This is a genomic window from Gillisia hiemivivida, from assembly GCF_007997295.1.
Lineage (GTDB): Bacteria > Bacteroidota > Bacteroidia > Flavobacteriales > Flavobacteriaceae > Gillisia > Gillisia hiemivivida.
The window spans coordinates 1-44421 of sequence record NZ_VORY01000024.1 but is presented as its reverse complement, the minus strand read 5'-3'; the positions used below and the strand labels follow the sequence as shown (position 1 = coordinate 44421).

40 protein-coding genes, 2 tRNA genes and 1 pseudogene are annotated in these 44421 nt (G+C 35.8%); 24 read left to right on the top strand and 19 right to left on the bottom strand.

The features are described 5' to 3' along the window. The coding region (locus ES724_RS14625; RefSeq protein WP_146934234.1) for a T9SS type A sorting domain-containing protein at window positions 1-1487 on the top strand (1487 nt) is incomplete at its 5' end. Window positions 1488-1554: 67 nt separating this feature from the next. On the opposite strand, the gene ES724_RS14620 is transcribed toward ES724_RS14625, so the two are convergent. Further along, window positions 1555-2697 (bottom strand): acyl-CoA dehydrogenase, encoded by a 1143-nt coding sequence (locus tag ES724_RS14620; RefSeq protein ID WP_146934231.1) that lies wholly within the window; start codon window positions 2695-2697, stop codon window positions 1555-1557. A gap of 94 nt (window positions 2698-2791) precedes the next feature. On the opposite strand from ES724_RS14620, the gene ES724_RS14615 reads away from it, so the two are divergent. The 9 genes and pseudogenes from ES724_RS14615 to ES724_RS16800 all read left to right on the top strand — a co-directional run. Beyond that, window positions 2792-3856 carry an anhydro-N-acetylmuramic acid kinase gene (locus tag ES724_RS14615; protein WP_146934228.1) on the top strand — a complete coding sequence of 355 codons (1065 nt, stop codon included), beginning with the start codon at window positions 2792-2794 and terminating at the stop codon, window positions 3854-3856. Window positions 3857-3919: 63 nt separating this feature from the next. After that, entirely contained in the window at window positions 3920-5146 is a 1227-nt protein-coding gene (locus ES724_RS14610; RefSeq protein ID WP_146934225.1) for a Glu/Leu/Phe/Val dehydrogenase dimerization domain-containing protein, read from the top strand. Window positions 5147-5205: 59 nt separating this feature from the next. Next, the gene (locus tag ES724_RS14605; protein ID WP_146934222.1) at window positions 5206-5907 is read left to right on the top strand and encodes a MotA/TolQ/ExbB proton channel family protein; all 702 of its coding nucleotides are present in this window, start codon (window positions 5206-5208) and stop codon (window positions 5905-5907) included. 1 nt (window position 5908) lies between these two features. Beyond that, window positions 5909-6310, top strand: coding sequence for an ExbD/TolR family protein (locus ES724_RS14600; RefSeq protein WP_146934219.1), 402 nt, complete (start codon window positions 5909-5911; stop codon window positions 6308-6310). Window positions 6311-6323: 13 nt separating this feature from the next. Then, complete coding sequence (locus ES724_RS14595; RefSeq protein ID WP_146934217.1) at window positions 6324-7142, top strand: energy transducer TonB; 819 nt, start codon at window positions 6324-6326, stop codon at window positions 7140-7142. 29 nt (window positions 7143-7171) lie between these two features. Continuing rightward, window positions 7172-8365 (top strand): bifunctional folylpolyglutamate synthase/dihydrofolate synthase, encoded by a 1194-nt coding sequence (locus ES724_RS14590; protein WP_146934238.1) that lies wholly within the window; start codon window positions 7172-7174, stop codon window positions 8363-8365. Window positions 8366-8593: 228 nt separating this feature from the next. Beyond that, window positions 8594-8668: transfer RNA gene (locus ES724_RS14585), tRNA-Val, on the top strand. A 70-nt stretch (window positions 8669-8738) separates the two neighbouring features. Continuing rightward, window positions 8739-8813 (top strand) — tRNA-Val (locus ES724_RS14580). A gap of 51 nt (window positions 8814-8864) precedes the next feature. Further along, window positions 8865-8987, top strand: a pseudogene (locus ES724_RS16800) (GIY-YIG nuclease family protein); the annotation flags it as partial. A gap of 41 nt (window positions 8988-9028) precedes the next feature. On the opposite strand, the gene ES724_RS14570 reads toward ES724_RS16800, so the two are convergent. Together ES724_RS14570 and ES724_RS14565 are read right to left on the bottom strand one after the other, a co-directional pair. After that, window positions 9029-9949, bottom strand: coding sequence for an ISAon1 family transposase (locus ES724_RS14570; protein WP_317129759.1), 921 nt, complete (start codon window positions 9947-9949; stop codon window positions 9029-9031). A 55-nt stretch (window positions 9950-10004) separates the two neighbouring features. After that, the gene (locus ES724_RS14565; protein ID WP_146934208.1) at window positions 10005-10361 is read right to left on the bottom strand and encodes an ISAon1 family transposase N-terminal region protein; all 357 of its coding nucleotides are present in this window, start codon (window positions 10359-10361) and stop codon (window positions 10005-10007) included. A gap of 332 nt (window positions 10362-10693) precedes the next feature. On the opposite strand from ES724_RS14565, the gene ES724_RS14560 reads away from it, so the two are divergent. Beyond that, the gene (locus tag ES724_RS14560; protein ID WP_246136887.1) at window positions 10694-10912 is read left to right on the top strand and encodes a GIY-YIG nuclease family protein; all 219 of its coding nucleotides are present in this window, start codon (window positions 10694-10696) and stop codon (window positions 10910-10912) included. Window positions 10913-11144: 232 nt separating this feature from the next. Here the strand turns inward: ES724_RS14560 and ES724_RS14555 are convergent, their stop codons facing one another. Further along, window positions 11145-12443 carry a UDP-N-acetylmuramoyl-tripeptide--D-alanyl-D-alanine ligase gene (locus tag ES724_RS14555; protein ID WP_146934203.1) on the bottom strand — a complete coding sequence of 433 codons (1299 nt, stop codon included), beginning with the start codon at window positions 12441-12443 and terminating at the stop codon, window positions 11145-11147. A gap of 134 nt (window positions 12444-12577) precedes the next feature. Continuing rightward, the gene (gene gldJ, locus ES724_RS14550; protein WP_146934200.1) at window positions 12578-14245 is read right to left on the bottom strand and encodes a gliding motility lipoprotein GldJ; all 1668 of its coding nucleotides are present in this window, start codon (window positions 14243-14245) and stop codon (window positions 12578-12580) included. Between the two features lie 352 nt (window positions 14246-14597). On the opposite strand from gldJ, the gene porV reads away from it, so the two are divergent. From porV to ES724_RS14510, 8 genes are all read left to right on the top strand, one after another. After that, on the top strand, window positions 14598-15755 hold the full coding sequence (gene porV / locus ES724_RS14545) for a type IX secretion system outer membrane channel protein PorV (protein WP_146934197.1): 1158 nt from the start codon (window positions 14598-14600) through the stop codon (window positions 15753-15755). An 84-nt stretch (window positions 15756-15839) separates the two neighbouring features. Next, entirely contained in the window at window positions 15840-16322 is a 483-nt protein-coding gene (gene cdd, locus ES724_RS14540; RefSeq protein WP_146934194.1) for a cytidine deaminase, read from the top strand. Between the two features lie 106 nt (window positions 16323-16428). Then, window positions 16429-17430 (top strand): pyruvate dehydrogenase (acetyl-transferring) E1 component subunit alpha, encoded by a 1002-nt coding sequence (pdhA, locus tag ES724_RS14535; protein WP_146934191.1) that lies wholly within the window; start codon window positions 16429-16431, stop codon window positions 17428-17430. 3 nt (window positions 17431-17433) lie between these two features. Continuing rightward, the gene (locus tag ES724_RS14530; RefSeq protein WP_026839681.1) at window positions 17434-19119 is read left to right on the top strand and encodes a pyruvate dehydrogenase complex dihydrolipoamide acetyltransferase; all 1686 of its coding nucleotides are present in this window, start codon (window positions 17434-17436) and stop codon (window positions 19117-19119) included. A gap of 70 nt (window positions 19120-19189) precedes the next feature. Continuing rightward, window positions 19190-20182 carry a M20/M25/M40 family metallo-hydrolase gene (locus ES724_RS14525; RefSeq protein ID WP_170249908.1) on the top strand — a complete coding sequence of 331 codons (993 nt, stop codon included), beginning with the start codon at window positions 19190-19192 and terminating at the stop codon, window positions 20180-20182. A 2-nt stretch (window positions 20183-20184) separates the two neighbouring features. Then, entirely contained in the window at window positions 20185-20865 is a 681-nt protein-coding gene (locus ES724_RS14520) for an SDR family NAD(P)-dependent oxidoreductase (RefSeq protein WP_146934186.1), read from the top strand. Window positions 20866-20875: 10 nt separating this feature from the next. Continuing rightward, window positions 20876-21475, top strand: coding sequence for a SprT-like domain-containing protein (locus ES724_RS14515; RefSeq protein WP_146934183.1), 600 nt, complete (start codon window positions 20876-20878; stop codon window positions 21473-21475). A gap of 19 nt (window positions 21476-21494) precedes the next feature. After that, window positions 21495-22583 (top strand): mannose-1-phosphate guanylyltransferase, encoded by a 1089-nt coding sequence (locus tag ES724_RS14510; protein ID WP_146934180.1) that lies wholly within the window; start codon window positions 21495-21497, stop codon window positions 22581-22583. A 536-nt stretch (window positions 22584-23119) separates the two neighbouring features. On the opposite strand, the gene ES724_RS14505 is transcribed toward ES724_RS14510, so the two are convergent. Further along, window positions 23120-23884, bottom strand: a complete 765-nt coding sequence (locus tag ES724_RS14505; RefSeq protein WP_146934177.1) for an ABC transporter ATP-binding protein — start codon at window positions 23882-23884, stop codon at window positions 23120-23122. Continuing rightward, on the bottom strand, window positions 23884-24621 hold the full coding sequence (locus ES724_RS14500) for an MlaE family ABC transporter permease (RefSeq protein ID WP_026839674.1): 738 nt from the start codon (window positions 24619-24621) through the stop codon (window positions 23884-23886). The genes ES724_RS14505 and ES724_RS14500 overlap by 1 nt, the downstream gene beginning before the upstream one ends. A 121-nt stretch (window positions 24622-24742) precedes the next feature. Between ES724_RS14500 and pafA the strand changes: the two genes are divergently transcribed. After that, on the top strand, window positions 24743-26401 hold the full coding sequence (pafA, locus tag ES724_RS14495; RefSeq protein ID WP_146934174.1) for an alkaline phosphatase PafA: 1659 nt from the start codon (window positions 24743-24745) through the stop codon (window positions 26399-26401). On the opposite strand, the gene ES724_RS14490 is transcribed toward pafA, so the two are convergent. The 4 genes from ES724_RS14490 to gcvP all read right to left on the bottom strand — a co-directional run bounded on the left by ES724_RS14490 (window position 26398) and on the right by gcvP (window position 31928). Further along, window positions 26398-27246: a glycosyltransferase gene (locus ES724_RS14490; RefSeq protein ID WP_146934171.1), complete on the bottom strand. Its 849-nt coding sequence runs from the start codon at window positions 27244-27246 to the stop codon at window positions 26398-26400. The two genes, pafA and ES724_RS14490, sit on opposite strands and share 4 nt — an antisense overlap. Window positions 27247-27306: 60 nt before the next feature. Then, a complete protein-coding gene (locus ES724_RS14485) occupies window positions 27307-27825 on the bottom strand; it encodes a methyltransferase domain-containing protein (RefSeq protein WP_146934168.1) in 519 nt (172 codons plus the stop codon). A 1-nt stretch (window position 27826) separates the two neighbouring features. Then, window positions 27827-28885 (bottom strand): 3-oxoacyl-ACP synthase III family protein, encoded by a 1059-nt coding sequence (locus ES724_RS14480; RefSeq protein ID WP_146934165.1) that lies wholly within the window; start codon window positions 28883-28885, stop codon window positions 27827-27829. Window positions 28886-29078: 193 nt separating this feature from the next. Next, a complete protein-coding gene (gene gcvP / locus ES724_RS14475; protein WP_146934163.1) occupies window positions 29079-31928 on the bottom strand; it encodes an aminomethyl-transferring glycine dehydrogenase in 2850 nt (949 codons plus the stop codon). Window positions 31929-32049: 121 nt separating this feature from the next. On the opposite strand from gcvP, the gene ES724_RS14470 reads away from it, so the two are divergent. After that, window positions 32050-32874 carry a UbiA prenyltransferase family protein gene (locus ES724_RS14470; protein WP_146934160.1) on the top strand — a complete coding sequence of 275 codons (825 nt, stop codon included), beginning with the start codon at window positions 32050-32052 and terminating at the stop codon, window positions 32872-32874. On the opposite strand, the gene ES724_RS14465 is transcribed toward ES724_RS14470, so the two are convergent. The 5 genes from ES724_RS14465 to ES724_RS14445 all read right to left on the bottom strand — a co-directional run bounded on the left by ES724_RS14465 (window position 32861) and on the right by ES724_RS14445 (window position 37701). Continuing rightward, a complete protein-coding gene (locus tag ES724_RS14465; RefSeq protein WP_146934157.1) occupies window positions 32861-33118 on the bottom strand; it encodes a hypothetical protein in 258 nt (85 codons plus the stop codon). The two genes, ES724_RS14470 and ES724_RS14465, sit on opposite strands and share 14 nt — an antisense overlap. 1 nt (window position 33119) lies before the next feature. After that, window positions 33120-33671 carry a sigma-70 family RNA polymerase sigma factor gene (locus ES724_RS14460; RefSeq protein WP_146934154.1) on the bottom strand — a complete coding sequence of 184 codons (552 nt, stop codon included), beginning with the start codon at window positions 33669-33671 and terminating at the stop codon, window positions 33120-33122. 91 nt (window positions 33672-33762) lie between these two features. Continuing rightward, entirely contained in the window at window positions 33763-35796 is a 2034-nt protein-coding gene (locus ES724_RS14455) for a M3 family metallopeptidase (protein WP_146934151.1), read from the bottom strand. 228 nt (window positions 35797-36024) lie between these two features. Further along, a complete protein-coding gene (gene purE, locus ES724_RS14450; protein ID WP_146934148.1) occupies window positions 36025-36507 on the bottom strand; it encodes a 5-(carboxyamino)imidazole ribonucleotide mutase in 483 nt (160 codons plus the stop codon). Window positions 36508-36540: 33 nt separating this feature from the next. Continuing rightward, a complete protein-coding gene (locus ES724_RS14445; protein WP_146934145.1) occupies window positions 36541-37701 on the bottom strand; it encodes a 5-(carboxyamino)imidazole ribonucleotide synthase in 1161 nt (386 codons plus the stop codon). A gap of 133 nt (window positions 37702-37834) precedes the next feature. Here ES724_RS14445 and ES724_RS14440 point away from each other — a divergent pair, with 133 nt between their 5' ends. From ES724_RS14440 to ES724_RS14430, 3 genes are all read left to right on the top strand, one after another. Next, a complete protein-coding gene (locus tag ES724_RS14440) occupies window positions 37835-38941 on the top strand; it encodes an adenylate kinase (RefSeq protein ID WP_146934236.1) in 1107 nt (368 codons plus the stop codon). A 61-nt stretch (window positions 38942-39002) separates the two neighbouring features. After that, entirely contained in the window at window positions 39003-40010 is a 1008-nt protein-coding gene (obgE, locus tag ES724_RS14435) for a GTPase ObgE (protein ID WP_146934143.1), read from the top strand. Between the two features lie 60 nt (window positions 40011-40070). Next, window positions 40071-40592: a DUF4136 domain-containing protein gene (locus tag ES724_RS14430; RefSeq protein WP_146934140.1), complete on the top strand. Its 522-nt coding sequence runs from the start codon at window positions 40071-40073 to the stop codon at window positions 40590-40592. A 301-nt stretch (window positions 40593-40893) separates the two neighbouring features. On the opposite strand, the gene ES724_RS14425 is transcribed toward ES724_RS14430, so the two are convergent. From ES724_RS14425 to ES724_RS14415, 3 genes are all read right to left on the bottom strand, one after another. Continuing rightward, window positions 40894-42513 (bottom strand): OmpA family protein, encoded by a 1620-nt coding sequence (locus ES724_RS14425; protein WP_246136885.1) that lies wholly within the window; start codon window positions 42511-42513, stop codon window positions 40894-40896. Window positions 42514-42526: 13 nt separating this feature from the next. Further along, window positions 42527-43468 carry a PorP/SprF family type IX secretion system membrane protein gene (locus ES724_RS14420; protein WP_146934135.1) on the bottom strand — a complete coding sequence of 314 codons (942 nt, stop codon included), beginning with the start codon at window positions 43466-43468 and terminating at the stop codon, window positions 42527-42529. A 24-nt stretch (window positions 43469-43492) separates the two neighbouring features. Next, window positions 43493-44421, bottom strand: a 929-nt coding sequence (locus ES724_RS14415) for a gliding motility-associated C-terminal domain-containing protein (RefSeq protein WP_146934132.1), incomplete at its 5' end; no start/stop codon positions are given.

The window sequence follows — 44421 nt, the reverse complement described above, 5'->3', positions numbered from 1 at the left end:
CCGATGGTTCGGTATCTAGTCCAATCGATTTAAGTGGATTTGGAGCTGGCACTTATGTATTTACATATACTGTAGGCCCTGAAGATCCTGATTCAGAATGCGAATCAGATAATACAACAGTTAGTATTACAATCAATCCTAACCCAGAATTCACTACTCAAATACCAAATATTGACTGTTTGGCGGAAGCTCCATCAATTGCTGTGAATAGTGATACAGCAGGATTGGAATTCAGCTTATGGAAAAAATCTGCTGGAAGTCCCGGAACCTTCGGAGATTATCTAGGAGCTTATACTGATCTTGATCAGGAAACAGAGTATGTTTTAACTGCCAGAGATAAGGTAACATTGTGTACTACAGATTATGAGTTTACAACTGGAAGAATTTTTGATTCACCTTTAAACCCTATTGTTGAAGATGTAGATCCTGATTGCGAAACTTTAAAAGGCACAATTTTGGTAACCTCCAGAACGACAGGCTTAAGGTTTGCAATCTTGCTGACTTCAGAAGTACCTGTTGTGCTTGCAGATATACCTGATGCCTCATTCATGGACTATCCTATAGGTGGGTTCACTGGCTATGGTCCTGGTGCTTATTCTGTTTTTGCAAAAAGTAATGATGGATGTCTTTCGGGCCAAACCGCAATTACTTTAATAGAACCAACATGTGTTACAGAATGTGGAACTGTGTTCGGATTTAATGAGGCAGTTAGCCAATGTTTCTTGGACATTCCTGAGATTAAAAATAACAGATGGGGATGGACTAATCTAATTGAAGAGAACAGTGGTTCTACCACCTTAACTCTTTATAGAGGAGCAGCCAAGTGTAATACAGATAAGGGAACCGAAGCCGGTACCGCTACAATTGTGTACGAAGGTGGATCCATTTCAGTAGAATATAATATGCTTCCTGGTTTTATTTTGAGCGAGGCACATGTATATATTGGATGTGAAAAATATCCTGTCAACAATGGCAAGCCTACTGTGGCTCCTGGACAATATAATTTTAATCCTAGTCTAGGAGGTAATGTTCAAAACTTTAAAGTAGGTCCAATTCCAGCGATGGGAGACGTATATGTTATTGTTCATGGAGTGGCTTGTAATGGAAATTCTGTCACCAGTAATTCAAGCTCTCAAACGTTTGGAGGCGCAGAAGTGACATGCTCTACCGCAAGTCTTAGTAACATAGTAGTTACTAAACCAGGCAAAAACAATAAAGCTGCGTTTACTGCTAGCTTCAGCGCTTATCCAGTACCATTCAGAGAAACATTGAATATCAAATATGAGTTTGATTATAAATCTGATGTGAGTATTCAATTCTTTGATATGCAAGGAAGGTTGTTAAGTACCTATAAAGCGAAAAAAGTATCTAAGGGAGATGTTACTAACTTGAATCTGGACTTTAGAACGAGAACAAGTCAAGTGTACATTGTAAAAGTGAAAACAGACAGAGATGTATTTACTAAAAACATCATTTCTGATAAATAATCAGTAACCAATCTAAAAAAGAAAAGCAGCTCGAAAGAGCTGCTTTTTGTATTTATATAATTTGGGATTATCCGTTGATGATACTTCTGGAGATCACAATTTTTTGGATTTCTGAAGTTCCTTCGTAGATCTGAGTGATCTTTGCATCACGCATCATACGTTCTACATGATAATCTTTTACAAACCCATTTCCACCGTGTACTTGTACTGCTTCAACAGAAACGTCCATAGCTACTTGAGAAGCATAGAGTTTTGCCATTGCTCCAGATAAGTCGTAATTTCCAGCATTATCTTTATCTACAGCAGCTTTCATTACTAACAATCTAGCAGCTTCAATGGAAACATGCATATCTGCTAACTTAAAAGCGATCGCTTGATGATTACAAATTTCGGTTCCAAAAGCTTTACGTTCTTTAGAATATTTTAAAGCTAACTCGTAAGCTCCACCTGCAATCCCTAAAGCTTGGGCAGCAATTCCAATTCTTCCACCTGCTAATGTTTTCATAGCGAATTTAAATCCGAAACCATCTTCCCCAATTCTGTTCTCTTTTGGAACTTTCACATCATTAAAAACTAAAGAATGGGTATCACTTCCTCTAATTCCTAATTTGTTCTCTTTGGGTCCAATTTCAAAACCTTCCCAGGTTTTTTCAACAATAAAAGCATTAATTCCTTTATGTTTCTTCTCACGGTCTGTTTGTGCAATTACTAAATAGAAATCTGCAGTTCTTCCATTGGTGATCCAGTTTTTGGTGCCGTTTAAGATATAATGATCCCCATGGTCTATTGCAGTAGTTTGTTGTGAAGTGGCATCACTCCCTGCTTCTGGTTCAGAAAGACAGAACGCACCTATAGATTCACCAGTAGTTAACTTTGTTAGGTATTTTTCTTTTTGTTCCTTGTTACCAAAGGTGTCTAGACCCCAGCAAACCAAAGAATTATTTACAGACATAACAACAGATGCAGAAGCATCTATCTTGGAGATCTCTTCCATTGCAAGTACGTAAGAAACCGTATCCATTCCGCCACCACCATATTCTGGAGAGGCCATCATTCCCATGAAACCTAGCTCCCCCATTTTTTTTATCTGCTCGGTTGGAAACTCTTGCTTATCATCTCTTTCAATTACTCCCGGTAAAAGTTCATTATTAGCGAAATCTCTGGCAGCATCACGAATCATTATATGCTCTTCTGTAAGTTTAAAATCCATCAGGTAATTTATTTTAAAATTTCATTTTTTTAAAGTGCACAAAGATACCTTTTTGACCCCTAATATTCAATTAAGAATAATTAATTTTACGAATATGGAAAGAAACGAGTATAAGGTTTTAGGCATTATGTCTGGTACTTCTTTAGATGGAGTAGATATAGCATGGGTGCATTTTACAAAAGGAGCGCATTGGGACTTCAAAATATTGAAGGCAGAGACCATCGCTTATTCCAATTCGTGGAAAGAAAAATTGAGCACCGCATTCAATTTATCACCAATTGAGTTAATGGAGTTGGATGAAAAGTATACAGATTATTTAGCCGATTTAATCACAGCATTCATTCAGAAAAATAAAATCGAAGGATTGGATGCTGTTTGCAGTCATGGGCATACCATTAAACATGAACCTGAGAATGGTTTAACTCTACAAATAGGGAACCTTCCACATCTGGCAGAACTGGTTGAAGAAACGGTGATCTGTGATTTTCGGGTTCAAGATGTGGCTTTGGGTGGCCAAGGTGCACCCTTAGTGCCAATAGGAGATGAGCTGTTATTTGCACAATATACGTATTGTTTGAATTTGGGTGGGTTTGCCAATATCTCTAACAAGAAAGAAGGAGTAAGAATAGCTTATGATATTTGCGCCGTAAATACCGTGCTTAATTATTATTCTGAAAAACTAGGGTTTGATTATGACAAAGCTGGTAAGATCGCACGCAGTGGGAAATTTAATCCTGACTTAAATAAACACTTGGAGACTCTTGCTTTTTATAAATTGGCCTCCCCTAAATCTTTAGGTATAGAATGGGTGAACACCTCGGTTTTACCAGTTTTGAAGGATTTTGAAGAAGATATTCCTTCAATATTGAATACGTATTGCCAGCATATAGCTTCAGAAATAGTAAAAAATATAAAAGACGATCCTGAAGTTGAAGTCTTAGTTACCGGCGGCGGTGCCTTTAATGATTTTTTAATGGAACTTCTTCAACAAAAGACAACTGCTAAGATCTTTATTCCAATTTCAGAAATTATAAATTTTAAAGAAGCCGTGATTTTTGGGTTCTTAGGAGTGCTAAAATTACGAGAAGAGATAAATGTATTGAGTTCTGTAACAGGAGCAGAAAATGATCATTGTGCAGGCTTAGTTTATGACCCCTAATATTTTATAATTTTCCCAATAGGGGCGGTTTTGTTTTTTATATTTGCGTTCAAACTGAATTATATGAAAGAGTTACTCGATTTATACGAAAATAAGGAACCTGAAATTGTTTTTAACTGGAAAGATGCGGAAACCGAAGCGGAAGGTTGGACAGTAATAAATTCTCTTAGAGGTGGAGCTGCCGGTGGTGGAACCAGAATGAGAAAGGGACTGGATATAAACGAGGTTCTTTCTCTTGCTAAAACTATGGAGGTGAAGTTCACCGTTTCTGGACCAGCAATTGGAGGAGCAAAATCAGGTATTAATTTCGATCCAAGTGACCCAAGAAAAAAGGGTGTTTTGGAAAGATGGTATAAAGCGGTTTCTCCATTATTGAAAAGCTATTATGGAACTGGAGGGGATTTGAATGTAGATGAAATTCATGAAGTTATTCCAATAACTGAAAATTGTGGTGTATGGCATCCTCAGGAAGGTGTTTTTAATGGGCATTTTCAACCAACTGAGGCAGATAAGATCAATAGAATTGGACAGTTACGTCAAGGAGTGATAAAGGTTCTTGAAAATTCAACTTATTCCCCAGATGTATCTAGAAAATATACTGTTGCCGATATGATCACTGGTTACGGGGTTGCTGAAGCTGTAAAGCATTACTATTCAATTTATGGTGGAGATGTAAAAGGAAAGAAAGCGATTGTTCAGGGATTTGGAAATGTAGGATCTGCAGCGGCTTATTACTTATCTCATATGGGGGTTAAAGTAATAGGAATTATAGATCGTGTTGGAGGATTGATAAATGAAGACGGGTTTTCTTTTGAAGAAATAAAAGAATTGTTCCTTAATAAGGATGGGAATACATTGAAACATCCAAACTTGATTCCTTTTGAAGAGATCAACGATAAAATTTGGGATCTGAATGCCGACATATTTGCTCCTTGTGCAGCATCTAGGTTAGTAACTAAAGACCAAGTGGAAAGACTAATTGTTGGTGGATTAGAAATGATCTCGAGTGGAGCGAATGTTCCCTTTGCAGATAAAGAAATTTTCTTTGGCCCTATTATGGAATATGCAGATGAAAAAGTAAGTGTAGTACCAGATTTTATTGCAAATTGTGGTATGGCGAGAGTGTTTGCTTATTTCATGGAAAGACGAGTATATATGACCGATGAAGCAATTTTTAACGATACTTCTATTACTATAAAAAATGCAATCCAGAACACATTTAATAATAACAGTTCTAAAACAGGAATTAGTAGCACTGCTTTTGAAATCGCGTTAAAACAATTAGTATAGTTTCAATACAACAATTAAAATTACATTCTCACGTTACACTAACAAACCTAATTTTATCTATGTTAAACTTTTTCCAAGATGCCGACGCTGCTCAAGCAGCCCTAGAGGTTGAGCCTGTCGTAGAAGAGAAAACTCTTTCGTTATTTGATTTAATGATGAGTGGTGGTTTGGGTGGCCAGATCATTATCGGGATTTTATTTATACTGCTATTTGTAGCCGTATACATTTATTTCGAAAGATTATTTGCAATTAAAGCCGCCACACAAGTAGATCCAAATTTTATGCTTCAAATTAAAGACAGCGTATTAAACGGAAATATAGAATCGGCTAAAATTAGATGTGCTCAAAATAATTCTCCTGTAGCAAGATTAACTGAAAAAGGTATCTCCAGAATAGGCAGCCCATTGGAGGACATCAACACTGCAATTGAAAACGCGGGAAGATTAGAAGTATATAAACTAGAGAAGAATGTAAGTGTTTTGGCAACCATTGCTGGGGCAGCACCAATGATAGGATTTCTTGGAACCGTTATTGGGATGGTTTTAGCCTTTCACACTTTGGCAACAAGTAGTGGTCAAGCAGAAATGGGAACACTTGCTGAAGGTATTTATACTGCAATGACAACTACAGTAGCAGGATTAATAGTAGGTATTATAGCTTACATAGGTTATAACCACTTAGTGGTTAAAACAGATAAAGTGGTTCATCAAATGGAAGCTACAGCAGTAGATTTCCTTGACCTATTAAACGAACCTGCTTAAGATGAAATTAAGAAGTAGAAATAAAGTAAGCGCAGATTTTAGCATGAGCTCTATGACAGATATTGTATTTCTGTTATTGATCTTTTTCATGTTAACTTCTCCTACAATCACTCCAGAAGCTTTGGATCTTATTTTACCAAAAGCAAAAGGGAAGACTACTAATAAATCTAATCTTTCTGTAAGTATTACGAAAGATCTACAGGTTTATATAGATAATGACAGAATAAGCAATAGTGCTTTAGAAAGCACGCTTATCACTAGATTAGCAGGGGTTGAAGATCCAACAATTATATTAAGGGCTGAAGAAGGAGTGCCAATAGAAAAAGCAGTGAACGTTATGGACATTGCTAACAGAAATAAATATAAGATTGTACTTGCTGTTAAGCCTGAAAAAGTAAATTAATAATAAGAACTCTGTGAGCTTTCTAGATACTAAACACGAAAAAAAATCTTTCACCATCACGGTAGTAATACACGTGTTGCTCATACTTATTTTACTAATTTTTGGGTTACAATATTTAGATCCACCGCCAGAAAATGGAATAGCAATTAATTTTGGTACGTCAGAAGTGGGTTCTGGAGAAAAACAGCCTACGGAAGCAATTAAATCTGCACCACAAAAATCTGCTCCTCCTGTAGTTGCTCAACCTAAAACTCAAGTTGAAGAGGTAGTAACTCAAGAATCTGAAGAAGCTCCGGTTATTCAGAAAAAAGCAGAGAAAAAACCTATAGTTCAGGAGCAAAAGGTGGAGCCTAAAAAGTTACCACCAGCTAAGAAGCCAGATCCTACTCCAGATAAGTCTACTACAGATGCTATGAGTAGTATCTTGAACGGTCCGAAAAGTGATGGGACTGCAGCCGGGGGTGAAGGGGACGACAGAGTTGCCGGAGATAAAGGAAGCAGAGATGGTGATCCCAATGCTAGTTCTTATTATGGAAATGGTTCAGGATTAGATGGTGATGGAAATTATAGATTAGGTGGGAGAAAAGCATTGAATAAGGAGAAGATTCCGCAAGATTGTAATCAGTCTGGAATTGTGGTCGTAGAGATCAAAGTGAATCAAAATGGACAAGTTATAAGCGCAAGTCCGGGACAAAAAGGAACTACCAATAGTGCTACTTGTCTAACAGAGCCAGCCAGGAAAGCTGCCTTAGCTACAAGATTTAATAGTGATTCTAATGCACCTGCTGTTCAAACAGGATACATTACCTACAATTTTAAATTATCTGAATAGTGTCTACTTATTCCCAAACTGTTGAGTGGATGTTTCAGCAGTTGCCCATGTATCAACGTGTAGGTGCAGATGCCTTTAAAAAGGATCTTTTCAATATTATAAATTTATCAGAATTCTTAGGGAATCCTCACAGGACCTTTAAGACGGTTCATGTTGCAGGCACTAATGGTAAGGGTTCTACGAGCCATATGCTGGCTTCCATTCTTCAAGAATCTGGATATAAAGTAGGACTCTATACCTCCCCACATCTTATCGATTTTAGAGAACGTATTAAAATTAATGGCCTTGAGATCCCAGAGAATGAGGTTATCTCTTTCATAGATTCCAATAAGAATTATTTGGAGCAGCATAATCTTTCCTTTTTTGAAATGACTGTTGGAATGGCCTTTAGTTATTTCAGTAAAGAAAGAGTAGATGTTGCAATTATTGAAGTTGGCTTAGGGGGAAGATTAGATTCTACAAACATTATTAATCCGGTACTTTCTGTGATCACTAACATTGGCTTAGATCATACTAATATATTGGGAAATACTCTAGAGGAGATCGCTTTAGAGAAGGCCGGAATTATAAAGCCGAATACCCCTGTGGTTATTGGTGAGTTTCAAGACGAGACCTTTCCAGTTTTCGAAAAGATAGCTAAAAATAAATCTGCAAAGATACTTTTACCTTCTTCTCAAAATGTAGTTTTCGCATCAGATCTTAAGGGAGATTATCAAGAAAGAAATTCTATAACAGCATATTCCGCAGTGAAAGAACTTCAGCTACTCGGATTCAATATTTCTTCAGAAAATATTACGGATGGTTTGCTCTCTGTAGTTAAAAACACAGGGCTTCAAGGAAGATGGCAGCAACTTCATGATAAACCCAAAGTGATATGTGATACGGCTCACAATAAGGAAGGTTTAAAATATGTCATAGCTCAGTTGAAAAAAGAAACTTATAAGCGGTTGCATATAGTTCTTGGATTTGTAAGTGACAAAAAATTGGAAGATGTATTGCCTCTATTTCCTAAAGATGCAAATTACCATTTTTGTAAACCTGATATCCCGAGAGGGCTAGATGAAAAAGTACTTCTCAAGGCAGCTTTGCAATTCCATTTAAAAGGAAGCGCATACAAAAGCGTGGAAGAAGCTTATAAAGTTGCTTTGAACAATGCAAAAGAAGATGATCTCATCTTTATTGGGGGTAGTACTTTTGTTGTTGCTGAAATTCTCACTCTTTAACACAAAATTCTTCTGTTTTGTCGACTATATCTATTTAACCGCGCAAGACTTTTCACATAACTTAGTTAGAAGATTGACTCTGAATCAATTAATTCACGGTTTATATTTTGGCTCTACTAATCAGGAATTTTACTTTTACTAAAATCTGTAAATAATTAATTTTTTTCAAATTTTAGTTTGTGATATTCAAAATCTAGTCTATATTTGCATCCGCATTCAAGCGTTTGCGGGCAATTAGCTCAGTTGGTTCAGAGCACCTCGTTTACACCGAGGGGGTCGGGGGTTCGAATCCCTCATTGCCCACTAAAAAGCTTCCTTAAAAGGTAGCTTTTTTAATGAAATATTGGAATAACATCCTATTGTGTTAATAATAGGGCAATTAGCTCAGTTGGTTCAGAGCATCTCGTTTACACCGAGAGGGTCGGGGGTTCGAATCCCTCATTGCCCACGAAAGAAAGCCTTCCATTTATGGAGGGCTTTTTTTGTGTACTTTGGTTTGATGCGATTTTATCTCTACATTCTTCATTCTAGGCAATTGAATAAATACTATGTTGGTCATACTTCCAACATTGAAGAACGGCTAAAATCTCACTTATACAATCATTTAGGGTTTACTTCCAAAGCAAAAGATGGATCAAGTCAAAAACTTGTGGGATTTCGAGATTATGCAAAAATTGTTGTTAGTCTAAACAGGAAGAAATCTACATTCCTAACCCCTCTGAATTGCGCTCTAAAAGCTTTAATTTTTGCGTTAAATGATTCTGCTGAAGCATTAGTGCTTCGGTTATCGAAGTAGTTAAGGATGTTTTTATAGTGTATGGACATTGTTCTAGCAATGGTATTGAAGCTTTTAAATGCTGCCTGCCTAACCTTTTCATCCCATTTAGCCAATCGAATCAATGCGGAGGTTTTGTCTTTTGTGTTGTTGAATATCCAAGATAGATTTTGGCATAATTTGTATGCTTTTTCTAGATCAGGGTAGTGTTGAAAGAGTATTGTTGCTCTATTTGATTGATTTTCAGTCCATTTATTGCTAGATTTATAGAGTAGGTATCTGCTTCTAGCCAGTAACTGCTTTAATGTATCTCCATTGGAGAGCAACTCTGGAGTATATTTTAGGGATTTGTTTCTGGCATATTCTATGGCATCATTCTCAATATCTAGTGCTTTCCATCTATGTTTGATCCTAATTTCCTGTAATGCATCTAATGCTAGTTTCTGGACGTGGAAACGATCTATGACTAAAGTAGCGTTTGGGAATGATTTTTTAACAATGAGCCCCATATTTCCCGCCATATCCAAGGTTATTTCCTTGACCATCTTCCTCTGTTTTAATGGAATTTTATGTAATATTTTTATAACGTTCTCGGCTTTGGTTCCTTTGACCATTGCAACTAAGGCTCCTTTCTTACCTTTTGCTTTTTTATTGGTCAAAATGGTGTATAGATCGCCATTGGAAAAAGCTGTCTCGTCAAGAGATAAATGGCTTCCTAAGTTTTGAGCAAACAGGAGCCACTGCTTTGCGTGTCCTTTTTGATCCCAAACTTTAAAATCGCTTAAATAATCTTTGTATTGCCTTTGCAGGCTTCTTGGATTGACGCCATAGAACTTGGCAACAACCGATGTACTAGAAGCATTGTTATTGATGGATCTCTTTTAAAAAAGCAGCAAACTCACTAGTGATTCTAGTTCCTTTTGCTACTAATTGCCAATCTCTTGAAACCGCTTTACCTGAGTCTTCATCAAGCCATCTTCGCCGCGTTATGTGTAGAAAAACATTCTTTCCTCGTATAGGAAAATCCTGAATTGTAGCTTCTGGAAAGAAGCCTTTTGAATGAAGCTTAGCCCCACTATACATATCAGGAATTTCGTTTAGTTCTGTAAAATAAAAGTGTAGCTCCTCATCTTTGATTTTGTGCTTTGTTAAGTCAAAGTAGGTAACGAGTATCTCGGGAAGTAATAAGTTGGCAAGGGATAATAGTGAATCTGAGGACATCAAAATTTTTATTTCAAAGTTCTCCCATTTTTAGTTACTCCACAACTTTATGTGTTGAGCCCAAAAGATTGGGTTCTTGTTTATTCTGAAGAATTTTCTAAAAAAACAGATGCACAAGCCAGAGAGCTACAAATTAAGAAATGTAAAAGTAGATTAATGATTGAAAAATTAATTGAAGAAAAAAAGGTTTAGAGCATCCCGATTTAAATCGGGAGGGTCGGGGGTTCGAATCCCTCATTGCCCACGAAAGAAAGCCTTCCATTTATGGAGGGCTTTTTTTAGTGTATTTTGGTTTGATGCGATTTTATCTCTACATTCTTCATTCTAGGCAATTGAATAAATACTATGTTGGTCATACTTCCAACATTGAAGAACGGCTAAAATCTCACTTATACAATCATTTAGGGTTTACTTCCAAAGCAAAAGATTGGGTTCTTGTTTATTCTGAAGAATTTTCTAAAAAAACAGATGCACAAGCCAGAGAGCTACAAATTAAGAAAAGGAAAAGTAGATTAATGATTGAAAAATTAATTGAAGAAAAAAAGGTTTAGAGCATCCCGATTTAAATCGGGAGGGTCGGGGGTTCGAATCCCTCATTGCCCACGAAAGAAAGCCTTCCATTTATGGAGGGCTTTTTTTGTGTACTTTATTTGCAGTTCTCCTATTTTTAATTACTCTACAACATTTTGTGTTGAGCCATTTTCAATTCCCCCACAACTTTTGAAATTGATCCTTTCCAACCCTAATAATAATAAGGTTTAAAGCAATATAAAAAGCTCTAAATTATTTTTTGACAGCGGACTTTAAAACATCTAAAACACGCTCTAGCGCCATACCTCTTGAGCCCTTAATAAGAATATAGGAATTATTGAATTCTGTGGTTTCTAAGCTAAATTGTAAATCCGAAAATGATTTTAAATTCGTGATTTTATGGCTTGAACTAGTGGTTTTATAAAAATTATCTCCCACTAAATAAGCATGTAACACATTTATACTTTCAAGATAATTCACGATGTTCTGATGCTCTTCTTCAGAAGAAATTCCCAGCTCAAACATATCCCCTAAGATCACTATTTTATTTTCTGCAGGATTAGCTTTAAAACTTTCCAATGCAGCTTTCATACTCGTTGGATTTGCGTTATACGCATCCATTAGTAAAGTGTTGCTGCCAAGTTTTACGATTTGAGAGCGGTTGTTCTTTGGGAGATAGCCGATAATGGCTTTCTGAATGCTTTCTAATGATATTTTGAAGTATAGCCCAACGCAAATAGATGCGGCAATATTTATGGCATTGTAGGCACCTGTAAGCTGACTTTTAATTTTGATTTGCTTGTATTGAACTTCAGCTAAAGTATTAGTGCTATCATAATTAATGACGACGTCGGAATCGACCGATTCTCCGAAAGTAAATATATTATTATAGGTGGTTTGCTTTTGCTGAATAGGATCATCAATGTTCAAAAACAGCTTCCCGTTATTTGACTTTAAATACTTGTATAATTCACTTTTGCCTAAAATCACCCCTTCTATACTTCCAAAGCCTTCCAAATGTGCTTTCCCGAAATTGGTGATATAGCCAAAATTAGGTCTTGCTATTTCGCATAATTTTTCGATTTCTTTTAAATGGTTAGCTCCCATTTCTACTATTCCAAATTCAGTTTTGGAATTCATAGATAGTAAGCTGAGAGGAACCCCTATATGATTGTTAAGATTGCCAACTGTAGCTACCGTTTCAAACTTTTTCTTTAATACGGCATGTATTAATTCCTTACTGGTTGTTTTTCCATTACTTCCTGTAATTGCTAGAATTGGAATGTTTAAAAATTCCCGATGAAAGGTGCTTAATTTTTGAAGTGTCTCTAGGACATTTTCAACTAAAATATAACGATCATTCGGCTTATTTAATTCTTCATCTATAATTGCATAGCCTGCGCCTTTTGAAAGTGCTTTTTCAGCAAATAAATTACCGTTAAAGTTGTCCCCCCTCAATGCGAAAAATAGCTGATTGGTTTTAATTGCGCGAGTATCTGTAGCCACGCCTTTGCTCTCAAGAAAAAGCTGATGTAATGTTTCAATATTCATTACTTAAATATATTAAATAGCAAACGGTTTAAAAAGTAGTTTTTCAAATTTTAAAATAAATTAGAAACCTAACTGTCCAATTATTATAAACGAAAAATAAACTTTTTAAACCGCTTTATTCAAAGACGCAGAGATTAATTTCTTGCTGTCTTATTTTTGTCTTTAGATTTAGAACCAACTCTAGACATTGCATTTCTAAACCCTATATAGTCTGTAGCCATATCTTGAGGGAAATATCTTCTTTGGGAAGGATCTAACCAATACGCTCTATCTCTCCATGACCCACCCTTATATACACGAACTTCATCACTAATCATCGTAGTTCTGCTAGTTTCGTCGTAGTTAGGCTTAATAGCTCCTGTGCTATCTGTATCTGTGCTGAATTGAGGAGAGTTATACATTCTCTTAGATGGATTAGAGATCTCGTTGAAGGGCTCGTAATACCTTGTGGAACTTTTATCTCCATCACGGAAGTTTCTATTGTCACTTTCGTTAAAGTTTGTTCTAAGATAAGTGTCCTTTTCATTAATTGGGACTTGTGCAATTTCTCCTGGAAGGGCACGAGCCATAATTCTACCGCTACTTAAAGTATCATATACTACACCTTCTGGCGCAACAATTTTTACTGTACCATCATCATTAATAGCATTTTTGGTATAAACATTTCCTCTATAGTAATTAAAGTCGTTAAACTCATCATCTACAATAGGTCTGTAAACATCGGCAACCCATTCTGCTACGTTTCCGGCCATATCATAAAGACCATGATCGTTTGCTGCGTAAGACTTAACTTCTGCAGTAATATCTGCACCGTCATCACTCCATCCTGCAATTCCGCCATAATCACCGTCACCTTGTTTAAAGTTAGCTAATTGGTCTCCTTGTCTTTTCACGTCTCCTGAACGAGTATATTGGCCATCCCATGGGTATTTTTTTCTACCACGGTAAACATTATAATTTCTAATGCCTACTAATCCTAAAGCTGCATATTCCCATTCCGCTTCAGTTGGCAATCTGTATTCAGGTAATAGTACACCATCCTTACGTTGGATATAAATGTTTTTAGCATTACTCGTGTCCTTCGCAGTGCCTAATTTATCGGCATTTTTACCTCCACGTGTAATACTATCGTTTCCACCGTAAGCCATGGTAGGTGCATTAAGATATGTTTCTGTATCAAAAGTAGTACCTGCTGAAACATCTGTATAACGAGCACCTTCTTTTGTATAGCCCTCTTTTTCTAATTGTAATTCGTTTACCCTATTGGTTCTCCATTTACTAAATTCAGTTGCCTGAATCCAGTTTACTCCAACTACAGGATATCTTGAATATGCCGGGTGGCGTAGGTAGTTATTTACCATGGTCTCGTTGAAACCTAGTCTATTTCTCCATACCAAAGTATCTGGTACAGCACCAGAATAAATATTTTTATAATTTTCTTCACTTGGAGGAAAAACATTTTTCAACCAATCCAGGTATTCCATATACATGATGTTGGTGACTTCAGTTTCGTCCATGTAAAAGGACTGAACGTGTTGCTGAGTAGGACTGTTATTCCAGTCATGCATAACGTCATCCTGAACTCTACCCATTGTAAAGGTTCCACCTTCAACAAAAACAAGTCCAGGGCCAGTTTCCTGCTCCTTATAATCTGTCTTGTATTGGAAACCACCTTCTTTAGAATTAATATCCCATCCAGTAGCTCGTGAGTTGTTTTTGTAATCTCTAGAATTGTTACAACTAAATAAGCTAGCGCCTATAGCGATAGCAAATAGTGTCTTAAAGGCAACATTAGTCCTCATATTTTATTCTGTTTGTGTAGTAATTTAGGCCTTGCAATATAGTGATTAACGCGAAAAATACAAGTTTATTTTATCTTAATCAAAATATGCTAAACACTTAATATTCTTAAGGCTTAGAACTTTTTTGACATATCTAATATTGTCACAAAAGTAAGATTAAAAGTTCAGGTTTGAAATATTTTTAGTTAAGCGCATTAAAACAAGTGGGTAGATACAATAAAAACCGCAAATTGTAGTTATAATAGAATCCTTGGGTTTTTACTAATTCTATTAAAATTCAATGCAAAATTGATGAGAGGAACTTCTCTTAACAAGAATAAAAATATATATTTGTTAAAGACTAATTAATGTGATGAAAAAAATTACGATACTTTTTCTTGGATTTTCCCTTTTGTCAAACGCACTTGTTTTCTCTCAGGAGGAACGCGATAGGGTTATAACTACAGCTATACCTTTCTTGTTAATTGCTGCTGATGCTAGAGCAGCTGGTATGGGAGATCAGGGAGTTGCAACTTCTGCAGATGCTTTTTCTCAACAATGGAATCCTGCTAAGTTTGCATTTATAAATAGCGAACAAGGTATTGGTGTATCCTACACGCCTTATCTAAGCAGTATAGTTAATGATATATTTTTGGGGAACCTTACCTATTTTAATAGACTTGACGATAGAAGTGCTGTTGCAGCAAGTTTAAGATATTTTAGTTTAGGATCTATTGAAACTCAGGAGAACTTTGGAGATGAAGCGTTATTATTGAGTCCGAACGAATTTACTTTAGATGTTTCTTATTCTTTACGATTAGCCGATAATTTTTCTATGGCGGTTGCAGGACGTTACTTAAGATCGGATCTTAAGTTGGCGATAAACAGTGAAGATGCAACTGCAGCTTCTACTTTTGGTGTAGATATAGCTGCATTCTACCAGAGTGAAAATATTGTATTTTCCAATTTTGACGGGAAAATTAGAGGAGGAGCAAATATCTCTAACATTGGTCCAAAAATTAAATATGATGAAGTAGGTCAGGAAAATTTTATCCCTACCAATCTTAAAGTTGGAGGAGGATTCGATTTTATTTTTGACCCATCTAATAGATTAGGGACTTATCTTGAATTCAATAAATTATTGGTTCCAACACCACAAGATTTTAATGGGGATGGACAGATTGATGTTGCAGATGAAGATGAATATAATAATATTGGTTCTATCGAAGGCATTTTCAAATCTTTTGGAGATGCACCTGACGGATTTGGTGAGGAAATGAGGGAAATTACCTGGGCCTTGGGTGCAGAGTATGTTTATCAGGATCAATTCACTCTAAGAACTGGGTATTTTAATGAAAGCGATACTAAAGGTTCAAGAAAATTTGTAGCAATAGGAGCCGGATTTAAATATGCGCCAGTTGTAATAGATGTATCTTATTTGTTTTCTACCTCCAATGTAGTAAGCCCTTTAGAGGGAACGCTAAGGTTTGGGTTAGTCTTTAATTTCGGGGAAACATTCTACGATAATTAATAATTTGTATATTTCCTAAAGTTCGTTACGTGACCTATTTTAAGCGGTTACCATACTATCACGAACAAAAATCAAATAATTTAAATGAAATTAATTACTGTTTCTACATCCATAGAAATTTACGATTCTATAGATGAACTTCCAGCGGAAGTTATAAAATTAATGAATACAGCTGTTGAAGCACGAGAAAAAGCATATGCTCCATATTCAAAATTCCAGGTTGGTGCTGCCATACTTTTAGATAATAATGAAGTGATTCCCGGTAGCAATCAGGAAAATGCCTCTTATCCCAGTGGTTTGTGTGCAGAGAGAACCGCAATCTATTATGCAGGAGCCAAGTACCCTAAAGCTATTATTAAGATAATGGCAATTTCGGCTACTTCCTTAAATCATGCTGTAACTTCTCCAATACCACCTTGCGGAGCATGTAGGCAGGCTATTGCAGAATATGAGGTCAAGCAAAATGAACCTATAGAAATTTATTTTATGGGAGAAAGTGGTGAGGTTGCAAAATCCAATTCTCTGAAAGATTTATTGCCTTTTGCATTTGATAAGTCAAATCTATAACGATTTAGTAGTTTTTAATATTAAAACTGTTTTTCATTCCTATTGAAAACAGTATTTTTGTTATCCGCTAGGCAAAAACCAGTGTCCGGTCTAAATATATTTGTAAATGAAGAAAATTACCAAAGCCACATATTTGAAGTGGTACGAGGATATGCTTTTTTGGAGAAAGTTTGAGGATAAATTAGCTCAAGTATATATTCAACAAAAAGTACGAGGTTTTTTGCACCTATATAATGGTCAAGAAGCAATTTTAGCCGGATCATTGCATGCAATGGATCTTACCAAAGATAAGATGATCACTGCTTATAGAAACCACGTTCAGCCAATCGGGATGGGTGTAGACCCAAAACGAGTGATGGCAGAACTATTTGGTAAAAAAACAGGTACTTCTCAAGGTTTGGGAGGTTCTATGCACATATTTTCCAAAGAACATCGTTTTTACGGTGGACATGGAATTGTAGGTGGACAAATCCCTTTAGGAGCTGGATTGGCTTTTGCCGATAAGTATTTCAAAAGAGATGCGGTTACCTTAACTTTTATGGGAGATGGTGCTATGCGCCAAGGTTCACTTCATGAAACTTTAACCATGGCTGTTAACTGGAATTTACCAGTTGTTTTCTGTGTAGAAAATAATGGGTATGCTATGGGAACTTCTGTAGCTAGAACCTCCAAGAATACAGAGATCTGGAAAATGGGATTAGCTTATGATATGCCTTGTGGTCCAGTAGATGCTATGAATCCTATTAAGGTTGCAGAGGCCATGGATGAAGCTATTAAGAGAGCTAGGGATGGAAAAGGACCTACTTTCTTGGAGTTAAAAACCTATAGGTATAGAGGTCATTCCATGAGTGATGCACAGAAGTATAGAACTAAAGATGAAGTTGCCGAATATCAAAAAATAGATCCTATAACCCAGATTTTAGAGGTTATAAAAGATAAAAAATACGCAACAGAAAAAGAGATCAAGGAAATAGACAAGCGTGTAAAGGATTTGGTTCTTGAATGCGAAAAATTCGCAGAAGAATCAGACTATCCAGACGCAAGCTTGATGTATGATGTTGTTTACGAGCAAGAAGACTATCCGTTTTTATCACATAAAGTAGAGTAAATTATGGCTGAAGTAATAAATATGCCACGTTTAAGTGACACCATGGAAGAAGGTGTTGTTGCTAAATGGTTGAAGAAAGTTGGAGATAAGGTTGAGGAAGGAGATATTTTGGCTGAAATCGAAACAGATAAAGCTACTATGGAATTTGAATCTTTTCACGAAGGGACATTATTGCATATTGGAATTGAAGAAGGAGAAGCCGCTCCCGTAGATAATTTACTTGCCATTATTGGTGAAGAAGGAGAGGATATTTCCAGTTTATTGAAGGATAATAAATCTTCCGATAAAAAGGAAAAAGCTAAGGAATCTAAGGATGAATCCAAAGATGCTCCAAAAGCAGATTCTAAGAAGGTTAAGGAAAAAGAGGATGATGATAATAGTGAAGAGTCTGAATCTTCAAATGAAATTCCTGAAGGAGTAGAGGTGATCAACATGCCTAGACTAAGTGATACCATGGAAGAAGGTACGGTAGCTTCCTGGCTTAAAAAAGAAGGTGATAAAGTAGAAGAAGGAGATATTTTAGCTGAAATCGAAACCGACAAAGCTACTATGGAATTTGAATCTTTTTATAATGGAACTTTATTGAAAATTGGAGTTCAAGAAGGTGAGACCGTAAAAGTTGATACTTTATTAGCTATTATTGGTCCTGAAGGAACAGATATTTCTGGAATTACTTCCGGGGAACCTAAGTCGAAATCTTCTGGTAAAAAAGAGGAAACTGCTTCTAAGGAAGAGGATTCTGCTAATGATGCTTCAGAAGAAAAATCGAATGTGAATACTACCGAGGCGAAAGATGGAAGTAGAATATTCGCTTCACCTTTAGCAAAGAAGATTGCCGAAGACAAAGGAATAGATCTGGCAGAAGTTAATGGTTCTGGCGAAAATGGACGAATTGTAAAGAAAGATATTGAGTCTTTCCAACCTTCAGCTAAACCTGCTGCGGCAAAAACAGAAAGTCCTGCGGCTTCTTCAGAAAAAACAGTTCAAACATACACACCCGCTGGCGAAGAATCTTTTGAGGATATCAAGAATTCTCAGATGCGTAAGACCATTGCAAAGCGTTTAGGAGAATCTAAATTTACTGCGCCTCACTATTATTTAACTATAGAAGTGAACATGGAAACTGCAATCGCTTCCAGAAAACAGATAAATGAAATTCCAGATGTTAAGGTATCATTTAACGATATGGTGATCAAAGCTTCTGCGATGGCATTGAGAAAACATCCTAGAGTGAATTCTCAGTGGACTGGAGATGCTACAAAAATTGCGAAACATATCCATATGGGTGTTGCCGTAGCTGTAGAAGATGGATTGGTTGTGCCTGTTGTAAAATATGCAGATCAATTATCTATGACTCAAATTGGAGCACATGTAAAAGACCTTGCAGGAAAATCGCGAAATAAAAAACTGCAACCATCAGAGATGGAAGGAAGCACTTTTACGGTTTCTAATCTTGGAATGTTCGGGATCACTGAATTTACCAGTATCATAAATCAGCCGAATTCTGCAATCCTTTCGGTAGGAGCAATTGTAGAAAAGCCGGTAGTGAAAGACGGACAGATCGTAGTAGGGAATACCATGAAAGTTACTTTGGCGTGTGACCATAGAACTGTAGATGGCGCTACTGGAGCTGCTTTCTTGCAAACTTTAAAAGTATATTTGGAGAACCCAGTAACTATGTTGGCATAATCCAAAGACTTTTTAGAATATACTATTTGAAAATCCCGCGCTATTGCGGGATTTTTTTATCTTTATAACTATGATAAAAACATATTTAAGTACAGCTGGTTTAGGACTACTATTGTTGTTTTCCGCGTGTAATCTTACACAAAAATCTACAGAAGAATCCAAAGTTATTATTCCGGCTAAAATTGAAACGCCAAAAGCATCAATTGATCAGGCTTCAGTTAAATCTGAAATAGAATTTCTAGCATCTAATGATTTACAAGGTCGGAATACGGGATCCGAAGGGATAAACAAAGCAGCAGTTTATATACAGGATATCCTCCAAAAGAATAACATTAAGCCTTATTTTACAACTTATAGAGATTCTTTTGAAGTTAAAGATGCAATTGGATATAATATTGTTGGGTTTAAGGAAGGAACAGATCCAGTTTTAAAAAATGAGTTCTTAATAATAAGTGCCCATTACGATCATATTGGGTTACTATCTCCAATTGGAAAGGATTCTATAGCAAATGGTGCTAATGATAACGCAGCGGGTTCTGTTGCAGTACTGGAATTGGCAAAATACTTTGGAGCTGCACCAATAAGTAAAAGAAGTATTCTCTTTGTTTTTCTTTCTGCGGAAGAAAAAGGACTTTTAGGTTCCAAGCATTTAGCAAAAAGATTAAAAGACGAAAATTTAGACCTCTATGTTAACTTGAATATAGAAATGATTGGAGTGCCTATGGTTGGAAAAGATCATATGGCGTATTTAACAGGATTTGAAGAATCTAATCTGGCAGCTAAATTCAATGAATATTCTAATGAAAAGGTTCTAGGGTTTCTGCCGAAAGCAAAGGAATTCAATCTATTTAAACGTAGCGATAACTATTCATTCTACAAAGAATTCAACGTGCCGGCGCAAACCATTAGTACTTTCGATTTTACGAATTATAATTATTATCATCAAGTTCAAGATGAAGCAGATAAGATGGATATTCCGTTTATGGCAGATCTAATAGAATCTATTATTCCCGGAATATATACCATGGCAAATACATCAACTAAAGAAATAAAATTAAATTAAAAATGAAGCATGTTGTAATAACAGGAACTAGTAGAGGAATTGGGTTTGAAATGGTTAAGCTTTTTTCTGAAGCCGGTCATCATATAATAGCATTGTCCAGGAAATCAGAATCTCTTCAAGCTTTAAATTTGAAGAATGTTCAGGTAATTGCTTGCGATATTACTAAGGAAGAGGAGCTTCAAAAAATAGCGGCTCATATTGCAGTGACTTGGAATAATGTTGATGTTTTAATAAATAATGCAGGAGCAATTTTAAATAAATCCTTTGCTGAAGGATCTTTGGCAGAATTTAAAGCCATTTATGATATTAATGTTTTTGGAGTGGCCGGACTTATTCAAAAATTACTTCCTGTTATGAATTCTAATTCTCATGTAGTTAATATAAGCAGTATGGGCGGAGTACAAGGCAGTATGAAATTCCCTGGTCTATCTGCATATAGCTCGAGTAAAGGAGCCTTAATAACTCTAACAGAGATGTTAGCAGAAGAATATAAAGAAAATGGTCCGTCTTTTAATGTATTGGCTTTAGGTGCTGTACAAACTGAAATGTTGGAAGAAGCATTTCCAGGTTATAAAGCACCGGTTTCTGCAAAAGAGATGGCTAAGTATATCGTTGATTTCAGTCTTACTGCTCAAAAATATTATAACGGTAAACTTTTACAGGTTTCTAATAGCACCCCTTAAAGAGGAAGAAATGAGTGATGTTCTTGAAAAATATTTGCCGAGTCATGCTGTATCTCCATTATTCAAACTTATTGAGCAAAATAACATTCATCTAAAGATTGTTAATGAAAGGGTTACTAGGCATGGAGATTACAGAAGGAAAGAAAATGGAGTTCATCAAATAACCATCAACGCCAATTTAAATAAGTTCAGATTTTTAATAACCTTAGTTCATGAAATTGCTCATCTACTAGCCTTCGATAGGTTTGGTAGAACAATTAAACCACATGGTAGGGAATGGAAATTCACCTTTCAGCAAATGATGTTGCCATTTATAAGACCTGAAATATTTCCAGTACAATTACTACCTTTAATTGCAAAACATTTCAAAAACCCGAAAGCGAGCAGTGATACCGACGCCCAATTATCTGTAGCCCTTAAAAGTTATGACCCCGAAAATGATAAAAATTATGTTTTTGAACTTCCTCTTGGAGGTGTATTTAGAATTTATAACGGTAAGGTTTTTAAAAAAGGTGCTAAGAGAAGAAAACGCTATGAGTGTGTAGAGATGGATACGGGGAGGATTTATTTATTTCAACCTAATGCCGAAGTTGAGTTAATAGCAGGCTAGATTTTAAAGAAAAGAAATAATGACAAGTTACAATCAAGATTATTATGCGGTAATTATGGCTGGTGGAGTAGGTTCCAGATTCTGGCCTTTAAGTACAGCTAAATATCCAAAGCAGTTTCACGATATGTTAGGCCTAGGTGAAACCTTATTGCAAAGCACTTTTAATAGACTTACCAGTGTAGTTCCCTATGAGAATATCCTTATTTTGAGTAATGAGGCATACAACGATATTATTAAGGAACAGCTTCCAAAAATAACTCAGGAGCAAATTATATTGGAGCCAGCAATGCTAAATACTGCGCCTTGTATCTTATTAGCGGCAATGAAGATCAAGAAAAAAAATCCAAATGCTGTAATGATTGTAGCTCCTAGTGATCATTTTATTAACGATGAAGATGCCTTTGCTGCAGATATAAATTTAGCTTTAAAAGCTGCTAGTAAAGAAGATATTCTTGTAACATTGGGAATAAAACCCACTTTCCCAAACACCGGCTACGGATACATAAAATACGAAAAAGAAGAGGGGAAAGATCTTCAGAAAGTGGAGGTTTTTACTGAAAAGCCAACATTAAGAAATGCTAAAAAGTATTTAGAAGAAGGTAATTACGTATGGAATGCCGGAATTTTTATTTGGAAAGCATCTTTTATTGCTGATTCTTTTAAAACGTATTTGCCAGAAATGTTCGATCTATTTAATGAAGGAATAGAACATCTAAACACTCCAAAAGAAGAAAAGTTTGTTAAGGAAACCTATACAGAGGCAAAAAATATTTCTATAGACTATGCAATCATGGAAAAGTCAGATTCGGTTTATATAATTCCTGCCTCCTTTAAATGGAGCGACCTGGGAACCTGGGGGTCTTTACATGAAGAATTGGCAAAGGATGAAAGTAATAATGCGGTTGTTAATGCTCAATTGATGCCTCAAGATGCATCCGGAAATATAATCTATACGCACAACGCTAAAGTGGTGATCGTAGATGGGCTGGAAGACTATATAATTGTAGACGATAAAGATGTGCTGCTAATTGTTCCTAAAGAGAAGGAACAAGGTATTAAAGAGATCAGGAATAAGGTGATGGAAAAATTTGATAAGAATCTAGGATAGAAAGGACTACTTAGGATAATCTAGGTAGCATGCCTTCAAATACTGAAACTTTTGACATGGACTTGTCCAAGACTAAAGGTCTATGAGAATATTTGATTTTTTTACTTCTGAATTAGGAGATATTCGCCAGATACAGATAGAGAGTGTACTTTAAAAGCGGTCAACAAGGATTTTTCTTTTTAAGAAATAAGTAAGGAGTTAAAAATCAACTATCCGGAAGTAGAGAATTTGACTTATGCGAACAGCATTTTCAAGCGATTTTTAATCCCTCATTGAGGGTTTAACCCGCCTGACCGGCTGGGCAGGTTCCCCGAGGCCTGCCCGAAACATTCAGGCGGGCTTGCCGCGAATTTTTAAACGTATTTTCCTCCCGAACCATCGGGACATACCTCGTGGGCTTGCCCCGAGGTTCTTGATTGTGACATGGAGTAGTAAAATAAGGAAAGCAGATAGGATTACTAAGGCAAAGAAAATTCAGCAATGGCTAACTTTGTGATAGAAATTATAGACACTTGCCGTAAAATCTCATAATTAAATTAATATCCTTTTAATTGCGCATCCCTTACTTTTTTGAAAAGATCTGAAGAGTATACGAAATCGGTCACTGTTTTGTCTTCTGTTTTAAAGATCTGGGATTTATCGCCTTTCCAAGCTAGAACACCATCCTTTAAAAACGCAATATTTTCCCCTATTTCTAGCACAGAGTTCATGTCGTGCGTTATAATTACTGTAGTTATATTATTTTCTCTGGTAAGTTCTTGAATAAGTTTATCTATAATAGTAGCTGTTGTTGGATCTAACCCTGAGTTGGGTTCATCACAAAACAAATATTTTGGTTTGTTTACAATAGCCCGCGCAATTGCTACTCGCTTTTGCATACCACCACTTATTTCAGCGGGATATTTATTTTCGTTTCCATCTAGATTCACACGTTTTAAAACTTCAGCTACTCTGGTTTTTAATTCGCGCTTTCGCTGTTTCGTGAACATTCGTAAAGGAAACATTACGTTCTCCTCCACTGTCATTGAATCAAATAAAGCACCTCCCTGAAATAACATTCCTACTTCTTTCCGCAGCTCACGTTGTTCTTCATCTGTAAAAGAAGAGTATGCTGTTCCATCATATTCTATAGTTCCTTCTTCGGGTTTAAATAAGCCGAGCATACATTTTAAAAGCACACTTTTACCCGAACCAGATTGCCCTATAACGAGGTTTGTTTTGCCAGTTTCAAAAACGTAGTCTATTCCCTTTAGAATTTCTTCGCCACCAAAACCTTTATGAAGATTCTTTATTTCGATCATTAACTAAGTAATAATTGGGTTACTATATAATTTGTAATAATAAGAACAACACTAGTCCATACGAAAGCAGTTGTACTTGCATGTCCAACTTCTAATGCTCCACCTTTCATATAGTAACCATGATATGCAGGTATCGTTGCAAGGATCATTGCAAAAATGAATGTTTTAATAAATGCGTAAACAATATGAAAACCTTCAAAACCATCCTGAAGCCCAGTAAGAAATAGGTCATTCCCTACAAAACCTCCAAATACTGCCGCTGCGTATGCTCCAATAATTCCTAAAAACATTGAAATTGCAATTACAAATGGATATGTAAGCATTGCAATGATCTTTGGAAATATAAGATAGTTCAAAGAATTTATACCCATCACTTCAAGTGCATCAATTTGCTCTGTTACCCTCATAGATCCAATACTGGAAGTTATAAAAGAGCCTACTTTACCTGCCATGATAATAGAGATAAAGGTAGGAGCAAATTCAAGAATTATAGATTGCCTTGCAGCAAAAGCTATCAAGGTCTTTGGGATCAAAGGATTGTTGAGGTTTAAAGCCGTTTGTATAGCAACAACGCCACCAATAAAAAAGGAGATAAAAGCAACTATTCCCAAGGAACCAATTATTAGCTCATCAATTTCTTTGAAAATCAATTCTTTAAGTACAGATCGTTTGGTCATTCTACCAAACACGCCTTTAATCATTAAAAAGTATTCACCAATAGAATGGACGTAGCTCATCAAGGAATTTTTGTAAAGCTAAAATACTAAAATTTAGCAGGAAACTATTTAACGTAGAATTAAAGTTTAAAAACTAATTCTTTAGTATTTTTGAAACAATTACCATCAGTTAATCTAATTTATGAAATATTCCATCACGATTCTTTTAATTTCGGTTCTCTCTTTTGCTTCTTTAGCTCAAGGAAAATTAGAAAACTCAATTAATCCCGATAAACCAAAATTGGTGGTTGGGGTTGTTGTAGACCAGATGAGGTATGACTATCTAACTAGGTTTTGGAATAAATATGGGGACGACGGATTTAAGAGATTAGTTGCTGAGGGTTTCAACCTTAAAAATAATCATTTTAATTACATACCAACATATACTGCTCCAGGGCATGCTTCAGTTTTTACAGGAACTACTCCGCAAAATCATGGAATTATCAGTAATAGCTGGTATAGTAAATTTGAGGAAAAATATATTTATTGTGTTACAGATGAAAGTGTACAGCCACTAGGAACAGTTGCTTCCGCAGGGAAAATGTCTCCTCATAGATTATTGGCTACAACTATTGCAGATGAAAACAGATTGTTTACTCAAATGCGAGGGAAAACAATTGGGATCGCCCTAAAAGATAGAGGAGCAATATTGCCAGCGGGTCATACAGCCAATGCTGCTTATTGGTTTCATGGACAAGAAGAGGGAAAATGGATAAGCAGTACTTTTTATATGGAGGATCTACCAAAATGGGTTAAGAATTTCAATATTTCTGGAACGGCACTTTCTTATATGAAGCCTTGGGACGCGATCCAAGATTTAGACACGTATTTGGAAAGCGGCATAGATGAGAACCTTTTCGAAGCTGGATTTAATGGAAAGGAAACGGCTACTTTTCCATACGATTTACAAGCTCTTGGAAAAGAAAACGGGAATTACGACCTTTTGAAAGCAACGCCTTATGGGAATTCCTTAACTACAGATTTTGCAATCGCTGCCATTAAAGGTGAGGAATTAGGTAAAGATGAATATACAGATTTTCTAACGGTAAGTTTTTCCAGTACAGATTATGTAGGCCATAATTTTGGAGTAAATTCCAAAGAAATAGAAGACACTTACCTAAGATTAGATCTCGATTTGGCAAGACTGCTTTCAGAATTAGATAAAAATGTTGGAAAAGGAAACTATACCTTATTTCTTACTTCGGATCACGGCGGGGTAGATGTGCCAACTTATTTAACTTCAGTTAAGATTCCTTCAGGATATTTTGATGATGTTAAATTTGAAGAGGATTTGAATAAGTTTATAGGTGAAAAGTATAGCAAAGGAGGAATCATAGAATCTGTTTCAAATTATCAGGTTTTCTTTAATTACAGTACTTTGGCTCAAACAAACATCGATAGAATATCCCTGGAACAAAGCATTGCTCATTTCATTTTACAATATCCTAAAGTAAATAAGGTGTTTACTAGAACTCAGTTAGAAAGTGGAAGTTTTACTGCTGGAACTGCAGCCTTGGTTCAAAATGGATACAATCAGAAACGCAGTGGAGATGTAGTTTTTGTGTTAGATCCTGCGGTGATTTCTTATACTGCCACAACCGGCTCTACACACGGAAGTGGCTTTTCTTACGACACTCACGCGCCTTTAATTTTCTTTGGAAAAGGAATAAAACATGGGAGCACGGCAGCAAGATCTGAAGTAGTAGACATTGCTCCAACGATCTCTGTGCTATTGGGAATTTCATTTCCAAATTCGTCAACAGGAGATCCTTTAGAAGAGGTTTTAGAGAAAAAGAATTAAATTATTTTTTCCAATATTTTTTTCCATCTAAGGTTTCTTGCGAAACGACCTTGTTCTTGAGATAAGAGAAATGGCAGTCTTTGTTTTGAAGCTTTAAAATAACCACTAATATAATCTTGAAATAGGCTGAAGTCTTTTTTTCTAAAAGCTAGCTTCGCAGATGCGATTAAGGTAATTAACAAACCATATCTAAGTTTGTAAAAAGCCTCACCTTGTTTATACTTAGATTCTTTATTATAGATGCTTCCTGTAGGTTTAAGATGTTTTACCAAAAGACTTTGATTTGTCTTTATTTCCCATCCATGAAATTGAGCTAAGAGCTCATCTGCAGTATCCCATCCCATGGCAGGTTTTAATCCCCCAATATCCTTAAAACAAGCTTTACGATAAGCCTTAAGTGCTCCTCTTATATGGTCTTTATTGGTTAGATTTTCTAAAACCCAATTTTTATCTTTTTGAATACTGCAAAATCCTCCTGCAATTCCAACTTCTGAAGAATTTTTAAAAAGATCAACTACTGTTTCCAGATAGTTATTAGGGAAAATAAGGTCAGCATCAAATTTACATAAGATATCATAATCGTCATCGAGTGTTTTAAGTCCTTGATTAAATGCTTTGACCACTTTGCTTCCCGGAAGGTGAGCTTCCGCTGAGGTAATAGAAACCAATGAGATAAAAGGATATTTAAGGCTAAATTCTGAAACTATATTGGGCGTGGCATCATTAGATTGATCATCTACAACCACTATTTTTTCTGGTGCGTAGGTCTGGTTTACTAAAGACTCTAATGTAGAACCGATATATTCAGCTTCATTATGCGCAGGTATTACAATGTAGATCTTCAAAATATAGCAGAATCAATTTAGTAGAATTGAAGGTGAGGATAAATTTTCAGAAAATAAAATTTATCGCTCTGCATATACAGCGTAATATCTCGGAGTAATGGTTCTAAGTAGTGGTCTAATTCCAATTTTTTGTACAGGATTCGTCCATTTAGTTCTTTTCTTGATATTCCATCCAGCTTTTTCCAAGAGCCAGTCGAATTGCCAATCTTCAAATTCATGATAATGGCGATCTCGCATATCGGTCTTGCTTCTGTAGGCATCGGCAAACCAAAGTTTTAAAGGTACTGTGGCGACAAGTTTATTTGTTTTAAGATCTTTCAATAAATTGAACGGAGATAATAAATGTTCAAATATTTCAAAAGCAGTTACTAAATCATATTCATTTTCATGATCGACTTGTGGATGAAGATCTAGATCTTCTCCAGTAGTATTAGTAACCTCATACTTTTGAGATTTCATGATAGCAGAAAATGGATTTTCTACACCCAGATCTAAAACCTTTGCAGGAGCTGGGACAGCATTTTCAAGAAATTCTAATGTTTTTTTAAATCGTTTATTCGGAAATGTATTTTCGTACATTCTAGTATTGGTAGACAAGTGCATTAATATTCATTCCTGCTCCAACGCTTGCAAGGATGATAACGTCTCCTTTCTTTAGCTCTTGATTTGGAATGTTTCCTGTAATTACCAAGTCTAAAAGAGTGGGAACGGTTGCTACGCTACTATTTCCAAGCTCATGAATACTCATTGGCATCACATTCTCTGGAGCTTTCATTTTATATTGCTTGTAAAAACGGGCTATAATAGCTTCATCCATTTTTTCATTAGCCTGATGTAAAAACACTTTTTTTACATCTTCAATAGATTTTCCGCTTTCTTCCAAACAAGCTTTCATGGCTTCAGGTACGTGTGTTAAAGCAAATTCGTAGATCTTTCTACCATTCATTTTAATATATCTCGTGTCAACTTCTTCTTCATTTCTATTAGATTTTCCGAAGTAGATATGATGCGCATCTTGATATGCATAGGTAGCAGAACTATGAGCAAGGATTCCACCTGGTTCTTCTGAAGCTTCAAAGATAGCAGCTCCAGAACCATCAGAAAAAATCATAGAATCTCTGTCGTTATTATCTACAACTCTAGAAAGTGCTTCAGCTCCAATAACCAAGCACTTCTTGGCCATCCCACTTTTAATGAAAGCTTGAGCTTGAATTACGCCTTCTATCCAGCCTGGGCAACCAAAAAGCACATCGTAACCAACGCATTTTGGATTTTTTATTCTGAGATTATGTTTTACTCTGGTGGCAAGACTAGGTACAGTATCGCTCTGGACACTTCCAAATCTAACATCCCCATAGTTATGAGCGACGATCAAATAGTCTAATGTTTCGGGATCTATACCGGCATTTTCTATAGCTTTTTGAGCCGCTACAGTTGCCATATCTGAAGTGCTTAGGTCATCTTCAAGATACCTTCTTTCTTCAATTCCGGTAATCGCTTTAAATTTTTCAATAGTTACCTCATTAGTATGAGGAAAACCTGATCCATCTAGATTGAAAAATTCATGTTTCAAAAAGTCTGAATTCTTTCTCTTTAAGTTCGGAATAAAACTTCCTAAACCTGTCATCTTTATGCTCATTGAAACCGAGTGTTTTTTAATTATATCAACTAAAATACTAAAAGCAATTTAAGAAAACCTTAAGGAATTACATAATTTGCTGCATTTTATGGTTTTAGTAAATTTTGCGCCTTTAATTATTAAATCGATAATTATAACGCATTAAAATAAAAATAGCCCAAAGTTTAAATTTAAACTTTGGGCTCAAAAATATTTATGCTTCCATATATTCTTCAATAGGAGCACAGGTACATATAAGATTTCTATCTCCATATGCATCATCTACTCTGCGAACTGTAGGCCAAAATTTATTATCTGCAACATACTCCAATGGGAATGCTGCTTGTTCTCTAGAATATGGGAAATCCCAAGTATCTGCGGTAAGCATTGCCATTGTATGTGGTGCGTTCTTTAGGATATTTACTTCATCTTCTGTAGAAGAATCGCTAATTTCTTTACGAATAGAGATCAACGCATCGCAAAATCTATCTAATTCTGCTTTGCTTTCACTTTCTGTAGGTTCAATCATTAAGGTTCCTGCAACAGGAAAAGAAACCGTTGGTGCATGGAAACCATAATCAATTAATCTTTTAGCAATATCTACTACTTCAATTCCATTGTTTTTGAAAGGTCTACAATCCACGATCATCTCGTGAGCCGCGCGGCCTCTTTCTCCAGAATATAAAGTTTGATAATGATCTTTTAAACGTGCCTTGATATAGTTAGCATTTAAAATGGCATACTCTGTAGCTTTCTGAAGTCCTTTTCCTCCAAGCATTTTGATATAACCATAGGAGATAAGACATGCTAATGCAGATCCCCAAGGAGCTGAAGAAATAGCGGTAATCGCTTGTTCTCCACCAGTTTTTATCACAGGATTACCCGGTAAAAAAGGAAGTAATTGTTTTGCAACGCATATTGGTCCCACTCCTGGGCCACCACCACCATGTGGAATTGCAAATGTTTTATGAAGGTTCAAATGGCATACATCTGCTCCAATTGCACCAGGATTGGTTAATCCAACCTGTGCATTCATATTTGCACCATCCATATAAACTTGACCTCCGTTATCATGGATCAATTGGGTGATCTCCTTAATAGCCGACTCAAAAACTCCGTGAGTAGATGGATAGGTTACCATTAAAGCAGCTAAATTATCTTTATGTTTTAATGCTTTCTCTTTAAGATCCTCTAGATCTATATTTCCTTCTTTAGTAGACTTGGTTACAACTACTTTCATGCCCGCCATCACTGCAGAAGCAGGATTGGTACCATGTGCAGAAGAAGGGATCAAGCAAATATTTCGTTTTGAATCTCCACGAGATTCATGATAAGCACGAATAACCATTAATCCTGCATATTCTCCTTGAGCTCCAGAATTTGGTTGTAAGGAAGTACCTGCAAAACCTGTAATTTCAGTTAATTGGTCTTCTAATCTTTTTAAAACTATTTGATATCCTTCAGCCTGATCTATAGGTGCGAAAGGATGAATATTTCCCCACTGCGGATTGCTTAAAGGAAGCATTTCTGAAGCTGCATTCAACTTCATTGTGCAAGAACCCAATGCGATCATGGAGTGGTTAAGAGAAAGATCTTTTCGCTCCAATTTCTTGATGTAACGCATCAATTCGGTTTCAGAATGGTAAGAATTAAAAACTTCATTCGTTAAAAATTCTGTTTTTCTATTTACTTCTGAAGTGATAGAAGTCCCATCAACTAACTCTTCGATCTTATCGAATGCTTTATTGGCAATTTCAGCAAAAACGGAAATTATTCTATTGAGATCTTTAATGGTGGTTGTTTCGTTTAATGCGATTACCACTGTTTCTGAATCTGGATAATAGAAATTGATCTTATTATTTTCAGCTAAAACTTTAATAGCTTTAGCATCTGCTTTAATTTGAATTGTGTCAAAGTAAGCATCGTTAAGTTGTTTAAAACCTAAATTTTCTAATTGCTTGTGTAGCGTATATGCTGAAGCATGAACAGTATTTGCTATATATTCCAATCCTTTTGGACCATGATACACAGCATACATTCCTGCCATCACAGCAAGTAATACTTGTGCAGTACAAATATTAGAAGTCGCTTTATCACGTTTAATATGTTGCTCTCTGGTTTGTAATGCCATTCTTAAGGCACGATTACCATTAAGATCTTTGGTTACACCAATTATTCTTCCAGGGATACTTCTTTTATATTCTTCTCTTGTGGCAAAATATGCAGCATGAGGTCCACCATAACCTAATGGGATTCCAAAACGCTGTGTGGTTCCAACAACTACATCTACTCCAAAATGACCTGGAGATTCTAATTTAATTAAACTTAAAATATCTGCAGCAACCACTACTTTAATCCCTGCATCTTTGCATTTGGCAACATAGCTAGAATAGTCAAATACTTGTCCAGATTTTCCTGGGTACTGTAATAATGCTCCGAAAAATTTTGAAGAAAAATCGAATTTTGAATGATCTCCAATAACCAATTCGATCCCTAAAGGAATAGCTCTGGTTTTTAGTAAGGAGATAGATTGTGGCAATACTTCTTCTGAAACGAAGAATTTTATAACCTTATCTTTTTTCTGATCTTTTTCTCTTACAGCAAATAACAATGCCATTGCTTCTGCAGCAGCAGTAGATTCATCTAAAAGAGAGGCATTTGCCAATTCCATTCCTGTTAGATCTGCGATCATAGTCTGGAAATTCAATAAGGCTTCTAATCTTCCTTGAGCAATTTCTGCTTGATAAGGAGTATAGGCAGTATACCATCCTGGATTTTCCAAAACGTTACGCTGTATCACTGCTGGCATAATGGCTTGGTGATATCCTAAACCAATATAAGATTTGAATACTTTATTTTTTGCAGCCAGTTCTCCAATATGTTCCGCATATTCGTTTTCGCTCAAAGCTTTATCCAGCTTTAAAGGAGATTTTAAACGAATATCATCTGGAATTGTTTCGTAGATAAGCTGGTCTAAAGAGGAGGCGCCAACGGTGGAAAGCATTTCTGAAAGCTCACTTTCCTTGGGACCGATATGTCTAAGTGCAAAAGAATCTGTTCTCATCAAAATTTAGTTGTGTTTTGTGCTGCAAAATTACATATTTTAAACGTAAATTTTTACAATTTAGCTACTTAGACTTGTTAAGATTTTATAACCTATTTTTGATGCGAAAAGCAGGCGATAAATGAACTTGAAATCTATACTCAATTTTTATATTAGTAGTAGTATTCATGTGGCTTTGGCGGTAGTGAGTCTAGTTATTATAACGATGCTTAATTTTGAGATCTCATTAGATTTTAACTTGTGTTTATTCATATTCTTTGGTGCCATTACGGGTTACAATATTGTAAAGTATGTAGGAATTGCCGGATTGCATCATTTAAGTTTGACTAAAAACCTTAGGCTCATCCAAGTTTTCTCATTCTTTATCTTCCTAGCCTTACTATATATATTGTTTCAATTATCGTGGGATGTTATTGTTTTTTCTGCTGTAATGGGATTATTTACCTTGCTTTATATTCTTCCATTTTTTGGAGGCGGAAGAAATTTAAGAGCCTTAGCCGGGGTAAAGATTTATGTAATAGCATTTGTTTGGAGTGGCGTGACAGTTTTGTTGCCCTTAATTGGGAAAATTGAACTGCTGCAATGGGATGTGCTTCTTGAATTTACTCAAAGATTTCTCTTCGTTTTTGCATTAACTCTTCCTTTTGAAATTAGAGATCTTAAGTTCGATATGGCTAATTTGAGAACAGTGGCGCAGATTTTTGGGGTTCGTAATTCTAAAATTATTGGAGTTCTAACTTTATTAACTATTCTTCTTCTGGAGTTTATAAAAGTAGAGTCCGATATAAGAAGCGTGATTTCGTTAATCCTAATTAGTGCCCTTCTGAGTAATCTAATAATTAATTCCAGAATAAGACAAACTAAATATTATTCTTCACTTTGGGTGGAGGGAGTGCCCATTTTGTGGTGTTTGTTGCTTTTAGGAATGCATCTTATATATCCGTAAGCTCTTTTTTAATTCCCTCTTGCCATACTTTTTTCTCATCTTCTGTACAGGTTTTAATATCAGATTGTTCTATCAATTCTGTAAGACGATTATTATTTGAAGAGTATTTTCTACATCTCTTGCAAAAGACAAGATGCAATAGCATTTTTAATTTTTCGGGACCAGAAGCTTCATTGTATTGCTTTTTATCACAGCAATAAGCAGCTTCGGAGCAATCTATTAAAAGTGTTTTTTTGTAATTCATATTAAAACCAGTTTTTTTCTAAACATTGAGCTAAGGTTGTTCGTGCTCTATGTATTATAACCCAGAGATTAGACGGGGTAATGTTAAACTCATTACAAATAGCTTCAGTATCAAAACCATCTATAGTTTTCATTTTAAAAATCTTAGCCTGTTTTTCGGTTAATTGCTCCATACATTCTAAGATGGCAGTTCCTAATTCTTCGTTCTCTATTAAATCCTCAGCCGTCTTATCAAATCTGTCAGGGGCATTTTCTTCTAACCAATCTCCTTCATTAGAATCATCGTTATATTGAATTTTGATCTCGGCCTTTCCTTTCTTAGAATTGTTTTTCCTATAATGATCTATAATCTTTCTTTTTAAAATAGAGATCAACCAAGTACGTTCGGTAGCCTCGCCTTTAAAATTTTTCATAGATTTTAAGCCTGCCAAAAAAGTTTCAGAAATAAGATCATGAGCTACCTCCCGATCATTCACTCTAACAATCGTGAAATTGAAGAGATAATCGGAGTATTTATCTACCCATTTATTTGGATCTATTTTGTTTTCGGACATAGGAAAATAGCATAATTTCTTCAAAATTAAGAAAAGTTTGACACCAAACTATTAATTGAAAGATAAGATATATCTAGGTTAATATAGATTTTTATTGCTTTTCTAATAATCCAGCCCTTTTAAGCAAAGCGTCTGGTTGCGGTTCTTTTCCTCTAAAACGTTTGTACAAGGTCATTGGTTCTTCTGTTCCTCCTAATGAAAGTACAGTTTCTTGAAACTTTTTGGCTACTTCTGGATCAAATATCCCTTTTTCTTTAAAATACTCAAAGGCATCGGCATCTAGTACTTCTGCCCATTTGTAGGAATAATATCCAGATGAATATCCTCCTTGAAAAATATGAGAGAATGAAGTGCTCATACAGTTTTCTTTCACATCTGGATAAAGCTTTGTCGGAGCAAATGCTCCATCTTCATGTTCCTTTATACTAGTGATTTCTGAAGGATCCACTGCATGGTAGCTCATGTCTAACATTCCAAAGCTTATTTGACGTAAAGTTGCCATTCCTTCATGGAAATTGGAGGCTTTCTTGATTTTATCTATTAATTCCTGCGGAATAATTTCTCCAGTTTCATAATGTTTGGCAAAAAGTTGAAGCGCTTCCGGTTCGTAACACCAATTCTCAAGCACCTGGCTAGGTAGTTCTACAAAATCCCAGTAAACGCTTGTTCCAGAAAGACTAGGATATGTGGTGTTAGCTAACATTCCATGTAATGCATGCCCAAATTCGTGGAAAAGGGTAGTCACCTCATTAAAGGTTAATAAGGAAGGTGTTTTTTTAGTTGGCTTGGTGAAATTGCAAACTATAGAAATATGAGGTCTGCTATTTTTGTCATCTATTATTTCTTGAGATTTATAAACAGTCATCCAGGCACCATCCCTTTTTCCTGCTCTTGGATGGAAGTCGGCATAGAATAACGCAACCTCTTTTCCTTCACTATCGGTAACTTGGTATGTCTTTACATCTTCGTGATAGACGTCTATGTTTTTTACTTCAGTAAAAGTTAAGTTGTAGAGTTTTTTAGCAACCGTAAACACTCCGTCAATCACATTATTAAGCTGAAAATATGGCTTTAATATTTCGTCATCCAGATCGAATAATTTCTGTTTCAATTTTTCCTGAAAATACGCAGCATCCCATTTTTGAAGCTGATCTATTCCTTCCAGATCTTTAGCAAAACTTTCAAGTTTGGTGAATTCTTTTTTCGCGGCTGGTCTAGCTTTTTCCAATAGCTCCTGTAAAAACGTATTCACAGTTTCTGGGTTTTTTGCCATTCGTTCTTCTAAAACGAAGTCTGCATGAGATTTATATCCTAATAATTTTGCGCGTTCAAATCTAAGTTTAACGATTTGAAGCACATTATCCTGGTTATCCAACTCATCATTGTGAAAGCCTTTTGCACCAAACGCAAGAGCCATTGTTTTCCGAAGCTCTCTATTTTTTGCATATTTCATAAAAGGGATGTAGCTAGGATATTCCAAAGTGAAGATCCAGCCGTCCTTATTTTTCGAGTTTGAAACTTCGCTCGCGGATTCTTTAACATGATCTGGGAGGCCATCAAGATCAGCTTCATTGGTTATATGAAGTTCGAACTTATTGGCTTCGGCTAGTACATTTTCTCCAAATTTAAGGCTGAGAGAAGATAGCTTCTTATCAATTTCTCTCAATTTAGTTTTGTCTTCCAAATTCAGATTTGCTCCGTTTCTGGAAAAAGCCTTATATTTTTTATCAAGCAACATCATTTGCTCACCATTTAAACCTAAGCTTTCCTTTTTGTTAAAAACTGCTTTTACTCTTCCAAAAAGTTTTTCATCTAGAATAATATCATTTTTGAATTCTGTAAGAAGAGGTGAGACTTCCTGAGCGATCTTTTGAATCTCATCATTGGTTTCGGCCGAATTCAGATTAAAAAAGATACTTGTAATCCTATCCAATTTCTTACCTGAAAACTCCAATGTCTCAACTGTATTCTTAAAAGTAGGAGTAGAAGTGGAATCTGAAATTTCTTTTATTTCACTTTTAGCTAATTCTATAGCCTCTAATATAGCCGGTTTGAAATGTTCGGTCTTTAATTTAGAAAATGGTGCAAAATCGAAATCTTGAAGAAGTGGATTATAAGTATTCATTATGTAAATTCTTTATTAAAATAGTAAGCGATTGTACTATTATGATTATTTTGTAAGGTATTTGCATTATTAAAAAAAACATGTAACTTACAAGCTTGAAATTTATGTTTTTAATTTATATAGTAAGTAGTCTTTGTAGTTTAGAATAATATATTTAGAATGGTTAATAAATGATAATTTTAACGAAAAAGCACTACAGAAAAAGCCACATTTATTGTGGCTTTTTTGCTATTTAATAGTTTTTGCTCCTTCTATCACTTTTTGTTTTAAACCTTCTTTATAGATCAATATTTTATCTAGCATGCATTTGTCGGAGCTGCCTAAAATTTGGGCGGCAAGGATTCCTGCATTTTTTGCACCATTTAGTGCCACTGTTGCTACAGGAACCCCTGCTGGCATTTGTAGTATAGATAAAACTGAATCCCATCCATCTATGGAGTTACTCGATTTTACCGGTACACCAATAACCGGAAGCGGTGATAATGAAGCGACCATTCCTGGTAAATGCGCTGCACCACCTGCACCTGCTATAATTACTTTTATCCCGCGAGTGTGTGCAGATTTGCTGAATTCAAATAATTTCTCTGGGGTTCGATGTGCAGAGACTATATCTACTTCCACCTCTATATCGAAACCTTTTAAAATGTCTATGGCTTCTTGCATTACAGGCATGTCACTAGTGCTTCCCATAATTACTGCTACTTTACTCATTAGTTATGTTTTAATAGTGTCAATCTATGATATTTAGTTTTTGCTAATTACTTTTAAGGTCTTTTTAACCTCTTCGGCAATAGTTCTAGCTTTCTCAATGTCTTTGTTTACAATGGTAACATGACCCATTTTTCTAAAAGGCCGAGTTTCTTTTTTACCATAAATATGCGGAGTTACTCCCGATATTTTGAGAATTTGCTCCATATTTTTATAAATTGGAGGGCCCGTATAATTTTCTTCCCCAGATAAATTTACCATTATTCCTGCAACTTTGCTTTCTGTATTTCCTAATGGCAGATCCAATATTGCTCTTAAATGTTGCTCGAACTGGTTTGTGTAACTAGCTTCAATACTATAATGACCGCTATTATGTGGTCTAGGTGCAACTTCATTTACAACTAATTCATCATCTTGAGTTAAGAACATTTCAACAGCTAATAAACCAACATGTTCAAATGCATCAGACACCTTTTCTGCTAGCTGTCTGGCTTTTACTGAAATTGATTCTTCTATTCTTGCAGGGCATATTACATATTCTACCTGATTAGCAACTGGGTGAAATTCCATTTCTACAACAGGGTAGGAGATTACTTCGCCTGAAGGATTACGAGCTACAATAACCGCCAACTCGTTTTTAAACGGAATTAATTTTTCAGCCAAACATTTTCCTTCAGGGATTTGATCGAGATCCTCTTGGGACTTTACAATCATTACACCTTTTCCATCATAACCGCCGGTAGCACTTTTCCAAACAAATGGCAATGAAACTCGGTTTTCATCAAAAGCTTTTAGTAATTCTAGCCTGGAATTAAAGGCCGAAAAAGCAGCAGTTGCAATATCATTATCTATATAAAATTGTTTTTGAACAACCTTGTCGCTTATTTTCGCTAAAGTACCGGAAGAAGGAAACACTTTAACACCTTCCTTTTCTAGTTGCTTTAAAGCTTCAATATTAACCGACTCTATCTCGAAAGTTACTAGGTCTGCTTTTCTGCCAAAATCAAGAACAGCATCATAATCCATTAAGTCTCCTTGGATAAAAATATTGGCTGAAATTTTGCAAGGCGCCTCTTCGCTTGGATCCATCACAATGGTTTGGATATCAAGTTTTCTGGTTTCATATAGAAGCATTTTCCCGAGTTGTCCACCACCTAAAATACCCAACTTAAAATCTGAAGAAAAATAATTGATCATAGTGATTGCAATGTTTAGGCAAAAATAATTTTTTAAGATGGAATAGTCCAAAGATTGTAACACAAATGCATTTATTTATTAAGGGGTTAGGATGATAAGAATCCCTATCTTTGCTGCTTTAAATTTTATAATAGTGATCCAGTTACACGATCTTAAGTTCGAGCCTTTTATTTCTGAAGGAAAAATTACCACTGCAATAGATGCAATGGCTCTAAAAATCAACCAAGATTTTGAGGGAAAAATGCCAGTTTTTTTGGCTGTTTTAAATGGAGCTTTTATGGTTGCTTCAGAAATCATTAAGCGTTTTGAAGGAGATTGTGAGGTTGCATTTGTGAAGCTAGAGTCCTATAAGGGTACAGAAACTACAGGAAATGTAGAAACCTTGGTTGGATTAAATCTCTCGTTAGAAAACAGACATGTTATAATAATTGAAGATATCGTCGATACAGGGATCACTTTGGCGGCCATTTATAAGATCATGGAAAAGGAAAACGTTGCAGATGTTCGCATTGCATCTTTGTTCTTTAAGCCAGAAGCATATCAGAAAAATTTCAAAATAAATTATATAGGATTAGAAATCCCCAACGATTTTATTGTGGGATACGGATTAGATTATGATGGTCTTGGCCGAAATCTAACTCAAGTCTATAAACTTAAAAAAGAGAACATGACAAATTTGGTTTTATTTGGACCTCCGGGTGCAGGGAAAGGAACCCAAGCAAACTTTTTAAAGGAAAAGTATAATTTAATACATATCTCAACTGGAGATGTGTTTAGATATAATATTAAAAATGAAACAGAGCTTGGACTTCACGCTAAATCCTTTATGGATAAAGGGCAGTTAGTTCCAGATGATGTTACCATTAAAATGTTGGGTGCAGAAGTGGATAAAAATACGGATGCTAACGGATTTATTTTTGATGGTTTTCCAAGAACTGTTGCCCAAGCAGAAGCTCTTGCAGAGTTAATGAAGGAGAAGAATACGGAAGTCTCGGCAATGATCGCTTTAGAGGTAGATGATGAGGTTCTAGTGGAACGCTTATTAGAAAGAGGAAAAACTTCTGGGCGAAAGGATGATGCAGATGAAACTATTATAAGAAATAGAATTCATATCTATTATGAAGAAACTGCTATTCTAAAACAATTTTATCTTAAAGAAGATAAATATTTTGGAGTAGATGGAGTAGGATCTATTTCAGAAATCACAGAAAGAATTAGTAAAGTAATTGATTCTTTATAAATAAAATCACAGTTAAGAATTACTACAACCGATTGTAAGATCGCAAAAAAAATAGAAGATAATGACAGAAGGGAATTTTGTAGATTACGTAAAGATCCATGTTGCTTCCGGAAAAGGAGGGCAAGGATCTGCACATTTACGTCGGGAAAAATATATTACAAAAGGTGGACCAGACGGTGGTGATGGTGGTCGTGGAGGACATATTATACTAAAAGGTAATAAGAACCTTTGGACACTTTTTCATCTTAAATTTAAAAGGCATGCACGGGCAGAGCATGGATCTCACGGATCTAAGCAGCGAAGTTCTGGTGCAGATGGAGCAGATCAATATATAGAAGTTCCATTGGGGACTGTTGTTAGAGATACAGAGACAGAAGAGATCTTATTCGAGATCACCGATGATGAGGAAGAGCGTATTGTAGCGCAGGGTGGTAAAGGAGGTTTAGGTAACTGGAACTTTAAATCTTCCACTAATCAAACTCCAAGATATGCACAGCCTGGAATAGATGGACAGGAAGTAGATGTTACTTTGGAATTGAAAATTTTGGCAGATGTAGGATTGGTTGGTTTTCCAAATGCAGGAAAATCTACTTTATTATCTGTAATTACTGCTGCGAAACCAAAAATCGCCGATTACGAATTTACTACTCTAAAGCCAAATCTGGGAATTGTAGATTATAGAGAGTTTAAAACTTTTGTGGTTGCTGATATTCCTGGAATTATTGAAGGTGCTGCGGAAGGTAAAGGAATTGGACATAGATTTTTACGACATATAGAACGTAACTCTACCTTGTTATTTTTAGTTCCTGCAGATGCGCCAGATATTGTCAAACAATATGAGATCCTTTTGGATGAGCTTAGAAGATATAATCCTGAAATGCTGGATAAGGATCGTCTAATTGCCATTTCTAAAAGTGATATGTTAGATGAAGAATTGAAAGCCGAATTGAAAGTGATTTTAGATAAAGACCTCAAGGCACCTTATCTATTTATTTCATCGGTAGCACAGCAAGGTTTAATGGAACTCAAGGATAAACTTTGGGAAATGCTGAATACCGAAGCTTCTTAAATTTTTTATCGAAACTTCTCATGGGATGATTTTTGCTTAACTTTAAGTAAAAAACATCCCATGAAAAATTTTAAATATCTTCTTTTAGTACTTATAGTCACTTCTTGTAATGCTCCCAGAGCAACCTATGACTATGATCAGAACATGGAATTTAATTACATTACTACCTATCAAATCTATCCAGATCTAAAATCCAATCTAAGTCAGTTAGACGAACAGCGAATGTTGACTGTGCTAGATTCAGAGATGAATAAAATCGGATTTTCTTCTTCAGAATCTCCAGATGTCTATTTGAATTTTTATTCAACTTCTTATGAAGAACCCAGCAGAAATAATATTGGGATCGGAGTAGGAGGTACTGGCAGAAATGTTGGAGTAGGTGTTTCTGGGGGAATTCCATTAGGAGGTTCTAATACCTATTTAAGAGTAACCTTCGATCTTATAAATGTGAAAACCGATTCTTTAATCTGGCAGGCGATTTTAGAATCTCCATTTGATAGGAATGGCTCTCCGGTGGAGCGAGAAAATCAACTAAGAGTAATGGTGCAAAAGGCATTAAAAGGGTATCCACCTAATAAATAAAACCTACTAAAATATTTAAAATCAGGAATGTCCAGTTAAAGACTTATGACCGTTTCGCTGCAAGGAACAAGAGTTGAGACTTGATATCAACTAACTGAAAAACCCTATAAATTTCAACAATATTTTATCGACAACTTATTTAAACAATAATATTTCGATCGCAGGTTCAAAAACAAAAAGTATGAGCTGAACTATTGTAAATATTGTTCTAATAAAAAATCTGAAAAGTTTTAATCAAATTTAATAAAATAAAAAAGCCCCAATTTCTTGGGGCTTTTTCTTGGTTAGTTAGTTACAACTTTTAGTTCATGATCGTGAACTCACTACGTCTGTTCTTAGCATATTGCGCATTAGTACATCCGGTTGGTTTAGTACAATCATTTAATGGCATAGATTCACCGTAACCTTTAGAGGTTAAACGATCTCTTTCAATACCATGACTTACTAAGTATTCTAAAGTAGAAGCAGCACGTCTTTCAGAAAGAGCCATGTTATAGCTATCTGTTCCTCTAGCATCTGCATGAGACCCTACTTCAATATTTAATGTTGGGTATTTCGTCATTATGCTAACAACTTTATCTAAAGTAACTTCAGATTCTTTCTTGATGGTAGCTCTATCAAAGTCGAAGTAAATGTTTCCAACATCTTTTAATTGTTGTCTTCCAGTTTCAGTATTGGTTTCTCTTTCGTCAATTTCAACAACTGGAGGCGTATAATCCTCTCTTAAGAAATTGTAAAGATTATCTGTACCTCTTCTGTTAGATGCAAACCATCCTGTGTCTTCTCCTTCTTTTACAACGTATGCAAAATCATCGAATCCACTGTTGATGGTAGCCCCTAAGTTCTTAGTCTCAGAAAAATCATCTTCAGACTTGTAGATATCTAAGTTACCAAAACCTTGATGTCCGTCTGAAGAGAAATAAAGTACACCTTCTTCACTAATAAAAGGAAACTGTTCTCTATGAGCAGTGTTCACTCCAGCTCCTAAATTTTGTGGAGTTCCAAAAGATCCATCTTCGTTAACATCTACCATGTAGATATCGAAAGATCCATTAGTTCCAGGCATATCACTTGCAAAATATAACTTCTTGCCATCTGCACTTAAGCTTGGGTGCTCTACAGAATAAGAATCGCTAGAGAAAGGCAGCACTTCAATATTTGACCATTTTCCATCTACCATTTTTGCACGGTAAAGGCTAATATGAGCAATTTTATCGTCTTCTACTTTTACTCTCTTATCGTTGGTTCTGTCAAAATACATTGTCATTCCGTCTTTGCTAAAAGTAGCAGAGCTTTCGTGAGAGTCTGTATTGATGTCTCCAGGGAAAAGTACAATCTCGCTTAATTGACCTTCATCATCTGTTTTAGCAGTGTACAAATCTAGTGTTGGTTTTTTGTTCCAAGGATACAAAGGACGTTCTGCATTTCTTGTAGAAGCAAAAGTTACTTTATCATCTCCATAAAAAGTGATTCCAAAATCTGCAGAAGCAGCATTGTTCATCACTTGGTTAGAAGTAAATACATGAGATACTGTAGTGTCTAGTTCTTTTCTGAATTTCTCAAAGTCATATTGACTTCCGTAGAATTCCGAAAAATACTTATCTGCCTCCTTATAGTTACCTACTGCCATAGAAGCATGAGCAAATCTGAATTTGTATTTAGGAGCAACTGCTTCACCAAACTTAAGGAACAAGTTCTTGTATACCTCAGATGCATTTTGCATTTGGTTGGTATAAAAGTACGAGTCTGCAAGATTTTGAAGAACTTCTTGATCTTTGTTATTTACATTCTCATATGCATCAGTAGCATCCATAAATGCTCGCTGGGCAAAAAATCTATCGGCCTTTTTGATCTCAGAACTTTGGGAAAACCCTGAGAAACTAATAACCGCTATTAATATAAAACTGTATAATTTTTTCATGTTGTTTCTGGTTTTAGAAGAATCTAGGTGATTTATCATATCCTTTAGACAATCCGAATAGGTCTAGATCGAATAGCACAAGGAATTCGTGGGTTCCGTCGTTGTAGTCTCCAAGGTTTGAAGTTGTTCTGTCGTATGCATACCCAACTTTAATTTGAGGAGTAACAGCGAAGTTCACAAGACCAGTGATAGCATCACCGAATCTGTACCCTAACCCAGCTTCTAATCTATTAAACATTAATACGTTTGCGGTAATATCTACAGATAAAGGAGCACCTTGTACACCTCTAGCCATAAATGCCGGCTTTAGTTTGAAGTCTTCATTGATATCGAAAACATATCCACCAGTTACAAAATAGTGAATGTTTTCTTCTCCAAGAGTTATTAAACCTTGTTCGTTTTCTAAATGCTTAGAAGTAAGAAGGTTTGGTGCAGAAAGACCAACATAGTATTTCTCTCCAAAAAAGTAAGCTCCCACTCCAACTACGGGAAACACTTCGTTAATGTTCTCGCGAAAAGCTGGATCATCTAATTGGTTCAGGATTAATCCTGATACGTTGGCATCAAAAGTGGTTAAACCACCTTTAATACCTAAGGACAATTTATTGGTTTCGTTTAAAGGTAACACGTATGCAAAATCTGCAGTAATGTTATTTTCCTTTACCCAGTCACCAATTTCATCGTGCACTATAGAGATACCAAGTTCTACTCGCTCACTCACTGGAGTGTGGGCAAAGAAATTGGCGGTGCTTGGAGCACCGTCAATTCCTACCCATTGAGATCTATATATACCACCCATTTTTAACATTCCCGGATCATCGGTAGCGTAAGCAGGGTTTAATACACTCATGTTATACATGTATTGAGTGTATAGGGGGTCTTGCTGAGACATTCCTTCAAATGAGATAAGGATAATGCCTGTGAAAATTAAGAATTTTGTTATATGATTTTTCATTTCTTTCTAATGTTTATCCTTTAGTTATATACTTAAGTATAATTTTCCTTGTACCGGAGTTGTTTGTCCGTCGTTGTAATTCAGGATATAGAAGTATACACCTACTGGTAAAACGTCATTTCCTAATGTCCCTGACTGATTTGAAATACCATCCCAATCTGGAGTACTCGCGTTTCCTTTGAATACAGCATTACCCCATCTATTGAAAATTTCAATAGAGTAATTAGGGAAGGTTTCAGCGATATCTGGTATCACAAATCTGTCGTTGATACCATCACCATTTGGAGAGAATCCTTCTGGGATTCCACAGAATTCAACTTTCGCAACAACCGCAAGTCTCTCTGAACTTTCACAACCTGTAGTTCCATTTACAGAAGCACCATAATAAGTAACTCCATTTTGAAGAGCAGTTGTAGCTGAAATAGCTGAACCGCCTGTAGATGAAGTATATATTAAAATTCCAGAACCAGTAAAGTTATTTACTAAATCTTGAACCGTAGGATTATCACTTCTGCAGAATTCACCACCATCCATTGTAAGTGCTGGAGCTGAAGGATCTGTGATAGTAACTGCAATAACTGTAGCTTCAGAAGCACAAATTCCTGTATCATTAGTAGATACTGCGTAGTAATTCATCCCGCTTACTAATCCAGTAGTAGCATCAACAGTAGTAGTTAAGTTGGCATCGCTATAGATAACAACATTATCTCCAGCAACTATAATATCTCCAGCCGTTGGACTATCGATAAGACAGAAAGATTGGTTTGCATCTGCTGTTGGAGCATCAAGGTCAGTCACATTAATTGTGAATGTTCCTGAAGCATTACCATCGATACAAGGATTATTATCACCATTAACATTATAAGTAATTGTGAACATACCTGCACCAGCTATTGCTGGATCAAATATTCCATTGCTAACTCCTGTTCCAGTGAATGTTCCGTTAAGAGAAG

Excerpts from the sequence above, each read along its gene's own strand:
- ES724_RS14620 (WP_146934231.1), bottom strand. The coding sequence starts at position 2,697 with ATGGATTTTAAACTTACAGAAGAGCATATAATGATTCGTGATGCTGCC.
- ES724_RS14615 (WP_146934228.1), top strand. The coding sequence starts at position 2,792 with ATGGAAAGAAACGAGTATAAGGTTTTAGGCATTATGTCTGGTACTTCT.
- ES724_RS14610 (WP_146934225.1), top strand. The coding sequence starts at position 3,920 with ATGAAAGAGTTACTCGATTTATACGAAAATAAGGAACCTGAAATTGTT.
- ES724_RS14605 (WP_146934222.1), top strand. The coding sequence starts at position 5,206 with ATGTTAAACTTTTTCCAAGATGCCGACGCTGCTCAAGCAGCCCTAGAG.
- ES724_RS14600 (WP_146934219.1), top strand. The coding sequence starts at position 5,909 with ATGAAATTAAGAAGTAGAAATAAAGTAAGCGCAGATTTTAGCATGAGC.
- ES724_RS14590 (WP_146934238.1), top strand. The coding sequence starts at position 7,172 with ATGTTTCAGCAGTTGCCCATGTATCAACGTGTAGGTGCAGATGCCTTT.
- ES724_RS14565 (WP_146934208.1), bottom strand. The coding sequence starts at position 10,361 with ATGTCCTCAGATTCACTATTATCCCTTGCCAACTTATTACTTCCCGAG.
- ES724_RS14555 (WP_146934203.1), bottom strand. The coding sequence starts at position 12,443 with ATGAATATTGAAACATTACATCAGCTTTTTCTTGAGAGCAAAGGCGTG.
- gldJ (WP_146934200.1), bottom strand. The coding sequence starts at position 14,245 with ATGAGGACTAATGTTGCCTTTAAGACACTATTTGCTATCGCTATAGGC.
- porV (WP_146934197.1), top strand. The coding sequence starts at position 14,598 with ATGAAAAAAATTACGATACTTTTTCTTGGATTTTCCCTTTTGTCAAAC.
- cdd (WP_146934194.1), top strand. The coding sequence starts at position 15,840 with ATGAAATTAATTACTGTTTCTACATCCATAGAAATTTACGATTCTATA.
- pdhA (WP_146934191.1), top strand. The coding sequence starts at position 16,429 with ATGAAGAAAATTACCAAAGCCACATATTTGAAGTGGTACGAGGATATG.
- ES724_RS14530 (WP_026839681.1), top strand. The coding sequence starts at position 17,434 with ATGGCTGAAGTAATAAATATGCCACGTTTAAGTGACACCATGGAAGAA.
- ES724_RS14525 (WP_170249908.1), top strand. The coding sequence starts at position 19,190 with ATGATAAAAACATATTTAAGTACAGCTGGTTTAGGACTACTATTGTTG.
- ES724_RS14520 (WP_146934186.1), top strand. The coding sequence starts at position 20,185 with ATGAAGCATGTTGTAATAACAGGAACTAGTAGAGGAATTGGGTTTGAA.
- ES724_RS14515 (WP_146934183.1), top strand. The coding sequence starts at position 20,876 with ATGAGTGATGTTCTTGAAAAATATTTGCCGAGTCATGCTGTATCTCCA.
- ES724_RS14510 (WP_146934180.1), top strand. The coding sequence starts at position 21,495 with ATGACAAGTTACAATCAAGATTATTATGCGGTAATTATGGCTGGTGGA.
- ES724_RS14505 (WP_146934177.1), bottom strand. The coding sequence starts at position 23,884 with ATGATCGAAATAAAGAATCTTCATAAAGGTTTTGGTGGCGAAGAAATT.
- ES724_RS14500 (WP_026839674.1), bottom strand. The coding sequence starts at position 24,621 with ATGAGCTACGTCCATTCTATTGGTGAATACTTTTTAATGATTAAAGGC.
- pafA (WP_146934174.1), top strand. The coding sequence starts at position 24,743 with ATGAAATATTCCATCACGATTCTTTTAATTTCGGTTCTCTCTTTTGCT.
- ES724_RS14485 (WP_146934168.1), bottom strand. The coding sequence starts at position 27,825 with ATGTACGAAAATACATTTCCGAATAAACGATTTAAAAAAACATTAGAA.
- ES724_RS14480 (WP_146934165.1), bottom strand. The coding sequence starts at position 28,885 with ATGAGCATAAAGATGACAGGTTTAGGAAGTTTTATTCCGAACTTAAAG.
- gcvP (WP_146934163.1), bottom strand. The coding sequence starts at position 31,928 with ATGAGAACAGATTCTTTTGCACTTAGACATATCGGTCCCAAGGAAAGT.
- ES724_RS14470 (WP_146934160.1), top strand. The coding sequence starts at position 32,050 with ATGAACTTGAAATCTATACTCAATTTTTATATTAGTAGTAGTATTCAT.
- ES724_RS14465 (WP_146934157.1), bottom strand. The coding sequence starts at position 33,118 with ATGAATTACAAAAAAACACTTTTAATAGATTGCTCCGAAGCTGCTTAT.
- ES724_RS14460 (WP_146934154.1), bottom strand. The coding sequence starts at position 33,671 with ATGTCCGAAAACAAAATAGATCCAAATAAATGGGTAGATAAATACTCC.
- ES724_RS14455 (WP_146934151.1), bottom strand. The coding sequence starts at position 35,796 with ATGAATACTTATAATCCACTTCTTCAAGATTTCGATTTTGCACCATTT.
- purE (WP_146934148.1), bottom strand. The coding sequence starts at position 36,507 with ATGAGTAAAGTAGCAGTAATTATGGGAAGCACTAGTGACATGCCTGTA.
- ES724_RS14445 (WP_146934145.1), bottom strand. The coding sequence starts at position 37,701 with ATGATCAATTATTTTTCTTCAGATTTTAAGTTGGGTATTTTAGGTGGT.
- obgE (WP_146934143.1), top strand. The coding sequence starts at position 39,003 with ATGACAGAAGGGAATTTTGTAGATTACGTAAAGATCCATGTTGCTTCC.
- ES724_RS14430 (WP_146934140.1), top strand. The coding sequence starts at position 40,071 with ATGAAAAATTTTAAATATCTTCTTTTAGTACTTATAGTCACTTCTTGT.
- ES724_RS14425 (WP_246136885.1), bottom strand. The coding sequence starts at position 42,513 with ATGAAAAAATTATACAGTTTTATATTAATAGCGGTTATTAGTTTCTCA.
- ES724_RS14420 (WP_146934135.1), bottom strand. The coding sequence starts at position 43,468 with ATGAAAAATCATATAACAAAATTCTTAATTTTCACAGGCATTATCCTT.